Annotated in this window: 55 protein-coding genes and 1 pseudogene (1 of these 56 cut by a window edge); 23 read left to right on the forward strand and 33 right to left on the reverse strand. The window is 59.1% G+C overall.

Annotation, left to right across the window (positions count from 1 at the left end; all coding sequences use genetic code 11):
* Nucleotides 1–32 precede the first annotated feature (32 nt).
* The 13 genes from DWW73_RS01895 to DWW73_RS01955 form a co-directional block, all read right to left on the reverse strand.
* A complete protein-coding gene (locus tag DWW73_RS01895) occupies nt 33–509 on the reverse strand; it encodes a DUF2752 domain-containing protein (RefSeq protein WP_199413448.1) in 477 nt (158 codons plus the stop codon).
* A gap of 13 nt (nt 510–522) precedes the next feature.
* Nucleotides 523–1,188, reverse strand: a complete 666-nt coding sequence (locus DWW73_RS01900; RefSeq protein WP_117778594.1) for a DUF4234 domain-containing protein — start codon at nt 1,186–1,188, stop codon at nt 523–525.
* Between the two features lie 195 nt (nt 1,189–1,383).
* The gene (locus DWW73_RS01905; RefSeq protein ID WP_158563765.1) at nt 1,384–2,766 is read right to left on the reverse strand and encodes a zinc-ribbon domain-containing protein; all 1,383 of its coding nucleotides are present in this window, start codon (nt 2,764–2,766) and stop codon (nt 1,384–1,386) included.
* Between the two features lie 150 nt (nt 2,767–2,916).
* A complete protein-coding gene (locus DWW73_RS01910) occupies nt 2,917–3,939 on the reverse strand; it encodes a YitT family protein (RefSeq protein ID WP_117778596.1) in 1,023 nt (340 codons plus the stop codon).
* 204 nt (nt 3,940–4,143) lie between these two features.
* Complete coding sequence (locus tag DWW73_RS01915; protein ID WP_117778597.1) at nt 4,144–4,665, reverse strand: Asp23/Gls24 family envelope stress response protein; 522 nt, start codon at nt 4,663–4,665, stop codon at nt 4,144–4,146.
* Nucleotides 4,666–4,709: 44 nt separating this feature from the next.
* Complete coding sequence (locus DWW73_RS01920) at nt 4,710–5,087, reverse strand: DUF2273 domain-containing protein (protein WP_233502694.1); 378 nt, start codon at nt 5,085–5,087, stop codon at nt 4,710–4,712.
* The gene (locus DWW73_RS01925) at nt 5,080–5,625 is read right to left on the reverse strand and encodes a hypothetical protein (protein ID WP_118094713.1); all 546 of its coding nucleotides are present in this window, start codon (nt 5,623–5,625) and stop codon (nt 5,080–5,082) included. Before DWW73_RS01925 ends, DWW73_RS01920 begins: the two co-directional genes overlap by 8 nt.
* A gap of 166 nt (nt 5,626–5,791) precedes the next feature.
* Nucleotides 5,792–6,598, reverse strand: coding sequence for a YebC/PmpR family DNA-binding transcriptional regulator (locus tag DWW73_RS01930; protein ID WP_055251993.1), 807 nt, complete (start codon nt 6,596–6,598; stop codon nt 5,792–5,794).
* 165 nt (nt 6,599–6,763) lie between these two features.
* Entirely contained in the window at nt 6,764–8,947 is a 2,184-nt protein-coding gene (locus DWW73_RS01935; RefSeq protein ID WP_233509086.1) for a DUF6020 family protein, read from the reverse strand.
* Between the two features lie 141 nt (nt 8,948–9,088).
* Nucleotides 9,089–9,910: a prolipoprotein diacylglyceryl transferase gene (gene lgt, locus DWW73_RS01940; protein ID WP_117778598.1), complete on the reverse strand. Its 822-nt coding sequence runs from the start codon at nt 9,908–9,910 to the stop codon at nt 9,089–9,091.
* 110 nt (nt 9,911–10,020) lie between these two features.
* The gene (locus DWW73_RS01945; RefSeq protein WP_035137589.1) at nt 10,021–10,299 is read right to left on the reverse strand and encodes a NifU family protein; all 279 of its coding nucleotides are present in this window, start codon (nt 10,297–10,299) and stop codon (nt 10,021–10,023) included.
* A gap of 170 nt (nt 10,300–10,469) precedes the next feature.
* On the reverse strand, nt 10,470–10,994 hold the full coding sequence (locus DWW73_RS01950) for a dCMP deaminase family protein (protein ID WP_117584124.1): 525 nt from the start codon (nt 10,992–10,994) through the stop codon (nt 10,470–10,472).
* Nucleotides 10,995–11,076: 82 nt separating this feature from the next.
* Nucleotides 11,077–11,928 carry a type III pantothenate kinase gene (locus DWW73_RS01955; RefSeq protein WP_117778599.1) on the reverse strand — a complete coding sequence of 284 codons (852 nt, stop codon included), beginning with the start codon at nt 11,926–11,928 and terminating at the stop codon, nt 11,077–11,079.
* A 192-nt stretch (nt 11,929–12,120) separates the two neighbouring features.
* Here DWW73_RS01955 and DWW73_RS01960 point away from each other — a divergent pair, with 192 nt between their 5' ends.
* Nucleotides 12,121–13,824, forward strand: coding sequence for an OPT/YSL family transporter (locus tag DWW73_RS01960; RefSeq protein WP_117778600.1), 1,704 nt, complete (start codon nt 12,121–12,123; stop codon nt 13,822–13,824).
* A gap of 215 nt (nt 13,825–14,039) precedes the next feature.
* Nucleotides 14,040–15,179: a DUF389 domain-containing protein gene (locus DWW73_RS01965; protein ID WP_117778601.1), complete on the forward strand. Its 1,140-nt coding sequence runs from the start codon at nt 14,040–14,042 to the stop codon at nt 15,177–15,179.
* Between the two features lie 125 nt (nt 15,180–15,304).
* Here the strand turns inward: DWW73_RS01965 and DWW73_RS01970 are convergent, their stop codons facing one another.
* The 12 genes from DWW73_RS01970 to DWW73_RS02020 form a co-directional block, all read right to left on the reverse strand.
* On the reverse strand, nt 15,305–15,655 hold the full coding sequence (locus tag DWW73_RS01970) for a hypothetical protein (RefSeq protein WP_117778602.1): 351 nt from the start codon (nt 15,653–15,655) through the stop codon (nt 15,305–15,307).
* Nucleotides 15,656–16,024: 369 nt separating this feature from the next.
* Nucleotides 16,025–16,984, reverse strand: a complete 960-nt coding sequence (locus DWW73_RS01975; protein WP_117778603.1) for a 3-hydroxyacyl-CoA dehydrogenase — start codon at nt 16,982–16,984, stop codon at nt 16,025–16,027.
* A gap of 211 nt (nt 16,985–17,195) precedes the next feature.
* Entirely contained in the window at nt 17,196–21,986 is a 4,791-nt protein-coding gene (locus DWW73_RS01980; RefSeq protein ID WP_117778604.1) for a 2-hydroxyacyl-CoA dehydratase, read from the reverse strand.
* 11 nt (nt 21,987–21,997) lie between these two features.
* Nucleotides 21,998–22,708 carry a TetR/AcrR family transcriptional regulator gene (locus DWW73_RS01985; RefSeq protein WP_040358972.1) on the reverse strand — a complete coding sequence of 237 codons (711 nt, stop codon included), beginning with the start codon at nt 22,706–22,708 and terminating at the stop codon, nt 21,998–22,000.
* Between the two features lie 249 nt (nt 22,709–22,957).
* Complete coding sequence (locus DWW73_RS10350) at nt 22,958–23,083, reverse strand: hypothetical protein (protein WP_022094649.1); 126 nt, start codon at nt 23,081–23,083, stop codon at nt 22,958–22,960.
* Between the two features lie 471 nt (nt 23,084–23,554).
* On the reverse strand, nt 23,555–24,412 hold the full coding sequence (locus DWW73_RS01990; protein WP_117778644.1) for an HAD-IIB family hydrolase: 858 nt from the start codon (nt 24,410–24,412) through the stop codon (nt 23,555–23,557).
* 115 nt (nt 24,413–24,527) lie between these two features.
* Nucleotides 24,528–25,790: an MFS transporter gene (locus tag DWW73_RS01995; protein ID WP_117778605.1), complete on the reverse strand. Its 1,263-nt coding sequence runs from the start codon at nt 25,788–25,790 to the stop codon at nt 24,528–24,530.
* Nucleotides 25,791–25,891: 101 nt separating this feature from the next.
* Nucleotides 25,892–26,554, reverse strand: a complete 663-nt coding sequence (locus DWW73_RS02000) for a TetR/AcrR family transcriptional regulator (protein WP_158563766.1) — start codon at nt 26,552–26,554, stop codon at nt 25,892–25,894.
* Between the two features lie 74 nt (nt 26,555–26,628).
* Nucleotides 26,629–26,967 (reverse strand): P-II family nitrogen regulator, encoded by a 339-nt coding sequence (locus tag DWW73_RS02005; RefSeq protein ID WP_117778607.1) that lies wholly within the window; start codon nt 26,965–26,967, stop codon nt 26,629–26,631.
* Nucleotides 26,968–27,015: 48 nt separating this feature from the next.
* Nucleotides 27,016–28,293, reverse strand: coding sequence for an ammonium transporter (locus DWW73_RS02010; RefSeq protein ID WP_089572300.1), 1,278 nt, complete (start codon nt 28,291–28,293; stop codon nt 27,016–27,018).
* Nucleotides 28,294–28,491: 198 nt separating this feature from the next.
* Entirely contained in the window at nt 28,492–29,511 is a 1,020-nt protein-coding gene (locus tag DWW73_RS02015; protein WP_233502699.1) for a putative ABC transporter permease, read from the reverse strand.
* Between the two features lie 3 nt (nt 29,512–29,514).
* The gene (locus DWW73_RS02020) at nt 29,515–30,072 is read right to left on the reverse strand and encodes an HD domain-containing protein (protein WP_117584135.1); all 558 of its coding nucleotides are present in this window, start codon (nt 30,070–30,072) and stop codon (nt 29,515–29,517) included.
* A 228-nt stretch (nt 30,073–30,300) separates the two neighbouring features.
* On the opposite strand from DWW73_RS02020, the gene DWW73_RS02025 reads away from it, so the two are divergent.
* From DWW73_RS02025 to DWW73_RS02050, 6 genes are all read left to right on the forward strand, one after another.
* On the forward strand, nt 30,301–32,082 hold the full coding sequence (locus tag DWW73_RS02025; RefSeq protein ID WP_117778608.1) for a 1-deoxy-D-xylulose-5-phosphate synthase: 1,782 nt from the start codon (nt 30,301–30,303) through the stop codon (nt 32,080–32,082).
* Between the two features lie 457 nt (nt 32,083–32,539).
* Entirely contained in the window at nt 32,540–33,535 is a 996-nt protein-coding gene (locus DWW73_RS02030; RefSeq protein WP_117778609.1) for a glutamate ABC transporter substrate-binding protein, read from the forward strand.
* Nucleotides 33,536–33,673: 138 nt separating this feature from the next.
* Nucleotides 33,674–34,333 carry an amino acid ABC transporter permease gene (locus DWW73_RS02035; protein WP_117778610.1) on the forward strand — a complete coding sequence of 220 codons (660 nt, stop codon included), beginning with the start codon at nt 33,674–33,676 and terminating at the stop codon, nt 34,331–34,333.
* Nucleotides 34,330–35,163: an amino acid ABC transporter permease gene (locus DWW73_RS02040; RefSeq protein ID WP_117778611.1), complete on the forward strand. Its 834-nt coding sequence runs from the start codon at nt 34,330–34,332 to the stop codon at nt 35,161–35,163. Before DWW73_RS02035 ends, DWW73_RS02040 begins: the two co-directional genes overlap by 4 nt.
* Before the next feature lie 36 nt (nt 35,164–35,199).
* Nucleotides 35,200–35,964 carry an amino acid ABC transporter ATP-binding protein gene (locus DWW73_RS02045; protein WP_117563840.1) on the forward strand — a complete coding sequence of 255 codons (765 nt, stop codon included), beginning with the start codon at nt 35,200–35,202 and terminating at the stop codon, nt 35,962–35,964.
* A gap of 87 nt (nt 35,965–36,051) precedes the next feature.
* Complete coding sequence (locus tag DWW73_RS02050) at nt 36,052–36,861, forward strand: gamma-glutamyl-gamma-aminobutyrate hydrolase family protein (protein WP_117637640.1); 810 nt, start codon at nt 36,052–36,054, stop codon at nt 36,859–36,861.
* A 113-nt stretch (nt 36,862–36,974) separates the two neighbouring features.
* Here DWW73_RS02050 and DWW73_RS02055 read toward each other — a convergent pair whose 3' ends face one another.
* The 5 genes from DWW73_RS02055 to DWW73_RS02075 form a co-directional block, all read right to left on the reverse strand.
* Nucleotides 36,975–37,793, reverse strand: a complete 819-nt coding sequence (locus DWW73_RS02055; protein ID WP_147343541.1) for a hypothetical protein — start codon at nt 37,791–37,793, stop codon at nt 36,975–36,977.
* Complete coding sequence (locus DWW73_RS02060) at nt 37,777–38,601, reverse strand: hypothetical protein (RefSeq protein ID WP_117778613.1); 825 nt, start codon at nt 38,599–38,601, stop codon at nt 37,777–37,779. Before DWW73_RS02060 ends, DWW73_RS02055 begins: the two co-directional genes overlap by 17 nt.
* 470 nt (nt 38,602–39,071) lie before the next feature.
* A complete protein-coding gene (locus DWW73_RS02065) occupies nt 39,072–39,428 on the reverse strand; it encodes an Hpt domain-containing protein (RefSeq protein WP_117778614.1) in 357 nt (118 codons plus the stop codon).
* A 24-nt stretch (nt 39,429–39,452) separates the two neighbouring features.
* Nucleotides 39,453–41,333, reverse strand: a complete 1,881-nt coding sequence (locus DWW73_RS02070) for a diguanylate cyclase (RefSeq protein ID WP_117778615.1) — start codon at nt 41,331–41,333, stop codon at nt 39,453–39,455.
* A 210-nt stretch (nt 41,334–41,543) separates the two neighbouring features.
* Nucleotides 41,544–42,341 carry an alpha/beta fold hydrolase gene (locus tag DWW73_RS02075; protein ID WP_117778616.1) on the reverse strand — a complete coding sequence of 266 codons (798 nt, stop codon included), beginning with the start codon at nt 42,339–42,341 and terminating at the stop codon, nt 41,544–41,546.
* 225 nt (nt 42,342–42,566) lie between these two features.
* Here DWW73_RS02075 and DWW73_RS02080 point away from each other — a divergent pair, with 225 nt between their 5' ends.
* From DWW73_RS02080 to DWW73_RS02090, 3 genes are all read left to right on the forward strand, one after another.
* Nucleotides 42,567–43,343, forward strand: a complete 777-nt coding sequence (locus DWW73_RS02080; protein ID WP_117563849.1) for a radical SAM protein — start codon at nt 42,567–42,569, stop codon at nt 43,341–43,343.
* 160 nt (nt 43,344–43,503) lie between these two features.
* Nucleotides 43,504–44,391, forward strand: coding sequence for a type I methionyl aminopeptidase (gene map / locus DWW73_RS02085; RefSeq protein WP_117778617.1), 888 nt, complete (start codon nt 43,504–43,506; stop codon nt 44,389–44,391).
* Between the two features lie 129 nt (nt 44,392–44,520).
* The gene (locus DWW73_RS02090; RefSeq protein WP_117778618.1) at nt 44,521–45,456 is read left to right on the forward strand and encodes a D-2-hydroxyacid dehydrogenase; all 936 of its coding nucleotides are present in this window, start codon (nt 44,521–44,523) and stop codon (nt 45,454–45,456) included.
* Nucleotides 45,457–45,635: 179 nt separating this feature from the next.
* Here the strand turns inward: DWW73_RS02090 and DWW73_RS02095 are convergent, their stop codons facing one another.
* From DWW73_RS02095 to DWW73_RS02110, 3 genes are all read right to left on the reverse strand, one after another.
* A complete protein-coding gene (locus DWW73_RS02095; RefSeq protein ID WP_117648267.1) occupies nt 45,636–46,127 on the reverse strand; it encodes a PIN domain-containing protein in 492 nt (163 codons plus the stop codon).
* A complete protein-coding gene (locus tag DWW73_RS10105; protein WP_158563767.1) occupies nt 46,120–46,500 on the reverse strand; it encodes a translation repressor RelB in 381 nt (126 codons plus the stop codon). Before DWW73_RS10105 ends, DWW73_RS02095 begins: the two co-directional genes overlap by 8 nt.
* A gap of 214 nt (nt 46,501–46,714) precedes the next feature.
* A complete protein-coding gene (locus tag DWW73_RS02110; protein WP_233509087.1) occupies nt 46,715–48,100 on the reverse strand; it encodes a M18 family aminopeptidase in 1,386 nt (461 codons plus the stop codon).
* A 161-nt stretch (nt 48,101–48,261) separates the two neighbouring features.
* Here DWW73_RS02110 and DWW73_RS02115 point away from each other — a divergent pair, with 161 nt between their 5' ends.
* The 12 genes and pseudogenes from DWW73_RS02115 to DWW73_RS02170 all read left to right on the forward strand — a co-directional run.
* Nucleotides 48,262–49,347: a carcinine hydrolase/isopenicillin-N N-acyltransferase family protein gene (locus tag DWW73_RS02115; protein ID WP_117778619.1), complete on the forward strand. Its 1,086-nt coding sequence runs from the start codon at nt 48,262–48,264 to the stop codon at nt 49,345–49,347.
* Between the two features lie 140 nt (nt 49,348–49,487).
* Nucleotides 49,488–50,567 (forward strand): 6-phosphofructokinase, encoded by a 1,080-nt coding sequence (locus DWW73_RS02120; protein ID WP_117778620.1) that lies wholly within the window; start codon nt 49,488–49,490, stop codon nt 50,565–50,567.
* Nucleotides 50,568–50,959: 392 nt separating this feature from the next.
* Nucleotides 50,960–51,898, forward strand: a complete 939-nt coding sequence (locus tag DWW73_RS02125; protein ID WP_117563855.1) for a helix-turn-helix domain-containing protein — start codon at nt 50,960–50,962, stop codon at nt 51,896–51,898.
* 116 nt (nt 51,899–52,014) lie between these two features.
* On the forward strand, nt 52,015–52,335 hold the full coding sequence (locus DWW73_RS02130; protein ID WP_117635687.1) for a multidrug transporter: 321 nt from the start codon (nt 52,015–52,017) through the stop codon (nt 52,333–52,335).
* 355 nt (nt 52,336–52,690) lie between these two features.
* Nucleotides 52,691–53,675, forward strand: a pseudogene (locus DWW73_RS02135) (DUF6017 domain-containing protein).
* 23 nt (nt 53,676–53,698) lie between these two features.
* Nucleotides 53,699–53,920: a DUF5348 domain-containing protein gene (locus tag DWW73_RS02140; RefSeq protein WP_002569164.1), complete on the forward strand. Its 222-nt coding sequence runs from the start codon at nt 53,699–53,701 to the stop codon at nt 53,918–53,920.
* A gap of 41 nt (nt 53,921–53,961) precedes the next feature.
* Nucleotides 53,962–54,438: a PcfB family protein gene (locus DWW73_RS02145; RefSeq protein WP_002586631.1), complete on the forward strand. Its 477-nt coding sequence runs from the start codon at nt 53,962–53,964 to the stop codon at nt 54,436–54,438.
* The gene (locus DWW73_RS02150) at nt 54,435–56,243 is read left to right on the forward strand and encodes a VirD4-like conjugal transfer protein, CD1115 family (RefSeq protein WP_117778621.1); all 1,809 of its coding nucleotides are present in this window, start codon (nt 54,435–54,437) and stop codon (nt 56,241–56,243) included. The genes DWW73_RS02145 and DWW73_RS02150 overlap by 4 nt, the downstream gene beginning before the upstream one ends.
* A complete protein-coding gene (locus DWW73_RS02155; RefSeq protein WP_002586629.1) occupies nt 56,230–56,532 on the forward strand; it encodes a hypothetical protein in 303 nt (100 codons plus the stop codon). The genes DWW73_RS02150 and DWW73_RS02155 overlap by 14 nt, the downstream gene beginning before the upstream one ends.
* A gap of 276 nt (nt 56,533–56,808) precedes the next feature.
* On the forward strand, nt 56,809–56,967 hold the full coding sequence (locus DWW73_RS02160) for a Maff2 family mobile element protein (protein WP_009243792.1): 159 nt from the start codon (nt 56,809–56,811) through the stop codon (nt 56,965–56,967).
* Nucleotides 56,968–57,121: 154 nt separating this feature from the next.
* The gene (locus DWW73_RS02165) at nt 57,122–57,394 is read left to right on the forward strand and encodes a helix-turn-helix transcriptional regulator (protein ID WP_002584334.1); all 273 of its coding nucleotides are present in this window, start codon (nt 57,122–57,124) and stop codon (nt 57,392–57,394) included.
* Nucleotides 57,354–57,671 carry the 5' portion of a TnpV protein gene (locus DWW73_RS02170; protein ID WP_002584333.1) on the forward strand. Its footprint extends 60 nt past the window's final position, so the window shows 318 of its 378 coding nt (coding positions 1–318); the start codon lies at nt 57,354–57,356; its stop codon lies beyond the right edge, outside the window. Before DWW73_RS02165 ends, DWW73_RS02170 begins: the two co-directional genes overlap by 41 nt.

Genomic DNA, 57,671 nt, shown 5'->3' on the forward strand with positions numbered 1-57,671 from the left:
ATGTGTCGACCGCTTTTCTAGCGCGTCCTCCGTCACGACAGGTAAGAGCGAAGGGTGGTGAGCCAGCGTGGGGTTTCGAGGTGGATGATGTCGTCGGGAACTCCGGCGGGGGCGTGCCCACCAAAGAGCAGGCCCGCGTCTGCCGGGTTGATAAGGCGCACGATCCATACGGCAACGACCAGCACACACAGAACAATAACCGCAATGTCGATGCTACGCTTTAGCTTGCTCGATGCCACCTCCTCGCGCACGAACGCGAGCGCAAACGCAATCGGCACCACCCAAAACAGCGGATGGTAGGCAAAGGCCGCCGAAAAATCGAGGCGCAGCGCCGCCAGCCAGGCCCTCGTCATGCCACATCCCGGACAGGGAATGCCCGTCATCAGGCGAAACACGCAGCCGATATCGAGCAGGTAAAGTGCGAGCCAGGCGACAAAGAGCGCGCCGATGCAAGAAAGGGCGCGGCGAATGAGCTCCGCCGCGCCCTTATGTCCCTGAGAGCTGTTCACGCCGCTCTTGTCGTTAGGCACGAGCGCCAAGACGGGCGTTGTAAGCCGTTGCCATGGCATTGGTGTTCTTGATGATGATGTTCATGGCAAAGATGGGGCCAAGGCCGCACAGCAGCGCGCCGACAATCTGCCACATAAGAACGGTGGTGCCGTTCTCCTGGAACATCAGGCCATAGCGAGGGGCGTTAGCCTGCAGGCGGTTACCAATCTTGTAGTACCAGTAGAGTCCGTAGAAGCCGCAGGTCACGAACGACAGCAAGATGAATGCTGCCAGACCCGGCGTGGAATCGCCGTCATCCTGGCACATGACATTGATGTCGCGGGCAAGACAATAGAGGAAGTAATACGAATAGATGCCGCAGGTCACGATGGAAAGCAGGAGCCAACCGATCACGCCACGGTCGGTCTTAATCGGAGCATAGCCCATCGGGGCAGGCGCAGGCTGCTGAGCATACTGCTGCTGGCCGGCGTACTGCTGCTGCCCGGTGTACTGCTGCTGAGGCTGGGGCTGAACTGCCTGAACCGGAGTGGGCTGAATCTGCGTGGGCTGCGGAGCAGGCTGGGGCTGAGGTGCGGGCTGCGGAGCAGGAGCAGCGGAAGCGGCACCGATGGCAGAACCGCAGACAGGGCAGAATTTGGCATCATCCGAAATGGGAGAACCACAAGTGGGACAGAACATAAGCTTCTCCTTTTCCTAAGGCGTTGCACGCCTTCAAACCTTACACGTCTATGTTCTCAACAATAGCCGCGACGTTGTTGCGCAACATTGACCAATTTCCGAGATTTTTTGCTGCAACCATTTTCCCAGGTATTTTCTTGCTTCCGCGGTAGAAAAAGGCACCCCGGGCTCAGTTGCCCAGGGCGCCTCGACCGACTATTCGGTTTGATTGTTTTCGGCAGCAGGACTATCGCCCGGCTCATCCGCCGGCGTGGCAACGGCATTCCAATCGGGTTCCGCAGGCGTCGCCTCGGGCGCCGGTGCGGGTGCGGGGACAGGTGCAGGCGCGGGTGCCGGGGCAGGCGCGGGTGCAGGTGCGGGTGCCGGGGCAGGCGCGGGTGCAGGTGCGGGTGCCGGGGCAGGTGCAGCTCCAGTGGCGGCCGTGGGATTGAACCCCGCAGGAGCAGGCTTCTTCTCACCCGGGAGCACAAACGTCAGGACATCGTCGGTATCCTCATCGGCCCACTCGCTGGCATGGCGCGCTGCCCAGTAACCAATGGCGCGATACTTGAGCATCGTGCCAAACACATTCAGGAACACGGTAACAAAGGCGACGATCATCAAGAACAGGATGAGCGTAATGCCGCCACCCTCAATGATTGCCTCAAGACCCGTGGGGCGATAGTAATAGCTATACATACCAAACGTAGCAATGGCGCCAAAGATGGCGGTGAAAATCCAGGTGATGATATTGGAAACAATGCCCGTCAAGAACTCGGGAAGAATCGATGCGCAGAACAACTTGCCCAGGTTGGCCTTATAGGACTTCCAAACCTTCTCGAGCGAAAATGCGCTTTCCACGCGGCCGGCGACTGCAAAGTGCATCACAGCGGCATCGCCAAACATCTTAAAGAAGATGCCCAGCACAAACGAGACGAACAGGGCAAAGACAAGCAGTCCCATCGAACCGATGAGGGCACCCTCTAGACCGCTCGAACCATAGAAATAATATGAACCGACAGCACCGATTACGGCGCTCTCAAGCACCGAGAACACCACACCAATCACGGGAATAATGGCCACGAACTCGAGCACGCCTGTAATGACAGACGAGAAAATGCCCAGGCCAAACGAGGTCGAGCGCAGCAGCGGGCGCTCCATACCGTTATCGTCCTTGAGCGACAGGTCGCGGCCCCACTCGATAGCAAAGCCCGCGCCGCACACGCTTGCCACGTAAGCGAGCAAAAAGCCAATGGCCGCCGCGATGCCACCGATAACGGGGATAAACAGCACCAGCACCGACACGACGCAGATCAGCGCCGGCAAAAAGGCAATCTGACATACGCGAACCAGGGCGCCGGGAACCTTAAGCATATCGTTGAAGGCCTGCGCCATGCAGCCCTTGGGCGCGTTCATAGCCGGCTGGGGCGCAACGAACGGCTGGGGCTGCGGTTGGACAAACGGCTGACCCTGCGGTTGGGGTTGGGGTTGAGCTTGCGAAGCGGGGCCGGCGGCCTTGACCTCGGTATTAGGAGCACCGCACACGCCGCAGAACTTGTCGTTATCGCCCATGGGGGCGCCACACTGCGAACAGAACATCGAAATCATCCCTTCGTATCTAGAGCGAATCACCTGGATCGCAAACGATGTCTTTAGCATCATTATCGCCCAATGTGGGGACAAATACCCCAAGATGGCCGATTTGCAACGTAGGTGGCCTTATTCAATGATTCGAAGGGTGCGTCCGCGCTAGTTCGTGCCGCGGAAGCCCTTGCCGACGATTTCGGAGCTATCGACGATGGTGATGAAGGCGCCAGGGTCAATCTCGCGGGTATAGCGGCGCAGTTGCACTGCCTCGCGACGGCTCAGCACGCTCATGATCACCGTGACGCACTTGCCCGAGAAGGCGCCGTAGCCGCGGCTGATCGTTGCCGTGCGGTTGAGATGCTTGACGATAAACTCCTCGACTTTGCGCGGTTCGGCGCAAATAATCGTGCAGACCTTGCGCAGGTGAATGCTCTCGATGGCCTTGTCGACCACGAGCGTCTTGGCAAACAGGCCAAGCACGCAGTACAGGCCGACGCGCGGGCCATACAGAAAAGCCGCGATGGTCACGATGCCGATATCGACCAACAGCAGTGCGCGGCCAATCTCGAGCGTGGTGCGGCGTTTGAGGATCATGGCAAGAATGTCCGTACCACCCGTCGAGGCGCCGATGTCAAAGACAATAGCGCTGCCGAGCGCCGGCAAGATGACGGCAAAGCACAGGTCGAGCCACATATCACCCGTCAGAGAGACATCGGTCGGAATGAAGAGCTCAAACAGCGAGACATAGGCCGAAAGCGCAAACGAAGCGAAGACGCTCCACAGAATCGCCTTGCGCTCCAAAAAGATAAAGCCCAGAACGACCAGGACCGCGTTGATAATCCACATAAAGACGCCGACGGGCAGAGTCGGGAACAGCGTAGAAAGAATGACCGACACACCCGAGGTACCGCCGAAGGCAAAGTGATTGGGGGTTTTAAAGGCCACGATGGCGAACGCCGTGAGGATCAGGCCCAGATTGAGCTCGGCAAAAAAGCGCGGAAAGCCTGGCTCCTGGCTGCGCCTGCGGCCGGCGCGCTCGCCTTGCTCAATAACATCGCGATCGACCACGCGCTCCATCGGCACCACCGGAGGACGATGCACCTCCTCGGCAGCACGCGACGCCGCCTCTGCCGCAGCGGCCTCAATCGCCCATGCCTTGCTTTCGGTCTCGTGTTCGTCGGCCATTACGGCAACCCCTCGTTAACAATTTGGAAACAATGCGCCCATTAGGGTAACGCGGAACGTGGGGATTGCAACCCTTAGTTAGACGAGCGGTATGACTACATCGGGTGCGTACAAAAACGGCCGGCCACGCTTTTGCTTGCGCGGTCGGCCGTTTAACGTTTTCGCAGATAAAACCTGCCAAAATAAACATCCCTTTTTGGTAGGTTACTCGTGCTGGCTGGTACGGTGCTCGTACTCCTCGGGGGTGATGACATCCTCGATGCGCAGGTTGACGCCTGCCACCTCAAGGCCGGTCATCGCGGCAAGACGCTCGGTGACGCGCGCCTTAACGTCGTCAAAGATCGCAGGCGCATAGGCGCCGTACTCGATGATGACCGAGATGTTGACGACCACGCGGTTGTCGTCGGTGACCTCGACCGTCACGCCCTTGGTCAGGTTCTCGGCACCAAACTGCTCCTGCACAAAGTGCATGAGGTTGCCCTTCATGCCCAGGACGTGCGGCACCTCGCGGGTGGCCATAGCGACGATTTTCTCGATCACGCCGTTGGAATAGGTCAGCGAGTCCTCGGACTCGTCCGCTTCCTCGTCGTCCTCGTCAACCTCGTCTTCGGACTCGGCCTCGACGAGCGCCTCGTCCTCGAGCGTTACGTCCTCCGCCTCGGCGGCGACGGCCTCGCTCGTCTCGAGCTCGGTATCGGCCACATCGACCTTCGTGTTAAAAGCCATGGTTCCTCCTTATGCCTGCCACGGATGCGACAGTCGAATACATATTAGCGGCCGCTAAACAGACGGCCGAAGAAGTTAACGATACCGTTCTCGCCGTCGCGAATCTGGCCGATCACGGCGCCGATCAGCACAAAGAATGCGATGACAAGCGTGTCCCACAGGCCCAACGTAAGTACCAGCACGGCGAGGATAAAGCCTGCCACGGCGCCGAGCGTAGTGTTGGGGTGGCGCACGGCGTAGCTCCAGATAGCAGCGCCCGTACCTTTGATGAGACCCATGGCCTCGTCAAAGTCGTTGGCGGCGCTGTCGTGCTGCTCGCCGGCCTCGGGCTTGGTGTCGGCGGACTCGCCTGCCGGCATAGCGTTCTGATCGATCGTCAGGCGCGGCGTACGAGCGGTCTTATCTTGATTGGTATCACTCACCGGAAACCTCCACGGTCTGGACGGTAGTCTTGGACGGCAAAAAACGGACGCGCGCGGTCGTACCCGGCGCGCCGAGCATGGTATCGCAGGCTTCTTCGATGCGCTGCTGCATCGCGGTAGCCAGAGATGCCACGTCCTTATCGTCAAGCGCGATAGCCTCGACCTTAAAACGGACGTGCGAATCGTCGGGGCCTTGGACGCGAGCCTCGACATGCTCGACCATCACGCGGTCGTCGCGCCCGGCAGCAACCCTGGCGCACGAAGAAAGCGCCGCAAGGGTAACCTCGATATTGCGCTCCCCCGCCGGATGCACGCAGGACGGTTCGCGACGGGCGAACATCAGGCGGAAAAAGCTCAGCAGTACGCCGATCGCCACGACGCCGGCGCACGCCGTCACGACGATGCGCGGCATGGGGTCGCGCATCAGCAGCATAAAGCGATACGTATACGGCCCCCAAAACTGGCAGACAAGCGTACCCAGCGCCACGATGGTGGCGGCAAGATACACGATCGCTAGGGCTCGTTTGAGTACGCGCACGCGGCGCTCCCTTCAAATCTCGGCTCTCGAAATGCAAAACGGTTCGCATCATTATAAAAGAGCCGGGTCCGGTGCTCTACGCACGCGGATCCGGCTCATCTATTCCACGAGGCTTGCATGCTCGCTTCATTATGCCCAGATATGCACGGCTTAACCCGTACGAGCGCTACTCCTCCTCGAGGGCAGCGATGACCTCGTCGGTCATGTCCATGGTGCTGTAAACATCCTGGACGTCGTCGAGCTCCTCAAGACGGTCGATGAGGCGCTGAACCTTCTTGGCGTCGGTACCGGAGACCTCGGTCGGGGTGGTCGGAACCATGGTGGTCTCGGAACCCTTGACCTGGACGCCCTGCTCCTCGAGTGCCTTGGAAACAGCCATGACGTCGTTAGCAGCGGTCCAGACGATCCACTCCTCGCCGGCGTCCTCGTAGTCCTCGCCACCGGCCTCGGCGATGGCCATCATGAACTCATCCTCGTCACCGGCAGCACCGTTGGCGATCATGGTCTCCTTCTTGGCATTCTCGTCCAGGATCTCCTTGGCGACGACGATCTGGCCCTTGCGCTCAAACTGGAAGGCGACGGAGCCGGAGGTGCCCAGGTTGCCACCAGCGTGGGAGAAGGCGGAACGGACATCGGCGGCAGTGCGGTTGCGATTATCGGTCAGGCAGTCAACGTAGACGGCGACACCGGCGGGACCATAGCCCTCGTACACGATGTTCTCGTAGACGGCGGCATCGGCACCCGAACCAAAAGCCTTGTCGATAGCGGACTTGATCTTGTCCTTAGGCATGGACTGAGCCTTGGCCTTGGCAACAGCAGCAGCGAGGCTGGCGTTGTTCTCGGGCAGCGGGTCGCCGCCGAGACGGGCAGCAACGGTGATGTTGCGGCTCAGCTTGGAGAAGAGGGCGGAACGCTTGGCGTCCTGCGCGCCCTTACGATGCTTGGTTGTGGCCCACTTAGAGTGTCCGGACATACGTGTCTCCTATCGGTTTCGACCTAAAGCCCAGCGCAGATGCTCGGGCAATATAAACAAACGTCGTTATGATATACCTACTGGCCTGCGAGATAAACCCCAAAATGAAGGCGTCGTGATGATGCCACCCTTTGGTGCAAAGTAACCTGACCCCCATGCACCAAGTTAGGACCAGAGGAGGTCGCTGCGAGTGATGGTGGCACCGATGGCAAAGGGCATGCAGGCGATGACCGGATACAGGTAGCGCATGTAGGTCGAGCCGTTGCAGGGACCGATCAGACACACGGCAAGCACGCCCAAAAGCGGCACCCAAATGGCCAGCCCGCGCCACGAATGGCGGCGCAACAGGTAGACCACCACGGCGATCATAATCCACACGTAAGTAGCCGAGCTCATGGTGAGCGAGATAAACGGGATGCGCTGTACTGCCACGCGATACAGGTTGATCAGGTGGTCGCACCAGCGCACAACCTTGCTATCGACCGGATGGAAGTCAAAGTACTTGAGGTTATCGGGCTTCGCCATAATCTCGGCACTGCGCGACGTGCTGTAGACCCACGCATCGCGGGCACTCGGATAAAAGTAACCATAGTAGTTATTGATGAGGGCCGAGATATAGCACTCTGGATCCTTTTTGAACATCTGCGCCCACACCTCAAAATAGGCCTTGATGTCCTCCTGCGAGGCGTACTCGTTAAAGCAATTTTTGACGGCGTCGGACTTGTCGGGGTTGTAACGGCTGCCCAGATTCTCGTACTTGAGCACACGGTCGATCACGGCACGCTCTTCGTCGGTCACCAAGCCGTCGCAAGGAGCCTCCACGATGGTGCCGTCCTCCTTAACCGTGGGGTTGACGCCCGAGTTGAGGCCGTCGTGCTTTTGGACGAAACGAGCCGTCTGCTGGAACGGAATCGAGAGGATTTCACGCTTGGAACCAGGCGTGATGTCGTGCGCCGGCATAAAGACCTTGGTGAAGTACATATTGGAGGCAAGGCAGAGTGCAAGCACCGCAAGAACTCCCACCCAGCGGAAACGCGGGATGGCGCCCGAAGGCGCAGCACCAGCCTGCTTGGCTGCGCGACGAGCCGCATGCGCGTCCCATGCGCAAAACGCCGCCGCGATTACGCATGCCGCCAGGGGAAACACCAGGCCGCCGTTGCGCAGAAACGTGGAACCCATGGCGCCCAGAGCGAGCAGCAGCCAGTCGTGGCGCGCAAAGAGCACGGGCCTCTGTTCGCCCGCACGCTCGGCATTGACATCGCGACGGGGCAGGCCGCAGGCCACGAGCTTCACGGTCTGCACCAACAGCACCAAAAACGCGTCGGCAAACAGCACATCTTTGGTAAGCAGGGCCGCGTAGTTGGAGAACATGGGCATAAACACAAAGAACAGCAAGATCACGCCGCGGATCGGCAAGCTCACGCCCAGCTTGCGCAGCGACGAGATGGAATAGGCCATGCAGGCGGCCGTAATGACGAACTGAGCGCAGGTGTAGATGGCAAGACCTGCGTTGGCGCTGTTGAACAGTGAAAGCCCCAGCTGGACGCACGAACCGATGATAGCCGTGTGCGCCACGGGGTGATGTCCGTTGAGCAACACATTGGGATTGAGCAGACGCAGGTAGTCACTCGTGCCGTTGGGGTAGTTGAACCACTGGCGAATCTGCGCACCCGTATCTCCCATAAAAAGGCCGGGCAGCGAAGCGATAAGCGTGGGCGCCCAGGCAATCACAAGCACCAGGAAGGGCCCGGCAAAGGGATGGACCGAGAGCACGGCGTGAGCCACACGCCATACGCGGCCAAAGTGCGCTTCGGAAAACGGAATGCGCCGAGAGCTCAGCCAATCTAGACACTCAAAAGCCAGGTAGAAGGCAACGACCGCCAAGAGCATCCAGCCCGCACCGCCTATCCAGGCGCAGATGATGCGGGCCTTGTCGCCGAGCACAATCTCGGCAGAATCGGTGAGGTCGTAGCTGCGGCCAAACACCATGCAGACGGCAAAGAACAGCGACGGAAGGATCACCGAAGGACGCCAAGCATCGCCGCGGCCAAAGAATACGTAGCGAAACGGCAGCGTGAGCAGGCAGGCAAGCGCAAGCAGCATGACCGCGTCGGTATGGCCGGCAAACGAGAGGAGCACCTCGTAGCACACGTACAGCATGCCCGAGGCTTTGGGGTCAATCGCCAAGACTGCGTTGCTCGAGACCGGCGCGGGATCGATGGAAAACGCCGTGGTCGCCAACAGCGCGAGCAGAAATGCGATGAGCGTCTGCTTGGCGGGGTAGCGCTTAAACCAGACGATGCGGGCAGCGTCGCGCGCAGCCGTTGTGGAGAGGTCGGAATCCTTCACAGTCCAAAGAGCCTTTCTAGAAACCCGCCAAAAAGGGACAGGTTTATTTTGGCAGGTTTTATCTGGGAAAACGTTACAGTTCTGCCATCGTTGCCCAGCAGACCACCACAAAGGCGCCTGTCCCCTTTGTGGTGGTCTTGGTTAGGCGTCCAGGTAGACGCGCTGGGGACGGTTGCGGTGTCGGGCGAAGATGATGAGCGCCAGACCCGCGATTACGAGCGGCAGGCTCAGCAGCTGACCCATGGTGATGACGCCGCCCAGCAGATAGCCCAGCTGCGCATCGGGCACGCGCACAAACTCAATCAAAAAGCGAACGATGCCGTAGCCCATCACAAAGACGCCCATAAACGTACCCTGGGGCAGCAGCGGTTTTTTGCGACTGAGCACCTGCAGGATGCAAAAGAGCACGATGCCTTCAAGAAACGCCTCGTAGAGCTGGGAGGGATGGCGTGGCACATCGCCCGCGGTGCCGCCAAAGACCACACCCCAGGGCAGATCGGTCGGCTTACCCCACAGCTCACCGTTTACGAAGTTGGCGCAGCGTCCCAGGCACAGGGCCAGCGGGGCGCCGATCACGGCAAGGTCGGCGACGGTCCAGGCGTCGAGCTTATACATGCGGCACACGATGATGCCGCCCAAGATGCCGCCCACCAGGCCGCCGTGGAAGCTCATGCCGCCCTCGTTGGTGGCAAAGATCTCGAGCGGGTGGGTCCAATAGTAGCCATCGCCGTAAAAGACGACGTAAAACAGGCGCGCGCCGATGATGAGGCCAAAGACCGCGCCGACCACGACGCTCGTCAGGTCATCGATCGTAATGTCGAAGCCCCAACGACGCTGCGTGCGGTACATAACGACCGCCGTGAGCAGGGCGCCGACCACGTAGGCCAGGCCGTACCAGTAGATAGTGATGGGGCCCGCCGAGATCGCGACGGGATCAAGCATATGGTAGAGGTCGTTGAGCATATCGATCCCCTGCTCCCTACGTCCAAATATGCGGCCGCGGGCCTTACGCTCGCAGCCGCATATTTGGACGTAACGTCTATGCGGAGCGTACCGTCCGCAGCTTTCGCGTCTTAGAACGGCGCGTACTCGTCGTACAGGTCCTCGGCCTCGCCGGAAGCATTGACCTGCTCAACGCGGGTAACGCCGGGCACATGCTCCTTCAGGATGCGCTCGATACCCATGGAAAGGGTTAGCGAGCTCATGGGGCAGCCGGCGCAGGCGCCCTGCAGCTCCAGCTTGACAACACCCTCGTCGTCGACGCCCACATACTCCATATCGCCGCCATCGGCCTGCAGGTTGGGGCGAATCTCTTCAAGAACCTTCTTAAGCAGCTCTTCGTTAACAGCCACAGGGGCTCCTTTCTCACAATAACGCGGGCACGCCCGCGGACAGGGGCTATGTTACTACAGCCATGTACCCGCTTAGGCGCCAGCCATGCGTGCGGATACGACTTTCATGAGCAGTCAATTTGGGACGGGGCTCTTTTGGCTGTTTTGCCGCCAGCTGGCGTTGGCACGCGCTACTGCCGAGCCTGTCCCCCGGTACCAATCTGGACATCGACGATGACCTGGCGGTAGCTGATGCCGCAGGAGTCGAGAATGCGGCGGCTGATACGGCCGTCATCGGTGTCGGCATACTTATTGTCCAGGTAGACGACCTCGCCCACGCCCACCTGCGCCAGGATCTTGGCGCAGTCGTGGCACGGGAACAGCGTGACGTAAACCGTGGAACCCTCGAGGTCCTTGAGCGAGCCACGGTAGTTGAGCACGGCGTTGGCCTCGGCATGGACCACGTAGTTGTGCTTGTCCTGCAGCGGGTCATCGCTCGTACCCCACGGGAAAAAGTCGTCGTTGAGCGCCGAGGGCGTGCCGTTGTAACCCACCGAAAGGATGCGGTGGTTGGTGCTGGCGATGCACGCTCCCACCTGCGTGTTGGGGTCCTTGCTGCGGCGCTGCGCGGCGATGGCCACGCTCATAAAGAACTCGTCCCAGCTAATAACGTCGCGGCGCTTGCCCGACGCGGTTTGATGAAGATCGTCCGACATGGCAGACACCTCCGCAATCGCAATAGTTTGGCCCATTGTAGCAGGTGAAAGGTAGGGGCGCTTATCCCACCAGCCCCTCGCCCTACGCGCGGCGGGGCTTTTGGTTGATGCGGTAGAGCTCGGCGAGACCCCGCAACGTCAGCGCGTCGTCTACCGTCAGGCTATGGCCGACCAGCGCCGCAAGTGCCTCGGCATCGTCGCCGGTAATGACGATGGGCACATCGCCCTCCCCCGCGGCCTTGGTCGCGCGCATCTCGGCAAGCACCATGTCGAGCATTCCGTCGATGCGGGCTACCTCGCCCAAAACCACACCCGAGCGCATGGCCTCGCGCGTGTTGCGTCCGATGACGTGCGTTGGCGCCGAGGGCTCAACCTGGGGTAGGCGCGCTGCTGCCGCCGAAAGCGAACGGGCGCCGAGGGCCAGGCCTGGCGCGATAACGCCGCCCACAAAGGTACCGTGCGCGTCGATGACCTCGATATTGGTCGTCGTGCCCAGGTCAATCACGATGCACGGCGAGCCGTAGACGGCGCGGGCCGCCACGGCATCGGCGATGCGGTCGGGGCCGATCTCGGCCGGATCGTCGTAGTGCACGGGTATGCCGGTCTTAAGTCCCGGCCCCACGGTGAGCACGCGCCCCGTGCAGGTGCGGGAAAGTGCCGCCTTCCACGGGCGCTCGAGCGCCGGGACTACACAGCTCAGCACGGCCGCGGCGGGTGCAAGCACCCCGGGCACACCTGCATCGGCGGCGAGCGCGCCCATGACCTGCATAAGTCGCATGCGCGCTTCGTCGGCCGTAATGCTCGACGGCGTCGTGATCTCGCATGTCGCAAGCGGACATTCCTGCGCCGCGGCCGAATCCTCTGCAAACAGGCCAAAGCGAATGAACGTGTTGCCCACGTCGACCGTCAATATATATGCGCACCCATTAAGCATCGTCGGCGCTCCTTTCGTCTGCCCAGCAGTATATCGCCTACCTAAACCAGTCATCCCAAAATGGCTAGGTTGCGGCTATACTGATGCGCGGTCGTACGCGAGCTCACGCGGCGGCCCTTGGTAACCCGACTTCCCGCGCCGTATCCGTAGCGGCGCTCCCGGGGGAAGCGGATATACGCAAAGGAGTTCTATATGAGCAATCCCTCAAACCGCGCCTCGATGCGCGGGCAACTCACGCTGCGCGGCGTCGTCATCGGCGTCCTTGGCTGCGTGATCATCACGGCAAGCTCGGCCTACACGGCCCTCAAGATGGGCGCACTCCCCTGGCCGATCATCTTCGCTGCCGTCATTTCGCTGTTCTTCCTAAAGCTCATGGGCAATGCCAGCCTCAACGAGGCCAACGTTACCCACACCATCATGTCCGCGGGTGCTATGGTCGCCGGCGGCTTGGCGTTTACCATCCCAGGCGCCTGGATGCTGGGCTATGCCGACCAGATCAGCTGGCTCGACATGTTTATCGTGGCGCTCGCCGGCACCATCTTGGGCCTTCTGGCGACAGCCCTCATCCACCGTCACTTTATCGTGGACGCCGCGCTGGAGTTTCCCACCGGCAACGCCGCAGCCCAGACCCTGCGCGCGACCGAGGCCGGAGGCAAGACCGGCAAGCAGCTCTTTGGCTCCATGGCCGTCGCCGGCATCTTCAGCGTGTTACGCGATGCCTTGGGCGTGATCCCCAGCATGCTCTGCACGCTCAACATCCCCGGCGTGAGCTTTGCCATCTACAACTCGCCCATGCTGCTCTCCATCGGCTTTTTGGTGGGCTTTGCCCCCGTCGCCTTCTGGTTTGCCGGCGCGCTGCTGGGCAACTTTGGCATCATCGTCGGCGGCACCGCTGCCGGCCTGTTCGACGTTGTGACTGCGCAGGGCATCGTCAAATCGCTCGGCATGGGCCTCATGATGGGCTTTGGCGTCGCCGTCGTCCTCAAGGACATCCTGCCGCAGGTCGCCGGCATCGCCCGCGGCCTCGCCGCCGACAGCTCCAGCGACACCGACGAGCAGTCGCTCATCTCGGGCTCGCTTAAGCTCGACGCCGGCATCATCGGCCTGGGTACTGCCGCCATCGCCGTGATCGTCGCCATCGCGCTCGACCTTGGCCCCGTCCCGGCCGTCATCGTCACGCTGTTCACCTTTGTCACCACCATCATGAGCGCGCAGAGCTGCGGCCAGACGGGCATCGACCCCATGGAGATCTTCGGCCTCATCGTCATGCTCATCGTGGCTGCCTTCGCACAGATCGCCCAGGTCAAGCTGTTCTTTATCGCCGGCATCGTGGCCGTGGCATGCGGCCTTGCGGGCGACGTCATGAACGACTTTAAGGCCGGCGCCGTGCTGGGCACCAACCCGCGTGCGCAGTGGATCGGCCAGGCCATCGGCGGCATCGTGGGCGCCCTGGTCGCCGCTGCCGTCATGGTCGCGCTCGTCACCGCCTATGGTCCGGATGCTTTCGGCCCCGACAAGAGCTTTGTGGCCGCGCAGGCAAGCGTCGTCGCCACCATGGTCTCGGGCATCCCGAGCGTGCCGTGGTTCGCAGGCGGCTTTATCGCCGGCATCGTCATGTACTGGCTCGGCATTCCGGCCATGATGATCGGCCTAGGCGTGTACCTGCCGTTCTACATGTCGCTCACGGCCTTCCTGGGCTCCTGCGTCAAGCTCGCCTACGACAAGTGGGCCGCACGCCGCGACGCCGCTGCCGGTCTTTCGGACGAGGAGAAGGCCTCCAAGGATGCCGCCTTCCAGGAGCAGGGCCTGGTCGTCGCCAGCGGCCTGCTCGGCGGCGAGTCCATCGTCGGCGTTATCCTGGCGTTTGTCTCTGTTGGTCTGAGCCTGCTAGGGTAGGCTGAACAACAACGCACCAGCGCAGAGCGCGGGGTCGGAATCAAACCGGCCCCGCGCTTTTTTGTCTATTTGACTCTTATGATCCTCACGGCGTTTTAGCCATGTCGATTGTCCTGACTTCCAGGTCAACAAACCTTGTCTGACACCTCGCCTAACGCGGTGTAGAGTAAAGACGACAGACGCAAGAAGCGGCTCAGAAGCTAAACGAGGTAAGCATGGAACTCGACAAACAACAGATCAAGCGGCTGCGCGAGCGTCATCATCGTCGTCACGGTATACGCCCTGCACACAGCGAGGCCATGGAGAATGCCACCCGTTTCCTTAAGCAGGCGTTCAACATACGCGAGGGACGCGCGCCCTATCACGTGATTCGCAAGCGCTTTGTAAACGGGGCGCGCCTGACTGGCTCGCACTTATGCATCCTGATCATTGCCATGTTGATCGCGAGCATCGGCCTCGATATCGACTCGGACATTGCCATCGTGGGCGCCATGCTCATCTGTCCGCTCATGGGCTCGGTCCTTGCCATGGCATACGGCATCGCCACGCTCGACCGCGAGATTGCCGTCGAGGCAATTGCCGGCCTCGCGCTGCAGATGGTCTTTTGTCTAATCACGTCCACGCTGTACTTTAAGCTCTCGCCCCTTGGCACCACCACGGCCGCCATCATCGACAACTCGACACCGACTGTGTGGGACCTTGCCGTCGCGCTCGCGGGCGGCTTTGCGGGCGGACTGGGCAACTCGCGCGACCAGGAACCCGCCACGCTCATCGCCGGCGTGGCCGTGGCGACTGCGCTCATGCCTCCCCTGTGCGCGGCGGGCTACGCCATCGCCATCGCAAACGGGTCGCTCTTCCTCTCGGCGCTCTACGAGTTTGGCATCAACGTGGTCTTTATCGCGCTGGCGGCCGAAGCCGTGCTGCTTCTTTTGCGCGTGCCGCTCAAGCGCGACCTCAACGGCGACGGCATTGTGACCGCCGAGGAAAACGCCGAGGTCGATGAGCTGTCACACAAGGTGCGCCGCCGCATCATCGTGGGCACGGTGATCTTTGCCATCCCCTGCATCGTTATGACCGCGGGATCCATTGGCTCGGCGCAGGCCGGCGTGCAGGACGGCTATGGCGTCACCGAAACCACGCGCGAGCTTGCCGCGGTGCTGCCGGGCTTTAAGGATTACACCGTTGCCGTCGAGACCTCGGCCACCGAAGGCGAGGAGGAGGGCCTTGTCGAGCGCGAGGTTGTCGCCCATGTGACGACAAGCGAGGCGCTTGGGGCACACGACCGCCGTGTAGCCCGCAAGCTCATCGACCTCAATGTGCCCGAGCTCGATCGCGTGGAGTTTGATGTGCAGTAATACGCGACGTGGGATGGATGCGCGCAGCCGCGAGTCACGACATGGCGCAGACGTGACGCGGGCCACGAGCAAATAGCGGGGCGCGGTCCATGGCCGCGCTCCGCTCGCTGATTTATTGCCGTGAATCAGCTGTCCGCATCGACATCGCCAGACTCCACTGTAAACGCCGGACCGGTACTCACCAGATAAAAACGGGTCACCCTGGTATCTCTAAATAGGTAGAGCAAGCCTTGATCGCGTCGGCGCGAAATATACGCCACGTGGACCGTACCGAATTCTTCGCCGTTTTCCTTCTTTAATATCAGGATGTTGGGGTCATCCGTACGCTTAAACTGCCCGTCTGTGCAGATTCCGTCTTGGTCGACCAGCTGCCATCGACAGTTGTCCTCCTCAAGAAAAGCCAGGGTTTCCCGACTTGTTTCGTCATCCCGATAGTAACCGTCAATGGCAAAGCCTTCGGAAGCACATTCCTGCATATAGGATGTTTCTCGACTTATAGCGAACTGCCCTATAGCGCCCAGGAGCACAGCTAGGCAAACCACTGCAAGGGTTATCGAGATAGTACCGCGGCCCATATTAACCAGCCCGATACTTGTTTAACGGAGCACGAAACATACTTGGTACCTCCGATATCATGGCGAATGTCACCTACGGCCTGTCGGCAATCATATGTTTCCAACATCAAACCATATGGCAACCACTCGCGAGAGGAGTATCGGCGAACGGTGCATTTTTGCGTTCTATTGGGCAAACGTCAACGCGCGCTACAGCTCTTGCTCGACCTATTCAGATCTTGTCGCATACTACCGTAGATCCCCAACGCTTCCACCCCCAAGAGATCATTTTTAGTACGTAAAGAAGCCCTCGCCCGAGCTTTCGCCCAGCTTACCTTCGTCGAGCATTTTCTTGAGGACGGAGGCCATGGCCTTAAAGTTGTAGGGCATCATCATCTTTTTGAGCAGCGGGCTCACCAAGCCCGGGACCTTTTGGTACTGCATGACGATGTTGTACGCCGTCTGGATGCCCACGGTGTCGAACACGCGGAACGGCCCCTTGGGAGCGCCGGTGCCGCGCGTCCACGCGAGGTCGATGCTCTTGGGGTCACTCACGCCCGAGACATACAGGTCAAGGCCCGAAAGCAGCCACGGCACCAACATGGAATTGAGCAGGTAGCCGTTCTTTTCCTTGTTGACGGGCAGGGCAAGCATGCGGATGTCGTTGGCAAAGTCGACGAGCTCGTCGAAGTAGCGCTTGTCGGTTTGGTCCTGTGCCATGACCTCGGTCATGTTGTTCTTCCAGATAGAGTTGGCAAAGTGCAGCGACAGGTATTTCTCGGGACGGCCGGTGTACTTGGCAAAGGTGCTCGGCAGCAGCGTGGAGGAATTGGTCACGATGACGGTCTTTTGCGGCAGAACCGGGGCGAGCTTCTTGTAGAAGTCAATCTTTGCCTGGGTGTCCTCGGCCATAGATTCGATGACCAGGTCGGCGTCGGCCACGGCCTTGGCAAGATCGAGCTCCAGCTTGAGTGTGGAGTAGGCACGCTCGACGGCAGCGAGCGCCGCCTCCTTGTCGAAGGGCTGGGCGCCATCGGCGATACCGGCGCACCACTCGCCCGTACCGTCCGCCATGCCCTCGATTGCCGCGATGTACTCCTTGCGCACGTGATCGATCTTGGGCTGGGTGCGGCCGATGCTGCCCTCGCTGCGCAGCCAAATCGTTACATCAAAGCCGCAGTAGGCAGCCTGAAAGGCAATCTGGCTTCCCAACACGCCGCCACCGGCAACGCAAACGGTCTTGTAGCTCATGGAAACAGTCCTCTCTTGCGTAATTCCATAGATGTGTATTTATTCAACCGTAAGGATGACGCGCGCTGGGGGTGGGTTCCATAAACGGACGGTAATTTGCGGCGAACGGCTACACTTGTTCATTAACTCAGGGTTCCATGTCCAGAAAAATCGGGTGGTAGCCGGCACGGCTGCCACCCGTTTGTCTCATATCTAGCCCATAGCAGGCCAACTACTTCTTAATGCCGCGTCCCAGACGCTCGGCGACCAACGCAACGGCTTCCTCGCTGGCCGGTCCGCAGCTCGCGCAGCCGTCGTGGGCACGCATCTGGCCAGTGACCTCGTCCATCGCGAGCGGCGCCACCTTCTCGAGCTTAAAGCCCTTACCGGCGCGCATGTTCTCCTTGGCCACGCTAATCATGAGCTTAATACGGTTGAGCTGGTTGACCTCGGACGCACCAGGATCATAGTCCACCGCAACGATGTTGCTCTCGGGGTGCTGGCGGCGCAGCTCCTTAATCACGGCCTTGCCCACCACGTGATTGGGCAGGCACGCGAAGGGCTGCGTGCAGATGATGTTGGGTGCGCCATGATCGATCAGGTCGAGCATCTCGGCCGTGAGCAGCCAGCCTTCGCCCATGTTGTTGCACACCGAAAGCACCGTACGGGCCTTGTCGGCCATGGTGCCGATGCGCTCGGGCGCCTCAAAGCGGCGGGACTTTTCGAGCATTTCCTCCACCGGCGTGCGCATCCAGTCCACAAGCTTGATGAGCGCTTGCATGCCCGCGCGCGTAGTGGCAGAGCTTCCCAACTCGTCCTTCTGCAGCTCGGCGTTGCTCATGGAGTACAGGAAGAAGTCGAGCAGGCCCGGCACCACAGCCTCGCAGCCCTCGCGCTCGATGACATCGACCACGTGGTTGTTGGCCGTGGGGTGGAACTTGACCAAGATCTCACCGACCACGCCCACGCGCGGCTTAGTACCCTCGCCCACGAGCGGCATGGTGTCGAACGCGCGGATGGCCTCGCGGCACAGCTTGGTGTAGTTGTGGCGGTTGAACTTAGGCGCCAGCTTGCGAGCGCGCGCCATGTACTCCTCGTAGAGTGCGTTCGCCGCACCGGGCGTGGCCTCGTACGGGCGGCAGCGGTAGAGCATCTGCATCATCACGTCGCCAAAGAGCACCGCGTAGACTGCCTGCTTAAGCAGCGCCGGCGTAATCTTAAAGCCGGGGTTGTCCTCGCCGAGTGCCACGGCCGAAAGCGAAATCACCGGAATCTCGGGGTGCCCGCTCTCGCGTAGTGCCTTGCGGATGAGCGCGATGTAGTTGGTGGCGCGGCAGCCGCCGCCGGTCTGGCTGATGACCACGGCGGTCTTGGACAGGTCGTACCGGCCGCTCTCGATGGCTTCCATGATCTGGCCCGTCACCAGAATTGACGGGTAGCAAATGTCATTGTTCACATAGCGCAGGCCGGCCTCGACGGCATCGTGGTCAGTCGAGGGCAGCAGCTCCAAGTTATAGCCGGCACCGCGGAACACCTCTTTGACCAGGTCGAAGTGGATCGGCGCCATCTGCGGGCACAGGATGGTGTAGCCCTCGTCGCGCATCTGCTCGGTAAAGGGCACCTTGGGCCACGCGGTCGAGGCACTCTCACGCTGGGCCTCGAACGTGTACTTGCGGCTCGCGAACGCGGGGGCATCCGTGGAGGGAGCCACCGGCGCGGCATCGCCCTGCTCGTAGGCCTCGCCCGCGGCCGTGGCCTCGGCCAAGCGCTCGGCCTCCTGGTCCTTAAGCGCGGCCATGAGCGAGCGGATGCGAATGCGCGCGGCACCCAGGTTGGATACCTCGTCGATCTTGAGCACGGTGTAGATCTTGCCGCTGGCTTCCAGAATCTCCTGCACCTGATCGGTGGTCAGGGCATCGAGGCCGCAGCCGAAAGAGTTGAGCTGGATCAGGTCCAGATCGTTGCGCATCGTCACAAAACGGGCGACGGCGTACAGGCGGCTGTGGTACATCCACTGGTCGACGACGCGGATGGGGCGCTCGGGCTTCACGAGATGCGCGAGCGAATCCTCGGTAAAGACCGCAAAGCCAAAGCTCGAGATAAGCTCGGGCAGGGCGTGGTTGATCTCGGGGTCGTTATGGTAAGGACGGCCGGCGAGTACGATGCCGTGGCCGCCGTGGTCCTCGACCCACTTAAGAGCCTCCTCGCCCATGGTCTGGATATCCTCGTGGAAGCGCGCATCGGCCTCAAAGGCAGCGTTGACGGCAGCATCAACCTCGGAGCGCGTGATCTTGGGACCACGCACGCGGCCGCGACCAGCCTCGGCATCGGCCACACGGTCGACGGCGAGCACCTGATACAGGCGGCGCTTGAGCTCGGTCTTGTCGTGATAGGGCACAAACGGGTACAGGAACTCGATGTTCTGCTCGCGGATCTCGTCAATATTGAGCGCCAACGCCGTGGGGTAGCTCATGACGATGGGGCAGTTATAGCAGTTGCCAGCCGTCGGATCCTCCTTGCGCTCCCAGCGCACGCACGGCATCCAAATGAAGTCGACATCGCGGTCGATAAGGTTCATCACATGGCCGTGGCTCATCTTTGCCGGGTAGCACACGCTCTCGGACGGCATGGACTCGATGCCCGCCTGGTAGGTCTTTTTGCTCGACTGGTCGGACAGCTGCACGCTAAAGCCCAGGCGCGTAAAGAACGCATGCCAGAAGGGGTAGTTCTCGTACATGTTGAGCGCGCGCGGGATGCCGACGGTGCCGCGCGGGGCCTCGTCGGGGCTCAGTACCTCGCGGTCAAAGAGCAGCTCGTTTTTCTTTTTGAAGAGGTTGGGTGCCTCGGTCTTCTGCTTTTTGTGGCCGGCGCCCTTCTCGCAGCGGTTGCCGGTGATAAAGCGCCTGCCGCCGCCAAAGTCGTTGACGGTAAGCTGGCAGTTGTTAGAGCAACGGCCGCAGCGGACATGCTTTTGCGTCACGGTAAGGTGCGCGATGTCCTCGGCCGAAAGGATGGTCGAGGTGCCGTCGGCGCCGGCGCGATCGCGGGCGAGCAGGGCCGCACCGTAGGCGCCCATGCAGCCGGCGATGTCGGGACGCACGGCATGAACACCGGTGAGCTGCTCAAACGCGCGCAGCGTGGCGTCGGACATAAAGGTGCCGCCCTGGACGATCACCTGGCTGCCAATCTCCTTGGGATCGCGCAGCTTAATGACCTTGAACAGGGCGTTCTTAATGACGGAATAGGACAGGCCAGCGGCGATGTCGCCCACCGTGGCGCCTTCCTTTTGCGCCTGCTTGACGCGCGAGTTCATAAAGACCGTGCAGCGACTGCCCAGGTCGACCGGGGCCTTGGCATGGATGGCGGCGTCGGCGAACGCGCGCACGTCCATGTTCATAGACACGGCGAAACTCTCGATAAAGCTACCGCAACCCGACGAGCAGGCCTCGTTGAGCATGATGTGCTCGATAACGCCGTCCTTGACGCGCAGGCACTTCATGTCCTGGCCGCCAATATCCAGAATGAACTCGACGCCGGGCAGAAACGCCTTGGCGCCGCGCAGGTGCGCAACGGTCTCGATCTCGCCGGAATCGGCTTTGAGGGCCTCGATGAGCAGCGCCTCGCCGTAGCCCGTGGTGGTCACGTGGCCGATGGTGCAGCCGGCGGGGATGTGGCTGTAGAAATCGGCCATGATGACCTTGGCCGTGCCCAGGATGTCGCCGTTGTTGTTGCCGTACCAGGTGTGCAGCAGCTGGCCGTCCTCGCCCACGAGCGCGGCCTTCATGGTGGTGGAGCCGGCGTCGATGCCAATGAACACGCGGCCGGTGTAGCCTTCGAGCTTGCCCTTGGGGACGACTTCCTGGTCGTGGCGGGTTTTGAACTCGGCAAAGTCCTCGTCGGTGGCAAAGAGCGGATCCAGGCGCTCGACCTCGGCACCCTGCGTGTCACCCAGGGCATCGATGGCCTCGATGAGCTGCGGGAACGTGCTGAGCTTGTTGGACTCGTGCGCCATGGCGGCACCGCTCGCCACAAACAGGTGGGCGTTTTGGGGCACGATACGGTGTTCATCGTCCAGGTTGAGCGTGAGGTAGAAGCGGTGGCGCAGCTCGGAGAGATACTGCAGCGGGCCGCCAAGGAAGGCGACGTTGCCGCGGATGGGACGACCGCACGCCAGGCCCGAGATGGTCTGGGTCACGACAGCCTGGAAGATGGAAGCGGCGACGTCCTCGGGGCGGGCACCCTCGTTGAGCAGCGGCTGCACGTCGGTCTTGGCAAAGACGCCGCAGCGGCTGGCAATGGGATAGATGGTGGTGGCGTTGGCCGCGAGCTCGTTGAGGCCGCTGGCGTCGGTGTGCAGTAGGGTTGCCATCTGGTCGATGAACGCGCCCGTGCCGCCGGCGCAGGTGCCGTTCATGCGCTGCTCGATGCCGTTGTCAAAGTAGATGATCTTGGCGTCCTCACCACCCAGCTCGATGGCGACATCGGTGGCCGGGATAAGGGTCTCGACGGCGCGTTTGCTGGCGATGACCTCCTGGACAAACTCCAAGTCGAGCCACTGGGACAGCAGCAGACCGCCCGAGCCGGTGATGGCGCAGGTCATCTGGGCCGTCGGCAGCACAGTCGCGGCGCCCTCGAACAGATCGCGGGCGCAGGCACGGACGTCGGTGTGGTGGCGCTGGTACTTGGCGTAGACGATCTGGTTGTCATCGTTGAGCACGGCAAGCTTGACGGTGGTGGAGCCCACGTCGATGCCCAGGTGCAGGTTGCCGCGGGCGGCCTCGGGGTTGAAGATCGCGCCTTCGGGGGCGTGGGCGGCGGTGGCGGTTACGGACTCGGCAACGTTGGGCGTGGCTGCGTCAGCGGTGAGCGTCTCCCCTGTCGCGTTCTTGGCATCGGCAACTGCCTCGGCAACTTTCTCGGCAGCCGCGGTCGCGGCCTTCTGCGCGGCGTCCACCACGGCGGGCGCGGCCTCGCGTGCGGCAGCGATCATACGATCCTTGATGCCCTCGACGAGTTTGTTCATTGTCTCTCCTCTTAGTTGTTGGACTCGACGGTTGCGGCGGTGTCGGCCGCGTCCTCGAGCTGCAAGTTCAATAGCTTCATGCCGTATTCCGGCACGTTGATATCGATGGGTTGGCCATACAGGTCACCAGGGCGCACAAAAGCGAGCACCGTCATAATGCGCGCCATGGCCTCGGGCGATTCGGTGAGCCCACGCTCAAACCAGCGCTGAATCATGCCGACCTCGGCGCTCACGACGTAGGTGACGTAGTAGTCAAAGAACGTACCCAGCGCCAGGCCCAAAATGCCCGTCTGCGCACGCGGCACCACAGCCTCACGCGCGGTGTCGATGATCCTTTTAATGAAGGCCTGGTCGCCGCCCGGACCCAGCAGCGCACCGATTAAGTCGCGGTTGGCCGCAAGATAGCGCAGCAGTTCAACCGAACCGGGCGCCGGCTCGAGTTCATCGATGTTGTGGTAGAGATCGGGCAGCTGAGCTGCGGTGATGAGCTCAATGCGTTCACGGATCTCGGCCAGCAAGCCGTCCTCGATTTGATTGATGAAGTCGGGGATATCGCGGTAGTGCGAATAGAACGTGCGACGCGTAAGGCCAGCACGCTCGGTGAGCGACGCGACATTAATGCGCGAAAGGTCGCCGCTTTCGGCAAGCTCGCTGGCAAGTGCCTGGCGAAGGGCACGCTGCGAGCGAAGGGACCGGCGATCGCATTTCTCGAGCTGGGACAAGCGTCCTCCTTGTTACTCAGCCTGTGCGCTATTGCACAGTGCGAGTATTATTGCACACCGTGTGTATCAACACGTAAAGGCAATATTTGGGATGTGACGAGGGGGCAGTCCCTTTGTCACAACCCGCCTGGCTTTTGGAGCGGCATTACCGATTGTCCAAAATGTCATTCGTGGGTAGAATAGTGTCGACGGCAGCCCAAGTTGTAGCTGGCTGGGCAGCGCCGTTGTTTGCATTAGGGGGTCAACGCCTTAGCGGCGGCGACCCCTTCTGTTGCGCTTCGAACGCTGCTTGAGTGCCTCGGAAAGGCCGACAAGCGCCGTGAAGAACGAGACCAAAGCGGTCAGAAGTCTCACGAAATCAATCAAATCGGTCATGGGCATCACCTCCCATCAAATGGAGGGCGCTGCCCGGCACATGGAACTGCCGTCAACGACACCGATTCTATCAAAGCGCAGTTAGATATGCGAATGTTTGTTCGCATTTCAGAAGATCGGAGCTCGGGTATGTCGAAGGAACAGTTCCTTTGCCATACCCGAACTTGTCGCCGAACTGCCACCTACATTTTTCGAGTTATTCGGCCACGCTACTGGTTCTGTATAAATGCACCGCCGGGATTATCTGAGGGTTTTTGTCCTTATTTGAGCGTATACATGCCCATTTGCGCACTTACGTCACCGAATCAAACACCATTAGAGGCATGAATGTTCCCGAGAGGGCATCTTTAGCCATTTAACGACCTCCGACAGGCCGAATAACTCGAAATTTGTTGGTGGCGAAAGCGTGACAGTCCTATACGCCAAAAGCCGGTATCTCCCATGTGACAAAGGGACAGTCCCTTTGTCACATTATTCAATGATGGTGCGGGAGCTCTGCTTATGCATGGTGGCGAGCATGTGTTTGGGGACGGCGTGGACCATGCAGCTGCCGATAGTTGCGCTCGCAGCAGCCTTAGCTGCATCGCTAGCGTTTTTGGTCGCATAGCTGTGGCGGAAACGCTTGAGCATGGCGATGTCGTTGCCGCCGTCGCCGTAGACCGCGACCTCGTCCTCGGCAATACCGTAGTAGCCCGCCAGCCAGGCCACACTCTCGCCCTTGTTGCACGCCACGTCCGTGATCTCGAACATCACCGGATCGAACGGCGCGTTGACCACATGGTCCGAGCGTTCGGCAAGATAGGCCTTAAGTTCACGCTCCAGCTCGGGCGAGGTCACGCGACAATTGATCTTGCATACATCGTGGCGCAGGATGTCACCGATCGACTGGTCGAAATACTGCTCCTCGTGATACCCACCGCGCGCACGCATGCCGCGCATCACAATACGCTTGATGGGGCTGTCCTTTTTAAAGCCCGCCTGATGCATCTCGAACGAACCGCTCGAAAACATGCCATCGGGCGTGGAGCAATCAAAGCAAATGTCCGGGAACGCCTTGAGCAGTTCCTCAGTGACCTGCGGGTCGATGGTCCAAGTCTTGAGCACCTCGCCATGGCTGTCGCGCACGATGGATCCATTGGAGCAGCAGGCGTCAAGCGCCAAGCCCGTAAAGCCATGCTCGCCGATCGGCAACGTCGAGCGTCCAGTCGCGGGAACCACGTGCAGGCCAGCCTCAGTCAGCTCGCGAATGGCGCGGCGGATGGTCCCATCCGCCTCGTGCAGGGCGTTCAGCAGCGTTCCGTCTAAGTCACTCGCGAACATCTTGATCATGGACATGCCTCTCCTTCGTCTGCCCGATATTGTAGACGAAGGAGAGGCATGTCCAAACAATGCCGTCCCGGCGCGGCGTACCACCGCCTTCACAAATTCACGGTGCCCCAGCGCGTTAAGACAATCGCCACAAGCGACTTTTCAGCCGATAAAGCAGCGCCGTCGTCAACGTCAGCACCGCCAACATGCCTGCGAATACAATCGCCGGTGTCCATCGATCATATGCAGCCCCGTACGTCAATTGGCCGATAGGTATTGCGCAGGAAAGGACCATGTAAACGACCGAAAGCACTTTTCCGCAGAGCTCAGTCGGCGCTGCCCGCTGAACAAACGCGATGATTTCAACCGACGTAATGCTCGCCCACACCATGACCCATGCCGAACCAACCGCAAACACGGTGAACACGCATACATCTACGCCGAACAGCAGCGTAACAATAATCGGCGCGACTCCAAAACAGATCATCGCAACATATCGGCATATGCCATTGAAAGAAAAACGATGCGGCCAAATGCCGACCAAGCCACTGCCGGCAAGACCACCCAAGCCCATAGCCACCTCAACTATCCCAACGCAGGACGATTGCATGCCGAGATGCTTTGTAACAATAATGGGAGCGCCAATCATTAGCCCAACCAACGCAAGGTTCAAAACTGCCGCAAGCAAAATCACAGCGACCAATAATGCATTTTGCAACAGATACCGAATCGACTCCCGATAATCGTTTCGGCATGTCGTACGAGTCGCGCCGTCTCCCATCGTGTCAGATGAGGCATTTTGCTTGAGCGCGACCCCAAACAAGAGAGCTGAAATCGCAAACGCCACCGATGCGGTTGCGCAAAGAGCATCGATGCCAAAGCACCCATAGACTGCCGTCCCGACCACAGGGCCCAAGATATTGCTCACCATGGTCATCTGCGAAACCAATGCAGTGGCCCGCTCAACCTTCTCTTCACCCGCCATGCGCACTGTCTCAATTTGGAGCATTGGCTTTAGCAGCGATTGAACGCCATATTGAACACAAAGTATCGCTACTACGACGACCGCAAGAGGCAATGAGTGCTTCATGGGGATAGACAGCAGTGATGCAGTCATCAGAGCAATGCCGAGTGCCACGAGGACCTCGCGATGTCTTCCCCTATCCGCCAAGATTCCGCCAGCCGGAGTTGCGAGTACGCCGGGTATGAACGCCGTCGCCACGACGGCGCCATATAACGTTGACGATCCACTGCGATCGAACAAGTAAAGTGGATACGCAAAGCACAGCGCCGACAGCATCGAATACGTGCACAGCTGCGCAACCAGAAGTTCCGCGAGCCTGATTGACCGCACTGTTTTTGATTTCAACGAGACGCCGACGTCTCTCAGCCCAGCCATAAGTCCACCCCCCCATACATACCGCTAGTATGTATTTATCGACTTGAAAAGGGCGGCCGGAGCTGCCCTCACAAATCAATTACATACCGTTAGTATCTATATTACCACCCGGCACGGTCCCATACGTCCCAAATCCGTGCCGTTGTCTGGAGCACTTCCTCACCCAAATCGAGTCCCACCGCGGCGGCCATCTGCGCCAAACATTGAGCGCGAGCGAGCATTCGATCCTTGGGCTCGAGCGTACGAAACAGTGGCAGCAACCAGAGATTCGCCAGCAACGATACGGCCTCCGCCGCTTCGCGCGGGCATTCGCACGCAATGGAGCCGTCGGCGATGCCCTCCTCGATCACTGGCAAGAGACAGCCATCGGCCGACTCGTCAAATGAGCCCTGGTACTGCATCGCCAGTAGGCGCGAGCTTTTTACCGGATCTGCTGCAGGACGCATACGTGCCCATAGCTCAATTTGCGGAACAACGGACTCGGGAGCGTAAAGCCTTTTTAGCTTTTGGGCGCCGGTCATATTACCGACGCCAAGCATCGAGCGGCGGTGCTCAACAATCGGAGTCATCGCCCGATCAAACGCGGCGTTGAAAATCTCTTCTTTACTCTTGAAGTGATGATAAACAGCACCCTTGGTCATGCCATCGAGACGGTCAACGATATCTTGAATGCTCGTCCCCTCATAACCCTGTGCACAGAATAGCTCCTGTGCCGCGTCGAGAATCTTCGCGACCGTCTCCTCGGGATATTTATTGCGACCCATAATCCGTCCATCCGCAACGCAAGCCTTATGCCTCATTGCAGTATTTTAACGTTGCGGATGGCAGACGGTCAGCCCTACACCGCGGCCGGGCCGTGTTCGCCGGTGCGAATGCGGATGACTTCTTCGACCGGCTCGACCCAAATCTTGCCGTCTCCAACGGCACCGGTGCGGGCGGCATTGCAGATGATGTCGACAATTCCGTCAACGTGCTCATCAGCGCAGATGAGGGTGAACTGCACCTTAGGGATCGTGTTGACAAGCAACTCGTTGCCGCGCACGTATTCCTTCCAGCCATGCTGCGCGCCGCAGCCCTGCACCTGGTTGATAGTCATGCCGCGAACATCAGCAGCAAACAGCGCGTCTTTAAGAACCTCGAGCTTCTCAGCACGAACGATTGCCGCGATCTTCTTCATAGTGAATTCCTCTCTTTAAGAGTTGGTCTGACAGAACGTTTGAAACTGTTAGTCCAGACCACTAAACGAAGGATATGCGCTCTCGCCGTGCTGACTCGCATCCAGGCCCAGCGCCTCGTCGGCCTCGTCCACACGCAGGCTGCCGTGGAACAGTGCCTTGACCACCGCGGCGATCACCAAGTCGAGCACCAGCACAATAACGACCGTCACCACAATGCCCAGAACCTGCGAGACAAGCAGCGACACGTCGCCCGTGTAGAACAGGCCGCCCTTACCGGTCCACGAGAGCTCCGGCACGCAGAACAGGCCCGTGAGCACACCGCCCAAGATGCCGCCGATACCGTGGCAACCGAACGCGTCGAGCGCATCGTCGTAGCCAAACTTGGTCTTAAGATGGCTGATGGCCAGGTAACAGACGGGCGAGACGATCAGTCCCATGACCAGCGCTGCCCACGGCTCGACAAAGCCCGCACCCGGCGTGACCACCACAAGGCCCGCAACCAGACCGGTGCTGGCACCCACCAGCGTGGGGCGACCGGTGTGCACGCGCTCGACGGCAAGCCACGAGACCATGCCCGCCGCGCTGGCCGTCACGGTGTTGAGGATGGCGAGCGCCGCCACGGCGTCGGCCTTAAACTCGCTGCCGCCGTTAAAGCCAAACCAGCCAAACCAAAGCAGGCCGGCGCCCAGCGCCACAAACGGCACGTTATGCGGACGGTAGCTCATCATACCAAAGCCGCGACGACGGCCGAGCATTAAGCAGAGAATCAGGCCCGTGAGACCGGACGAAATGTGTACCACGTCGCCGCCGGCAAAGTCGAGCGCGCCGATGATGTCGCCGATAAAGGAACCATCGCCGCCCCAAACCATATGGGCGAGCGGCGCATAGACCACGAGCAGCCAAATGCCCAGGAAGGCCGTCATGGCACCAAACTTAACGCGGCCTGCCAGACTGCCCGTAACGATAGCGGCGGTGATCATGGCAAACGCCATCTGGAAGGCGATGTTGATGATCTGAGGGTAGACGGCACCATCCGCAGCATTGCCCTCGGCCGCCTGCAGCACCTGGTTGAGCACCGGCAGGCACAGCAGCTGGTCAAAGCCGCCAATAAACGGGTTAGAACCGTCGCCACCGTAGGCCAGCGACCAGCCGGCAACAATCCACAGCACACCAACCAGGCCAATGGCGCCAAAGCACATAAGCATGGTGTTGATGACATTTTTGCGCCTGGACAGGCCGCCATAGAAAAACGCCAGACCCGGTGTCATTAAAAACACGAGCATGGTGCAGATGAGCATAAACGTTGTCGATCCCGTATCGTACATTCGCTCCCCCTTGGTCGCATGAACGTTGTCGGCGCTCATGATGCGGCCGAGGGCCAACTGGTGTAGACCAGATACGGCGTTGTTAAACGCTGCGTTGTCGAATGGAAACGGCACCGCAATCTTGGAAACGGCGCGGCAACGGACGCGAAACGAACGGGAAACGTGCGAACGAGAAGGGCGCGCTTGGCTCCGCTCTGGCTAGCGCCGGAACAGCTCGCGGGCTCGGTCGCGGAGGTCGGTAGCTCGAATGACACCCTCGTAACGATTGATGCGCAGACGCGGGAAGGCGTTAAAGAAGCGTAGGTCGCGGCGGCTGAGTGACACGCTCGGTACCGGGCGGCTCATGCGCTTGCCGGCAAGGCGACGACCGAGCGACGGACGCGGCATACTCGGCGCGGCATCGGCCACGCGGCGGGCAGCGAGCGCCAGGCCGCGAGCACCATCCGAGATAAACGTCGGCATCGAAGTCTTCTCGCGCAGGGCATCGAGCGCCGCGTCGCCCAGCTCGGCCAGCCAAGCGTTAACGGCGCGACCGCGGATATGCGTCTGCGCCACCGAGTCAATCGCCGAATCGGGAATACGTTCGAGCATAGAGTCGGAGGCGTCGGCAAGCGACTCATTGATGCGGTCGGCAAGGTCGGCACGCACACGCTCAAGCTGATCGGACAGACGCCGCCAGCTCGCCAACGAGCACACCGCATCGACCATCATCGCGACCGCGACGATAAAGGCGGCCAAGCGCACGATTAGCACCGGCAGATGGCCAAGCAGCCCCAGCAATGCCGGCTCCACTAAACGGCAAATACACAACGCACCCAAGCCAAACGCGCAGGCCCAGTACAGGCAGATGCGTCCGTGCAGGTTAAACGGCAGATGCGAGTAATCCCAAAACCGGGCACCCGTCGTTTTTTCCAACAGCACGCCCACGCTATATTCGATCACGCTGCATACGAGCGCGGCAGCGACAAACTGGCTCGAGGCGTCTGGGATTCCACGCAGCAGCAACCAGCACGCAATGCCGCCCGCACCGTAGATGGGACAACACGGCCCTAGCAAAAAGCCGCTGTTGGCAAAGCGTCCGTGGTTGAGCATGGCGCAGACTGTCGACTCCCATACCCAGCCGCAAAAACCGTAGAAGGCAAACGAGAGTACCAGCGCCGAGAGCGGACAGGCGGCAAGCGTCGCGCCGTCAAATGCCATGTCGATCGCGGTTCCCACCGTCTACCCACTCCTCTTTTCGTTCGATTCTTTGCTCGAGCCGTCACTCGGGCCCTCGTTCAAATCGTTCGCGCCGCCTTTGCGCGGCAGACGGCCGGCAATCGTCTCGCGCAGTGCGCACCATTTATCCGCCAGGCACACAATCCATGCCTCACGACACGTCGGCGGCACCGGTACCAGCGGAAACATATGCCGTACGATAATATTCCGCTCGCGCGGCGTCAGCTCAAAATCTTCCTCCGCACGCGCCAAGGCAAAAAACGGGTGACGAAAGCCATGCAGTCGATGGCTTGGGTCGGGATCGTGCCAGTCATAGAGAAAGTAATCGTGCAGCAGGGCCCCGCGCAGCAGCGATAAGCGGTCGACGGAGATACCGACGCGGCCCAGGCGCTCGGCAAAGGACAGACTTGCCCGCGCTACCGAGGTCACATGCGTATAGACCGTCACATCGCCATGTTGGATAAACTCATGCATCAGGTCCAAGCGGCCCGCCTGGGCAAGCTGACGGGCGGCATCGTCGACCTCGCGCGCGATTTTCTCGGCACGAACGGTATCGGACATGCGGCCTCCTTCCGGCGGCGCTCGGCGGCAAGCCGCGGCCTGCGCGCAATGAATAAAATCATCATCGAATTTACCAGTATGGCATCGGACAAAACGTTTTGCCCCACCAGTTGGCGAATTACCGCGCCGCCGTCACATATCAAACGCCAAAATGTGCGAGACTGTCTTGTGCAATTGTGCCGGCCGAGGGAGTGCCGGCGCACGATTCGCATGGAGTAACCCACAACGATGCTGCTTACGCAAACGACAACGCCCGAGGACGTCAAGGCTCTCGATCGCGCCGAGCTTCCGCTGCTCTGCGGCGAGATCCGCCACGCCATCCTCGAAAGCTCCGCCGCCGTCGGCGGGCACGTTGCCCCCAACCTGGGCGTCGTTGAGCTTACGGTTGCGCTCCATCGCGTGTTTAACTCCCCCATCGACAAGATTGTCTTTGATGTTTCGCACCAGACCTACGCCCACAAGGCGCTGACTGGGCGCGCGTACACTTATATCGACCCGGCACGCTACGGCGAGGCCTCTGGTTTTGCCAATCCTGACGAGTCCGAGCACGACCTGTTCGCCATGGGCCACACCTCCACGTCGGTGAGCCTGGGCTGCGGCTTGGCGCACGCTCGTGACCTGGCGGGCGATGCGTACAACGTCATCACCATCATTGGCGACGGTTCGCTTTCGGGCGGTCTGGCGTTTGAGGGCTTTAACAATGCCGCCGAGCTCGACAGCAACCTGATCATCATCGTCAACGATAACGACCAGTCCATCGCCGAAAACCACGGTGGCCTGTATCGCAATCTGGCCGAGCTACGCGCCAGCAACGGCACCTGTGAGCGCAACGTTTTCCGCGCGATGGGGCTCGACTACTGCTATCTGGACACCGGCAACGATGTGTTGGCCCTGGTCGACACGCTGCAGGAGCTGCGCGATATCGATCATCCCATCGTGCTGCACGTCTCCACCGCAAAGGGCAAGGGCTTTGAGCCAGCCCAGAGCGACCCCGAGCGCTGGCATCATGTGGGTCCGTTTGACATGGCGACTGGGCGCAAGCTCTGCCCGGGCCATCCGAGCGAGCCTGCGCCGCGCACCTATGCCGACATTACGGGCGAGGCGCTCAGCGCCGTCATCGAGCACGATCCGCAGGTCGTGGGCATCACGGCCGCCACGCCCTACATCATGGGCTTTACACCCGAGCTTCGCGCCGCCGCCGGCAAACAGTTCGTCGATGTGGGCATTGCCGAGGAGCACGCCGTGACCTTTGCCACCGCGCTTGCGCGCTCGGGTGCCAAGCCAGTCTTTGGTGTGTACGGCACGTTTTTGCAGCGCGCCTACGACGAGCTGTGGCACGACCTGTGCCTCAACGATGTCCCCGCAACCATCCTGGTGTTTGGCGCGTCGATCTTTGGCACCACATCCGAGACGCACCTTTCGTTCTTTGATATTTCCATGCTGGGCGGTCTTCCCAACATGCGCTACTTGGCGCCGGCCTGCATGGAGGAATATCTGTCCATGCTGAGCTGGTCGCTCGACCACCGCGAGCATCCTGTGGCGATCCGTGTGCCGGGCATTGGCCTGGTAAGCCGCCCCGATCTGGCGCCTGCCGAGGGCGACGATTACGGCGTCGCTCGCTACAACGTCGTGCGCCAGGGCCGCGACGTTGCCGTGCTCGCGCTTGGCGATTTCTTTGAGCTGGGCGAGCGCGTGGCAAACCGTCTGACTGCCGAGTACGGCATCGAGGCCACGCTCGTCAACCCGCGCTTCGCAACCGAACTCGACCGCGAGTTCCTCGACAGCCTTGCCGCCGAGCATCGCGTTGTCGTCACCCTCGAGGACGGCGTCTTGGACGGCGGTTGGGGCGAGCGTGTGGCGTGTTACCTGGCCTGCACGCCCGTGCGCACGCGCACCTTCGGCATCGCCAAGGGCTTCCCCGACCGCTACGACCCCAACGAGCTGCTCGCTCAGAACGGCATGACGGTCGAGACCATGGCCGCCGAAGCCGTGAGACTACTCAACGAGTAAGAAAGCCTCCGCAAGGGAAGCATCCCTGCGGAGGTTTTTATTTTCGCGGCGCGATTATCTCAATCTGTAACATCTAGGGCCCGAATTCCCGTCTAACTGTTACAGATCTAGATAAGACGTCTTAGTCCCAAACCTTTATCTCAATCTGTAACAGAAAGGGAGCTTTTGTCCGTCTAACTGTTACAGATCGAGACATTCGAATCCCCCTGAAGAGAAAATCTCAATCTGTAACAGTTACTCGGCAAAAATGGCTGCAGATGTTACAGATCGAGACAAAACAGCAAGGCATGCCGCTGCATCGGCCAGAACCACCACAAAGGTGCCTGTCCCTTTTTGGTAGGTACAATAACCCATAAGGTAAGTATGTTTCTGAGTTATTTCGTGTTGACCCATTTGAGCGCGATAGGGTATAACTCTACTCAACCGCTAGGGATTTTATTGAGAAAGGTGTTCTACCATGAGCAAGAACCTCTCCCAGCAGGTCGTTCTCGACCGCCGCGGCTTCGTTGCCGCCACCTTCGCAACCGTCGCCGGCCTTGGTCTTGCCGGCTGCTCCGACACCAGCGCCGAGGCCGACAAGGGTTCCGCCGCCGGCTCCTCCAAGAGCTCCGAGGATACCGAGGCTTCCACCACGCTCGACGCCAAGGCATTCGACAAGCTCGTCGACAACGGCCCCAAGGCCGATGACGACGCCATCGCCGCCAGCACCTGGGCCACGGCCGTCAAGGACGCCGGTGTCTTTAAGATCGGAGGCGTTCAGACCTCCACGCTCTTCTCCCTCCTCAACGAGAAGGACGGTCAGACCCGCGGCTTCGACGCCGGTATCGCACAGCTCCTGTCCAACTACATTCTGGGCGAGAACAAGGTCGAGATCACCCAGGTGACCTCGGACACGCGTGAGTCCGTCCTGCAGAACGGCCAGGTCGACGCCGTCTTTGCCACCTACACCATCACTGACGAGCGCAAGAAGCTCGTCTCCTTTGCCGGTCCCTACTACTACACCCAGCAGGCTATCCTGGTGCTCGCCGACAACGACGACATCAAGAGCGTCGACGACCTGGCCGACAAGAACGTCGCCGTCCAGTCCGGCTCCAACGGCCCCGCCATCTTGGAGGAGTTCGCTCCCAAGGCCAGCCAGCAGGAGTTCAAGACCGACGAGGAGGCCCGCCAGGCACTCCAGCAGGGCCGCGTTGACGCCTACGTCATCGATAACAACATGCAGCAGAGCGCCCTGGTCCGCGAACCCGGTAAGTACAAGATCGCCGGCAAGCCCTTCGGCAGCAAAGAGCCCTACGGCATCGGCCTGCCGCTCGATTCCGACGGCGTCGCCTTTGTCAACGACTTCCTTAAGAAGATCGAGGACGACGGCACCTGGACCGAGCTGTGGCAGATCTGCATCGGCGACCGTACGGGCGACACCAATGTTCCCGAGCTGCCCGAGATCGGCGCCTAGGCAGCGAACCTAGTAACGGCCGCTACGAAACCATATGGAAACGCGCGATGCGCTTTATTGCGCTAAACTGTTTCCTCACTGAGTTGTCGGGGCTTCCGTACACACGGGAGCCCCTTTCCTTACCGGCGGGAGGTCCGCATGAGTCTCTCCGAGCTCTGGTCGCTCTATGGCCAGAACTATATCGACGCGTTGCTAGCAACCTGGGGTATGACGCTCGAGTCGTTTGCCATCGCCATGGTACTGGCTGTCGCTGTCACCGTGATGCGCGTGTCGCCGCTCAAGCCGCTGCGCGTCTTTGGCGACCTGTATGTCCAGGTCTTCCGTAACATCCCCGGCATCGCGCTACTCATCATCGTCGTCTATGCGCTGCCGTCGCTCAAGGTCGTCCTGCCCTACCGCACCTGCGTCATCGTCGCCACAGTGCTCTTGGGTTCTGCCTTTGGCTCCGAGAACTTTATGAGCGGCATCAACACCGTCGGTGTCGGTCAGGTGGAAGCCGCCCGCTCGCTGGGCATGAGCTTCAGCCGTATCCTCGCCAAGATCGTGATTCCGCAGGCGCTGCGCTCGAGCGTGCTGCCCATGACCAACCTCTTTATCGCCGTCATGCTCACCACCGCGCTCGGCAGTCAGGTACCGCTTAACCCGCAGGAGCTCACCGGCGTGGTGAGCTACATCAACACGCGCTCGCTCGGCGGCGTCGCCGCGTTCTTTATCTCGGCGCTCGGCTACCTGGGCACGGCCTTTGTGGTGAGCCACATTGGCAACTACATCGATAAGAAGGTGAGGATCCTCCGATGAGCAAGCACTCCACCTCCGCGCTCACCATGCGCGATGCGCTCTACGAGGCTCCCGGCCCCAAGATGCGCGCCAAGATTCGCGTCGGCACCGCCATCTCACTTGTTGCCGTGGCCGCGCTCATCGCTCTGGTACTGCAGCGCTTTTATGTGACCGGCCAGCTTTCGGTCCATTACTGGTACTTCTTTACGCACCTCACCACCTGGAAGTTCCTGCTTGCCGGTTTTGAGGGCACGGTAAAGGTCGCGCTCACCGCCGGCGCCATCGCGCTGGTACTGGGCTTAGCCCTCATGCTCGGCCGTACCAGCGACATCAAGCCGCTGCAGCTGATCTGCCGCGTGCTCACCGATTTCTTCCGTGGCGTGCCGAGCCTGCTGTTCATCTACTTCTTCTTTTTGGTGCTGCCTCAGTACAAGATTTCACTGCCGTCGTTTTGGATGCTCACGCTTCCCGTCGCGCTCGCTGCAGCCGGCGTACTTGCCGAGATCTTCCGCGCCGGCGTCAACGCCGTGCCGCGTGGTCAGGTCGAGGCAGCCCAGGCGCTCGGTCTCTCCAAGGCCAAAATCACCTTTAAAATCGTATTGCCCCAGGCGATTCGGTTTATCATTCCGTCGTTGATTTCGCAGCTCGTGGTCGTAGTCAAAGACACCACCGTCGCCTACGTGGTGAGCTACCCCGACCTCATGCAAAATGCCCGCGTGCTCATCACCAACTACGACGCGCTCGTATCAGTCTATCTGGTGATCGCGGTCATCTACATCCTCATCAACGTCGCGATCAACAAGGCCGCTGTCTACGTTTCGCACAAGACCGGCGCGACCATCATCCGCTAACGCTTTACCATTTCGAGTCATAAGGAGCCGAGCACCATGGCACAGAGCACCTCATCCACCGGCAATCAGCCGTTGATCGAGCTCAGGCACGTCGATAAGCACTACGGCGATCTGCACGTCCTCAACGACATCAATCTCTCGGTCGACCGCGGCGAAGTCGTCGTTGTGATTGGCCCCTCGGGCTCGGGCAAGTCGACCATGTGCCGCACCATCAACCGCTTGGAGACCGTCGACTCGGGCGAGATTCTCATCGAGGGCGAGCCCCTGCCGCAGGAAGGCAAGGATCTTGCCCGCATGCGCGCCGAGCTGGGCATGGTGTTTCAGCAGTTCAACCTATTCGCACATATGACGGTGCTGCAGAACGTCATGCTGGGACCGGTCGACGTGCTGGGCGTCTCCAAGGACGAGGCCCGCGAGCGCGCCATGGACCTGCTGAGCCGCGTAGGCGTTGCCGAGCAGGCCGATAAGGTGCCCGCACAGCTCTCGGGCGGCCAGCAGCAGCGCGTGGCCATCGCCCGTTCTCTTGCCATGCAGCCCAAGGCCATGCTCTTCGATGAGCCCACGAGTGCCCTTGACCCCGAGATGATTAACGAGGTGCTCGAGGTCATGGTGCGCTTGGCGCAGCAGGGCATGACGATGATCGTGATTACGCACGAGATGAACTTTGCCCGCCGCGTGGCCGACCGTGTCGTGTTTATGGCCGATGGCCAGATTGTGGAAACCGGCACGCCCGACGGGTTCTTCGACCACCCCCAGACCAAGCGCGCCCAGGACTTCCTCAACTCCATTAAGGGCCACTAGCCAGCCACCCCGTGGGACAAATCCATTGAAAGTGTTGTCCTACGTCTCTCATGCGCCCTGTCACCTTTAGATTCGAAAGCAACACCTATGATCGGAACTCGCACTTCATCGTCATACACCCCGCACGTCAACGTCGACCCCGCCGACCGTCCGCTCATCCTGGTGGCGCCGCGCTGGGAAGAGGCAAAGCCGTTTTTAAGCGAGACACTCTCCCCCAACGAGGAAATCGCAAGTGTCTTTGTCGATGCCATTCTTGCTGCCGGCGGCCTGCCGCTGCAGATGTCCATCACCGAGGACATTGAGGTCATCCGTCATTACGTCGACATCGCCGACGGCATCGCCATTCCCGGCGGCCCCGATGTCAATCCCAAACGTTGGGGCGATGATCGACCCTACGACCCCACCCTCTGCTGCGAAATCCGCGATAGTTTTGAGTTTAAGCTGGTCGACGAGGTACTCCGCGCCAAAAAGCCGCTCTTTACCACCTGCCGCGGCACGCAGCTGCTCAACGTCGCCACCGGCGGCACCCTGTGCATGGACGTGCCGAGCCTGGGCGCGCGCGAGGGCCGCACGCAGTGGCGCCATACCCACGTGCTCAACGACCCTGTGCATCCTGTCGAGGTCGTGCCGGGCTCGCTGCTGGAGCGCGCGGTTGGCGGGCACAGGCTGATCCAGACCAACTCCGCACACCACTGCTGCGTCGATCGTCTGGGTAAAAGCACGCGCTTGGTCGCCAAGGCAACCGACGGCGTGCCCGAGTGCATCGAAGTCGAAGGCCAGCCGTTCTGCCTGGGCGTGCAATGGCACCCTGAGTACACGTGGAAGACGCTCGAGACCGACTTTGACCTGTGGAAGTCGTTTGTCGAGGCAGCGGCCAAGGTTAAGCGGGCTCGCTAGCTCGCGAATCACACAGGCTTAAACCTTCCATGCCAGGGGGGGGGCGGACACCAGCCACGGTGCCCGCCCCCCCTGTATTTGATACGCTCGGTATGTTTATCCCTCACAAACAATCAAAGAAATCTCGACCACAATCGGTCGACCGTAAAGCAGATGGCAAAAACGCTTGCTACGTTTATTAGGCAGTCAATTAAAATCGAAACGCATTGACCGTCCCCCAACGGGGTCACGCCGCAAATCCACATGAGCATCGAGGCTGGAAGCGGAAGCATGGAATTGGCCCCGATCTGTATGTAGATCGCTACGACGTTGACAAGCAACAGCATGCCAATCGGACCGAAGCCGGACCCAAAATAGGAAACAACGATTACGCAAGAAACCACGTATGCAAGGCAGGCGGCGGCAGCAAGAACAAGTCGATAGCAAAATACATGCAGGTTGAAATACTGCTGAGCATCCAAAACGATCGCGCAGTTAAGACAGTACAAAACGACACTCGTCAGGATAAACGCGCCCAAAAGGGCGAAAGAAGACAGCATCGCTCGCGCAACGATAGCGCACACACGCTTCCCTCCCCGAGCCTCCGACAACCCCCACGGTTCCTCGACAAAGCCCGAACTGACAAAGCGCGGCGCAATGCAAGCCGCGATGAACGGAAAGAACAATGCATGAGCCAACGGGGCTACGTTGAACAGCAGACCACGAAAAACCTCTGCATTACCAAATAGAAGGACATCCTCCGCCGATAGCGGAAGCGTCGGGTCTGGGAAAAAGCCCAAGAAACTGTTCTCACGGAGGCTACAGAACCACATCGGGAAAGAATTAAGCTGCAATACCACCATGCACGCATAAATTACCAGGATTAAGGCGTACGTCCATTTGATCACACGCTTCCATTCTGAATGGAGGAATCTTTTAATCTGATGAGCCATTGGGCACACCCCCAGCATGAAAGCTCACGAGAGCGTATACCAAAACCGATAGACAGCTGGCCGCCACGCCATATCCCAGAAGCGTCAGCTGGCCCATATCGCTATACCCAAGGGCGCATCCGACTCCAAGATACGGCCCAGGAAGGAAGAAGATCCATCGCAAGGATGGTATAGGTGCCTGAAGGAAGGCTCCGTAGAGCGTCAAGCTCATGACAAATCCGATTATTACCACAGCCCCGCTCAATACGGCGCTGCCCGTTATCCGATAGATGGTCACCGTCTCCAGCGCAACCGATATCACCAATACGGCGTTGACTATCATTGCAGGCAAAAATACAGTTAGTATGTTGTGCGAGTAGTTATGCCCTCCACGTATTATGGCTATTGCAAAAAGAAGAAGGCAAAGCGCGCCATACGCTGCGCCAATTATTAAAGCAGACGAAAATGCATGGGCTAGAGCCCCATAAAAGCGGTTGAGACCTCTTGCCGAAGAAATTCGGTGCCCCTCTTTATAGCCATGCTCCTGTAAAAGCACCAAACAAACGATGAGTGGAACGAACAGGGATGTACCGGCAAAAGCACTGCGCACTAGGGACTCATCAGGCGCAGAAGAGTCGATTACATTCCAAAAGAATCCAATATCCTCCCCAAAAACGCTATTGCCAAAGGCGAGCAACGTTGTTCCGCCTTTTAGAAAGACACCGAAGAGAAGGCCGAACGCCAGCATAAGCGCAAGACCAAACTTCGCTGGAAACATCCCGTGCAAACGCATCATATCTGCCTTTATGGAATGGATCGCCCGCTTCATAGCGAGACCGCCTTCATCAAGCGCCTGTAATACTCTTTTAGGGACGACGCCTCATCCCTTATGACGTCCATCGATTCCTTTTTTAGCAGTTCGCCGTCATGAATAAACACGCAACTTGTTGCAACCGATGCCAACTCATCCAAATCATGGCTAGAGATGAGCATGGTCTTACCCTGTTCTCAAAAGCCAAGCTTCCTTACAGTCTCGCCCGCCTTGGCCATACGCTGAACGCTGTTGGACATACACTCACCCTCATCGACTCTATCGTTATTCGAACAGTTTATCGAACAACGATATGGATTGCATGCGGAAAGCCCCGACAGTGTGCATAGGCAATTCACTAATCAGAAGAGGTGAGCGTGTTTTTGGACACGTATCGAACGAGCGTGGATAATCTCCCACTTTGAGGCCGCCACCGGGCCTAAAACGGGAGATTATCCACGCTCATAGTCATCAAGGCTCACAGCCTCTTACTCGGCCGCCTCGCGCAGAGCCGACATCGTAGCCGCATATTGCTGATGCAACGCATGCATCCCCTCGCGGGCGCCGTCAACGGCATCAGCGCCGCGCAACGCTTCGGTTACCACGACCGCCGGCTCGTACAGATTATCGAATCCCAGGTTCTGGCTCACGCCCTTGAGCGTGTGCGCTGCCATAAACGCACTCTCGGCGTCTCCTGCCGCCATGGCAGCCTCCAGCTTGTCCATGCTCTCGTCATCCAAAAACTTGAGGGCAAAGCGGGCAAGCATTTCCCCGCCCATCAGCCGAGCGCACGCGTCGTCATAATTAGCGCCGATCTTCTCATACGCCTCACGCATGGAAATCATGGATTAAAAACTCCTTTGGTCAAACTAAATCGTGGGAAACGCGACGACGTCGGCGGGGCGTGCCAACGTCTCGGCAATTTGGTCTTGCACCTCGAGCAGGCAATCGAGCAGCAGCGGGTTAAAGGTGCCGCACTTACCGTCCAGGATCATCTGGATCGCCTCCTCGTGCGGGATAGCGTCCTTGTACACGCGCACGCTCGTCAGTGCATCGTACACGCCAGCCACCGAAACCACCTGCGCGGCGATGGGAATTTCGTCGCCCTTAAGGCCATCGGGATAACCCTTGCCGTCCCAGCGCTCGTGATGCCAACGCGCAATCTGGTACGCATATTCCATAAGCGCATTGCCGGCGTGATGGCTGCCCAGCTCGAGCAGCATGTTGGCGCCAATCGTGGTATGCGTCTTCATAATCTCGAATTCCTCGGGCGTGAGGCGCCCGGGCTTGTTGAGGATCGCATCGTCAATCGACATCTTGCCGATATCGTGCAGCGCCGAAGCCAGGGCGATCGTGGAGCGTTCCTCATTGTCGAGGGAGATCGTGCCGCTACGCTGGACCAGATAGCCAAGCAGCAGCTCGGTCAGCTTTTCGATGTTCGTAACGTGCCTACCGCTCTCGCCGTTGCGAAGCTCCATGACGCCGGCCATGATGTCGATGAGCATGCGACTGTTCTTGACGCGCTCGTTGTACTGTTGGGACAGCAGGTTCGTCAGGCGGCGCTGTTTGGCGTACAGGCGGATGGTGTTGCTTACGCGGCGGCGCACGACACGGGAGTCAAACGGGCGGTTGATATAGTCTGAGGCGCCCAGCTCGTACGCGCGCAGAACCGCATCATCGGAATCTTCGCTCGAAATCATGATGACAGGCAGATTATCGATACCCGATCGGCGCGACAGATCGGCCAGCACCTCAAAGCCGCTTATGCCCGGCATCACAATGTCCAGCAGCACGAGCGACAACTCATCGCCATAGCGGTCGACCATGTCGAGCGCCGCACGACCGTTATCGGCCTCGAGGATGCAATGCTCGTCCTTGAGCATCTCTCTGAGAATGGCTCGGTTCATCTCGGAGTCATCGGCGATAAGCACCAAAGGCTTTTCGCTTTGGAAGGCCTCGATGGAATCGGCATCGGTCACGACCGTACCGGCTTTTGCCTTAGCGCGGCTCAGTAACTGAGCAGCGCGGCCAACGCCCTCATCGACCGTCTCGCCATGAATGCGAACGCCACCAACACATGCCGTCAAGCTCACGTACTCATGGCCCGGAATAATCGTGGAATGAACGGCATCGGACACCTGATGCAGGCGACGGGTGAAGTCATCGGAGGGAATATTGGGCATGACAACCACAAACTTGTCGCAGCCATAGCGCACAAGCTCGTCAGTCGAACGGATTCCGCTGCGTATGGCTGTCGCCACAGCACCGAGCGCAAGGTCGCCGGCATGACGGCCACACGTATCGTTGAAGGCCCTAAAATCATCAACGTCGATCATCGCAACGCCGGCATTCATGCGGGCGCTGCGAAGCTTTTCCTCGTAATATCGGCGATTGCGCACGCTCGTCAGCACGTCGGTGTAGACAAGGTCCTCTTCCGCGGCCTCTTGCTCATCAATCGGACGCACCATCAGCAAGACGTGAGGCTCGCCCTCGACCTTCAGAGGGCGTAGACGGGCGCGGTACTCAGTGCCATCATTGAGCAGTTGCTCCGACACCTCATCGGAGTCTGCCAAAGCCTCAAGACTCGACTGACGCAGACAAGGGCAGCGATCGCCGGCGAGCAAGCAGTTAGGCTCACTCTTAATCTGATCGGCCGACAGTAAACGCACCACGGGGTAGGTCTTCGCGACGCGGGCGACCTCGACGGCAGCCTCCTCGTCGGTTAGATTGACCTCGTGAGTATTGAGCATATGGGGCCCTTTCGATAGTTTCGCATGGAGCGGTGGGTTCCAAATGTTACAAGGGTAACACCTTGTCGATGCAGGTAAGTACGTGAATGCTGCCACATTCTTATGAGTTGGCAGACGGCGCGATTGAAGCCGCAGACGCGAGGTTTTGAGCACGTTTGTTAATACGGCCGAAACGTTTGCGGATGAAGCCTGCTTTGGCTATTGCGGATGCTAGAGCCCCAGGATGCCACGGACAGCTCGGGCAGCCGCTGCCGGGCGATCGCGCAGACCGTTATGCGCGCCCGGGATCGTCACGAGAGGGCAATCGAGATATTCGGCAGCCGCTCGCGTGCCAGCCTCGCGGGGCGTGCCAATCGAGAGCTCGCCTAGGAGCACGGCGGCCACCGTTTTCGACGCGCGAACGCTATCCCAATCGGGAACGCAGGTCATAGTAATCCCGTATACGTTTGCCATGAAACTGCGGCCGTTGCGCAGGGCATGCTTGGCTTCTGCCTCGGTCGTTCCAGGAGCCTCGGGGTCCAAGTCGCCGAGGGCTCCCAAGAAAAGCCGGAGCGCCCTTGAAACCTTTCCAGCCGCAATCATATCGAGCAAAACCGGAGCTGCGCCCATGCCGACGCCTTCGGCCGACACAGCCGGCTCATGCAGAATCGCACGGGCGACGAGATGGGGTTCAGTGCGAAGAAGCTCCAGCGCCACCAACGTACCGGCGCTGTGCGCAAGCACATTTGTCGGAGCGCCAACGTGTTCGATCACGGCCTGCAGGTCGGCGGCCTGAGCGGCAAGATCATAGCTGCCGTCTGCCGCTTCGCTGCTGCCACCACAGCCGCGGCGGTCGTAGGCAATTACGCGGTAGTTGCGGCTGAGCTCACAAGCGATGCCGTCGAAAAATGTGCCGTCAACACAAGCGCCGTGCACGCACACCAAGGCAGGAGTATCAGGCGACACATCCGGGCCGGCATATTCGCGACAGGCAATCGTGGTGCCCGCATTCTCGACCGTAAAATCCATGTTGTGCCCCCATCATCAATGCCCATCCAATTGCACGTCAGTACGGCTGAATGGTCCCGCATTGCCTTACGACTTGTTAACAGATTAACTGTACCCGACCCGAGGCTTTTCATGGCACGGCATCATGAGCGACGTGAAAAAACGAAACTTGTAAAGCAAGAGCCCGCACCTCGCTTTGGAGCCGATGCTATGCTTAGGCGCAATAGTCTTGAGGAGCATATGCCTATGTCTACATTTTTGAATGCCAGCCCCATCTTTGGACCCGTTCGCAGCCGTCGCCTTGGTCTCTCGCTCGGCGTCAACATGATGCCGGCCAGCGGCAAAATCTGCACGTTCGACTGCATTTACTGCGAAAACGGCCTCAACGCCGAGCGCCCCTGCCACGAGCCGTATAACACGGCTGCCGTGGTGCTCGATGCACTCGAGGCAAAGCTGCGCGAGATGGCAGCCGAGGGCGAGCTCCCCGATGTGATCACCTTCGCAGGCAACGGCGAGCCCACCGCCGCACCGGAGTTTCCGCAGGCCATTGCCGGCGCCGTCGCGCTGCGCGACGAGCTTGCCCCAAACTCCAAGATCGCCGTGCTCTCCAACGGCACGCGCGCCGACCGCCCCGAGGTGCACGACGCGCTCATGATGGTCGACGACAACATTCTTAAGCTCGATACCGTCGACCCGGCGTTTATCCAGCTGCTCGACCAGCCCGTTGGCCCCTATGACGTCGAGCACCAGATCGAGACGTTCGCAAGCTTTGACGGTCACGTCATTATCCAGACGATGTTTTTGAGCGGTGAGTACCGGAGCAAGTCTCTCGATAACACCGGCGAGGAGTACGTTGCCCCCTGGCTCGCGGCGCTCGAGCGCATTCGTCCGCAGGAAACGACCATCTACACGGTGGCACGCGAGACGCCGGTCGCCGGCCTTGCCAAAGCAGCGCCCGAGGTGCTCGACGCCATCGCCGCGCGCGTCCAAGCCCTCGGCATCCCCTGCCAGGTGAGCTACTAGCAAAACCACGCAGCAGCTAGTGTCAGCCATCCCGCTCCATCAGTTGCGGTGATATAGTTCCTATTTGTGCTGTTAAACCGCTTAAATCGGAACTATATCACCGCAACTTTTATGGACGCGTGGGTGGGCTATACTAGCTGCGAATGAAAGGAAGTTAGCCATGTATGACAACGGACCCGTGCCCGGCCGCAACGACGCTTGCTGGTGCGGCAGCGGCAAAAAATATAAGAAATGTCATAGCGCCTTTGACGAGCGCCTCGAGCGCCTGTGGGAGGAGGGCTGGGAGGTTCTGCCCCGCGCGCTCTACAAAACGCCCGCCGACATCGAGGGCATCAAGCGCTCCGCCGCCATCAACGTGGGCGTGCTCGACTACATAGGCGAGCGCATCGCCGCAGGCATGACCACCAACCAGATCGACCAGATGATCTACGACTACACCGTCGAGCACGGTGGCACGCCGGCCGACCTTAACTACGAGGGCTATCCCAAGAGCGTGTGCACCTCGATCAACGACGTCGTCTGCCACGGTATCCCCTGCGATGCGGATGTGCTACACGAGGGCGACATCATCAACGTAGACTGCTCCACGATCTTGGACGGTTACTTTAGTGATTCGAGCCGCATGTTCTGCATCGGCGAGGTCTCGGCCGAGCGCCAGCGCCTGGTCGACGTCACCCGTGCCAGCGTGGAGGCGGGTCTGGCAGCCGTCAAGCCATGGCTACCGCTCTCCGTTATGGCCGAGGCTGTGCAAAAGACCGTCGAGGACGCCGGCTTTAGCGTGGTGCGTGAGTACGGCGGACACGGCATCGGTAAGGAGTTCCACGAGGACCCGTTTGTGGGCTTTACCACCGAGGCGCCCGACGTAGACACCATCATGGTGCCAGGCATGGTCTTTACCATCGAGCCCATGGTCAACGCCGGAGCGCCCGATATCAAGATTAGCAAGGGCGACGGCTGGTGCGTGCGCACCAAGGACGGCAGCGATTCGGCCCAGTGCGAGGTGCAGCTCGTGGTGACCGAGGACGGCTACGAGCTGCTGAGCTGGTAGCCGTGGATGCGCCGGATGCTGACAGGCACGCCCGTCTTGCATCCGGCGTTTTATTTGAACATTTTGCCTGATAAAACCCGCCAAAATTAACCTGCCCCCTTTTGGCAGGTCGAGCGGAGAGGACTGCTTGTGAACATCCTGGTTTTGCTGCCCGTCAACGACCGCCATCGCGCAATTCTTGAGTCGAGCGCTCCGGGCGAGGACTTTATCTACACGAGCTCCGACGCCGCCACGCGCGAGCAGGTCGCCGGTGCGGACGTGATCTTGGGCAACATCGACCCTGACATGCTCACGGCATGCGAGCATCTCCAGCTGTTGCAATTGCAGACCGCCGGCTATGACGACTACCTTGCCGCCGGCACCGTGCCGGCCGACGCCAAACTGTCTTGCTCGGTGGGTGCCTATGGCCAGGCCGTAAGCGAGCACATGTTTGCCATGACCCTTTCCATGATGAAGCGCCTGCCCGGCTATCACGACTTGCAGCGCGAGCATCGCTGGGAGGATTTGGGGCCGGTTACCTCGCTCAAAAATGCCAACGTGCTGGTGCTGGGCGCGGGCGATATCGGCGGCCACTTTGCCACGCTCTGCCGCAGCATGGGCGCACACGTCCGCGGCATCAAGCGTCATCCGCTCGTCTACCCCATTGTGTTTGAGGACATGGACGGCATGGATGCCCTGCCCGAGCGCCTGGCCGAGGCAGACGTCGTCGCATCCTTTATGCCCAGCACACCCGAGACCCGCGGCCTGGCGAACGCCGAGTTCTTCGCCGCGATGAAGCCGGGCGCCTTCTTTGCCAACGGCGGCCGCGGCGATCTTGTGGTTGCCGACGACCTAGTTGCCGCCCTGGAATCAGGACATCTCGCCGGCGCCGCGGTCGACGTCACCGACCCCGAGCCGCTGCCCGAGACAAGCCCGTTGTGGGATGCGCCCAACATGCTCATCACGCCGCACATCTCCGGCTGGTTCCACTTGGCCGCCACGCTCAACAACGTGGTCGACATCGCCGCGGAGAATCTGCGTCACCTGCAGGCCGGCGAGACCCTGCGCTGCTGGATCGAACACTAATTGTTCCGGCGTTTTGCCAAACGCCGGAACCCCTCGACGCTGCGAGCCCGCCAGAGCGGCAATCTGACGTTCAATCGTCGGGCATGGCCAAAAGGCCTATGCCCTCCTCTTTCACGTCACCTTGCTCACTCTGGCGGGCTCTCGCTGACGTTTGCTCAACCTGCAGGGTCTTCAAATTGCTAGAGCGTTGCTAAATAATTTTTTGCGTCTTCTACACTCATTGCTGCGACGGGTGCGTGTGAACAGAGTTTGACATCGTTGGTGACCAGTAGATCTGCTTGAGCGCGTATCGCTGCCGCAATGATTAAATCGTCTTCGTAATCGCTATGGAGCTCACGCTGCCTGCTCGACATCCAGATGTCGCTCAGGTCACAGGGCACTGGCGTGGCAAGCTGCGACAGCACGCTAAGACAATCCCATGCAAGCGATGTCGCTGCCGCAGCGGCATCTTGGGAAAGCGAACCATGCTCGCGCCGATACCATGCCTTATGTTCGCTTGAAATCAAATAAAACAGGTCTTTGGACGATGTCGCCGCATACAGCAAATCAACCTGCGCCGTGCATGCATCGCGTAAAAACTCAATCGCCACCGAACGACCACGTCGTGAGGGAATGAAGTAATCGAGCCACACGTTGGTGTCAACCAAGATGCGCTTTGGAGTCTCACTCATAGAGCCAGCTCATCTCCTCGCCATAGCGATCCGCATAGGCATTCCGTTTGAGCTCTTCGTCGTCCGATGGCTGAGCCTTGACCATATCGATTCCCGATTCACAGCAAGCGGCAGCGAACAGCTTCGACCCCTGATCCATAAGCTCGAGCTTACGTTTGACAGCCTTTTCGCGCTCGCGCTGTTCCGCCCGGGCACGACTGGGCAGCAGGATATCCTCGAGCGCACCGGGGCGATCGGCCAGCGACGCTGCAAGCTGCCAGAGCGCTCGCACCGCTTGGCTCGGCGTCATACCGGCCTTGTAGAGAGCGGCGTCCCCACTCCTTTTAAGATCGGCATCGAGACGTACGTTGATCTGAGCGGCTGTTGTGGTCATGACCCCTCCTTAATACTTCAAAACTATCATAAAACTCTATGGTAGATACGTAAAGCATGTATAGCATTTACAAGCATCAGCCGTACTCTGTACACAAAAAGCCGCCGAGGCACACTGCACCTCGGCGGCTACGCATCACCAATCCAGTTCGGTTTCACCTTTTGCATTCGCCCAGATAAAACCTGCCGAAATTAACATCCCTTTTTGGCAGGTTTTAGAGCTCCACGCTTTCGGCTCCGTTGATGGTCAGGTCACGCTCGTAGAAGGCGGTAAGGGCGCGGATGGCGTACATCACGTCGCGCACGCCGCCGGTCTCGTAGCTCGAGTGCATGGCCAGCTGCGGCAGGCCCACGTCCACGGCATGCATGCTCGCCTGCATATTGGACAGATTGCCGAGCGTGGAGCCGCCGGCCATATCGCTCTTGTTGGCGAAGGCCTGCGTGGGCACGTCGGCGTCATCGCAGATAGCCTGGAACACCGCGCGGCTAAAAGCATCGGTGCAGTAGTGCTGGTTGGCGGCTTCCTTGATGACGATGCCGCCGTTAAGCACAACCCGGTTGCGGGCATCGCACTTCTCGGCGTGGTTGGGGTGCACGGCATGCGCGTTGTCGCAGCTCACGAGCATCGAAGCGGCAAGTGCGCGGTGGTACGACTCGCCATCGAAGCCCAGTGACCCGTTGATGCGGCGCAGCGCGTCGGCCAAGAACGTCGACATGGCGCCCTGCTTGGTCTCGGAGCCAACCTCCTCGTTATCGAAGCAGCAGAAGACCGAAACGTCGTGCGCATTCTCGGCACCCAAAAATGCCTGCAGCGAGGTGTAGGCGCAGGCCAGGTCGTCGAGCTTGGGCGTCGAGATAAACTCGTCGGCCCAGCCCCAAATGCGCGCATCCTGACGATTGACCAGGAACAGATCGCGGCCCAGAATCTGCTCGGGCTCAACGTCCAGCTCTTCGGCGATCAGGGCATCGAAGTCACCCTGCTTAAGGTCGCCAGCGCTGATGAGCGGGCACAGGTCAACGGCTCGGTTGGGAGCAAAGCCCTCGTTGACGCCACGGTTCATATGGATAGCAAGGCTCGGAATGATAGCGACCTCGCGCTCGGTGGCGAGCAGGCGGCTCTCAATACGGTCGCCTTCGCGCACCAACACGCGGCCCGCAAGCGCCAACGGGCGGTCGAACCAGGTGTAGTCGATCATGCCGCCGTAGGCCTCGGTGTTCAGGCGCAGCGTCTCGCCCGCGCCGTCGAGCTCGGGCACGGCCTTGACCTTAAACGTCGGAGAATCGCTGTGCGACGCCGTGAGTTGAAAATGATAGTCACCGGCAACGCCGTCCTCGCCCCACGTCGCGGCCAGGTCCTCGCCCACCTTAAAGGCAACAACGCTCGAGGTGTTGCGCTGCGTGTAATAACGCCCGCCCGGCTCGATGTCCCACGCCGCATTCTCGGGCAGGTAGGTAAAGCCCGCCTCGTCGAGCTCGGCCATAATGGTCGCCGCCGTATGGAACATGCTGGGGCATGCCTCGATAAAGTCGATAAGATCGTTGGCGGCCTCGATATCATCGGCCGTCACATGCGCGCGCTCGGGCGTTTCCTGATCCGTCATGCTCTCCCCTTTCGCTGGGTTGATGGTCCCCTCCAGCATACCCCGCCACGCCAGCGTCGCACTCTTCATTCCGTGCTTAATTCCGCGCCGCTCACCAAGTTGAGCCATCATGCCCGCGCTCCTTTTGCGACAATTGCGCTAACAGGACGAGAGGAGCCGTCATGAAGCCACGTAACATTGCCATCGCCTGCGGTGTCGCGGGAGCCGCCGTCGGCCTTGCCGCTGCCACCGGTATCGTTTATCACAAGCAAATCAAGTCCGCCGCGTCGCTCAAACGCTTGACCGGCTACGCGGATGGCTATGACCTGTACGCAATCGACATCGCCTACGACTACGATCTTGATCGCATCATCGCTGCTGGCGTGCGCGACGACCAGGCCTACATCGATGCCGTGGTGGCGCAGGTGCTGCCCGGTGTGCCGACACATGTCCAGGCACCCCAGTTTGCCTGCAGCGCTTTTGTCGCCGTAGATGCCGAAGGCCGCGTGCGCACCGGTCGCAATTACGACTTTAAGGACGACACCTCGGCGCTGCTGGTGCGCAATCACCCGCGTGACGGCTATGCCTCCATCGGCTTTGCGGCCCTCAATAACCTGGGCGATAACACTCCGCTTGACTCCGTCGCCGGACGCGTCGCCGCACTCATGGGCCCGTTTGCCCAGCTCGACGGTGTTAACGAATGCGGCGTGTCCGTTGCCGTACTCACCCTGGATTCCAAGCCCTGTGACCAGGACACGCAACGCCCCGTCATCAATACCTCGCTCGCCATCCGTCTGGTGCTCGACCGTGCCGCCACCACGCAAGAAGCTGTCGACCTGCTTTCCGCCTACGACATGCACGCCATGGCAGGACGCGATTACCACTTCTTTATCAACGACGCCGCCGGTGACGCGCGCGTAGTAGAGTGGGACCCGCGCGATCCGGACCGCGCTTTCAAAGCGACTCCTGTACGCCAGGTTACGAACTTCTACGCCTGCTATGGCGACGAAGTGCTCCCCAACCAAAAGAACGGCGAGCTGGGCCATGGCAAGGAACGCGCCATCGCCATCGCCGATGTCCTCGACGCCCATGCCGGCGCCCAAGACGAGGCAGTCGCTTGGAAGGCCCTACGCGCTGCAGCGCAAGAGCCCAATCCGGAAGACATCACCAGCAACACGCAGTGGTCGGTCGTCTTTGACAACACCGAGCCCGCTGCCGCCATCACGCTGCGCCGCCATTGGGGCGACGTCGACGCCTTCGCGTTGTAAGGAGCCAGGCCCGTCGTCCTTACGCTCGCCTGACGCTGCTTACATTTCTATACATTTGAGCTAACACGTTTTACCCCTGTATCAACAGTGTGCGGGGGTAAACTTATGCGCATGTTATAACTTGCCCGGAAGGATTCATCATGCTCAGGATCGGTCTTCTTACCAGTGGCGGCGACTGCCAGGCGCTCAACGCCACCATGCGCGGCATCGTCAAAACACTCATGACCAATAGCGAAGAGCCTATCGAGATCTACGGTTTTGAGGACGGTTACCAGGGTCTTATCTACAGCAGGTTCCGCGTCATGACGCCCGCCGATTTTAGCGGTATCCTCACCCGCGGCGGCACCATCCTGGGCACGAGCCGTACGCCGTTCAAGCGCCTGGATACTCCCGAGGCCGACGGCGTCGAGAAGGTGCCCGCGATGGTCCACACCTATCACAAGTTGCAGCTCGACTGCCTGTTTATGCTGGGCGGCAACGGATCCACCAAGACCGCCAACCGCCTGCGCGAAGAGGGCCTCAACGTTATCGCCCTGCCCAAGACCATCGATAACGACACCTGGGGCACCGAGTTGACGTTTGGCTTTACGAGCGCCATCGACGTCGCCACCAAGTGCATCGACGACATCCACACCACCGCTTCGAGCCACGGCCGCGTGTTTGTCATCGAGATCATGGGCCACAAGGTCGGCTGGATTCCGCTGTATGCCGGCGTCGCGGGCGGCGCGGATGTCATCTTGATTCCCGAGATTCCCTACGACATGGATAACGTCATCAAGACCATCGAGCATCGCATGGAGACCGGCAGCCGCTTTACCATCGTGGCCGTCGCCGAGGGCGCCATCTCCAAGGAGGACGCGGCGCTGTCCAAGAAGGAGTACAAGAAGAAGCTCGCCGAGCGCACGAGCCCGTCGATCGTCTACGACATTGCCAAGGAGATTGAGGCCAAGACCGGTCGCGAGACCCGCGTCGCCATCCCCGGCCACACGCAGCGCGGCGGTCAGCCCGACGCCCAGGACCGCATCTTTGCGACCCAGTGCGGTGTCGAGGCAGCGCTCGGCTGCCTGCGCGGCGAGTTTGGCTACATGATTGCCCTGCGCGACGGCAAGATGTGCCATATGCCGCTCGAGGATGTCGCCGGCAAGCTCAAGTACGTCGATCCCCAGAGCGATCTGGTGCGCGAGGCCAAAGCGTTGGGCATCAGCTTCGGCGACGAATAGCCTCGGCTGGAACTGCTCTCATCGGAGGCCCCAGGGCTTTCCTCCCAAATCGTCCTCGGACATGTCAGGACCCCGCTGCGCGCTTCGCGCGGCGGGGTCCTTCCGTCCTGCGGAAAGATTTGGGAGGAAAGCCCTGGGGCCTCCTGCGGTAACTAGGGAGGCCGAGGCTATTCGTCTTCTTGCTGCAAGTGCGTGGGCTGAGATTTTGGGATGTTGCAGGCTCTTAGCTGAGAGTAGCACTGACATTTGTCCTGAAATGGCTGGTCGTTAGGGATTGCTACCGGTAGTTGCGGTAGGGTTGGGGCAGATTCTAACTAGAAATGGTGGTCGCTACCGGTTGTTCTCGGCATACTCGGCTCATTCGATTCGACCATCAAACGAAAGGAACCACCATGGATCTTGCGATGGCGCAGCGGCTCGTTGATCGCCGCAAGGCTGCCGGGCTTTCTCAGGAGGCGCTTGCCGCCCAGCTGGGTGTGAGTCGTCAGGCTGTCAGTAAATGGGAGCGCAGCGAATCCTCGCCCGATACCGATAACCTTATTGCGCTCGCCGCGCTGTATGGCGTGTCGCTGGATGAGCTGCTGTATGGGGAGGCGGTGGCTAGCGCTGATGACTCACAGGCTGATGATGAGGCGCAGAACAGCAACGCCGGCACCAAAGCTTCAGATAAGGCTGAAGAGGCTGAGGCTTCTACTGAGCACGCTGATTGCAGCGATAAGCCACTTGTCGATATTTCCCTCGCGCGCGGTATCCACGTCATTGATCCCAATAAAGGCGAGGAAGTCCATGTTGGTTGGAGCGGCATCCATGTGACCAACGAGCGCAAGGGCGAAGAGGTGCATGTGGGGCCGGACGGCGTGCATATCGATACGCTTGAGGACGATGGACATAGCGTACGCACCAATGACGACGGCACCGTCACCATCGACGGCGAGACGTTTTCCAGCTGGAAGGAAGCACACGACAAGCTCGACCATCATGGCAAGCATTTCCACACCAAGGTCGGACGTGCATGGAACAAATTCCCCTTCCCCGCACTTGTCACTCTCGCCTATCTGGTGCTCGGCATTGTCTACGGCACATGGGGCATGGGGCTTTTCCTCGTCTTTCTGGTTCCCGTCTACTACGCGATTGGTGACTTCATCGATCGGCGCCACCTGTCTAAGCTGATCGAGGCCATCTACCCGGCAGCCGCCATCGCTTGGTTCCTCTACATGTGGCTCTGTTTGGGACAGCCCCATCCTGCATGGATCATCCTCATCACGATTCCCGTCATAAAGGCGCTCATGCGCTGGTGCCGCAAACAATGGAAGCACCGCAAACAGGCCTAAACCACCCATTCAGGCCCAATCTCGAAGGCTAAAGAGAGCCTCTCATCCACGCCTGTGAGCGAAAGCCAAATAGAATGAAAGGCAAATGGAAAGCCCGTTTGACGAGCGGAGGACATATGCGCGACGTAGCCGAAAGCGACTGGAAGCTGTTCAAGAAAATGCTTCCTCAATGGCAAGAACGTTATATGGAAAAGCTCATCGGCCAGTATGTTGAGATACTGAACGGCGACAGTGAAGCGTCCAGTAGATTTTGGGCACTAGAAGAGCGCCTCAATAGAGACAAGCTGTCCTCAGGCGTAATTGCAAACGACATTCGCCGCAGCACAATGCACCGCGAGATAGCCAATTTGCTTATCGACAGCGTGATCACCCTTGACGACCTTGACGGTTTTACCGAGGACATTAAGAGCTATGCGCAACACTGGATTGGCCAGTAAGAGCACTGAACGACAGACATCCCCAGCAAAACGGGGCAAACGCCGGGCCACCTAAAGCTGACGTTAGATAACGATACTTTTGAAAACACTGGAAAATCAAGGTTTTTCGAGCGACGGACAAGCAGGGTATTGTACTAAAAACTGAATACGACGCAGAAGCGGCGTTTCTTACTCTCTACATGGGAGAACAGGAACGCCGCTTTTTTCATGCCCTTTGTTACGCAGTAGGGGCAGAAAAAGCCTTGCTACAAGCGGTTTTCCGGGCGCGTATCTGGTGCGGAAAGGGATTTATACCTTATCCCCCGAAACCGCGCTTCTACTGCGTAACAAATCCAAAGCAAAGGAGTTATGAACTATGGCAGTTTTCAGAGTGGAACGGAACAAGGGCTACACCGTAATGAGCAACCACCACCTACGCAACAAGGAGCTTTCCCTAAAGGCAAAGGGGCTGTTGTCGCAAATGCTGTCACTCCCCGAAGATTGGGACTACACCTTGAAAGGCTTATCCCTTATCAACCGGGAGAAGATAGACGCTATCCGCGAAGCCATTAAGGAGCTTGAACGCGCCGGGTATATCGTCCGTTCAAGGGAGCGCGACGAGAAAGGACGCTTGCGGGGCGCGGACTATGTGATATTCGAGCAGCCGCAGCCGCCTACGCCGGATTTACCTACATTGGAAAATCCAACATTGGATAATCCAACACAGGAAAAACCTACATTGGAAAAACCTACGTTGGAAAATCCAACGCAATTAAATAAAGATATACAAAGAACTGACTTACCAAAAAAAAGAAAAAATAATTACTGATGAACAAAGTACCCATTCCATTCCTATCCTTTCCCCTAACCCCTCTCCTTGCAGAGAAGCGGCTACGCCGCCGGAACGGAAAGGAACGGAAGCGGCAGCACAGAGCGCAGTTGATATATACCGGGAAATCATCAAGGACAATATCGACTACCACATTCTCAAACAGGACATGAAGTTTGACAGTGACAGGCTTGACGAGATTGTAGACCTCATGCTTGAAACCGTATGCACCGCCAGAAAGCGGGTACGGATTGCGGGGGACGACTACCCGGCAGAGCTTGTGAAGTCAAAGTTTATGAAACTGGACGGCGAGCATATCCGCTTTGTGCTTGACTGTATGCGGGAGAACACAACGAAAATCCGCAACATCAAGCAATATCTGAAAGCAGCCCTTTTCAACGCCCCGTCCACTATCGGCAATTATTACACTTCCCTTGTCGCCCATGACATGGCAAGCGGCGCACTGTCACCGAAGAAGCCGCAGTACGGCGACCCGGACTATTATTCATGCAAACCGGGCGAAAGCCTGTAAAACAACAAAAGGAGGATTTTATTATGGCACAGAAAATGACAGGAGCATTGGTATTTGACGAGCGCACCGACCGTTACGACATTCGCTTTGACTTAAACAGCTACTATGGCGGGCTGCATTGTGGAGAATGTTTTGACGTATTCGTGCGGGGCAAGTGGAAGCCGACCCGGATTGAGTACGGCGACAACTGGTATCTTGTGGGTATCAGAGCCGAGGACTTGAACGGGCTGCGGGTGCGTATCTGACCGCCGCCCCATAAAGAAACGCGAAAGGAGGACGCGACAAATTGCAGGACGAAGTAAACGAAAAGACCATAGCCCTTTACATCAAGACCGGGAAGCTGACCGCCCAGACGCTCCAAAAGGCAATGAAAGCCATACTGTCAAAGGGAAAAAAGCAGCTTTCCAAACCGCCACAGGGCAAGCAGAGCTTAAAGCAGCTTATGAAGCAGAACGCGGGCGTTTCCAACATTGAGATTACCGAGGGCAATATCAAAGCCTTTGAGAGTACGGCGAAAAAGTACGGTATCGACTTTGCGCTGAAAAAGGACGCGACGGAAAGCCCGCCCCGCTATCTGGTTTTCTTCAAGGGGCGGGACGCGGACGTGCTGACCGCAGCCTTTAAGGAATTTTCCGCAAAAAAGCTGACACAGGAGAAAAAGCCCTCAATCCGAAAGCTGCTCTCTACCCTCAAAGAAGCTGCACAGGGCAGAAACGCGGAACGGGCAAAGGTCAAGAACAAGGACAGGGAGGTATCGCTATGAAGCCGGAAATCAAGAAGCTGCTTATCTTAAATCTCCCGTATCTGCTCTTTGTCTGGCTCTTTGATAAAGCGGGCGCGGCTGTCCGGCTCTCCCCCGGCGCGGACGCAAGCGCAAAGCTGCTACATCTTGGGGACGGTTTTACCGCCGCCTTTTCCAGTATCGCGCCGAGCTTCCACCCGGCAGACTTAGCTTTAGGCATTGCGGGGGCGGTCATTGTTCGGCTGATTATCTACACCAAAGGCAAGAACGCGAAGAAATACCGCCGCGGGACAGAATACGGTTCGGCGCGTTGGGGCGGGGCTGACGATATAAAGCCATACACAGACCCGGTATTTGAGAATAATATCCCCTTAACGCAGACGGAACGGCTCACCATGAACAGCCGCCCGAAGCAGCCGAAATACGCAAGAAACAAAAATATCCTTGTAATCGGCGGTTCCGGCAGCGGCAAGACCCGGTTCTTTGTGAAACCGTCGCTCATGCAATGTACGTCAAAGGATTTTCCAACGTCGTATATCGTCACTGACCCGAAAGGAACACTGATTTTGGAAACCGGAAAAATGTTGCAGCGGTACAAATACCGTATCAAAGTGCTAAATACGATTAACTTCAAAAAATCCATGAAATACAACCCCTTTGCCTATCTGCGGAGCGAAAAGGACATTTTGAAGTTAGTCAATACCATTATCGCCAACACCAAAGGCGACGGGGAAAAATCCGGCGAGGATTTCTGGGTGAAAGCGGAAAAGCTCTACTATACCGCACTAATCGGCTATATCTGGTATGAAGCCCCGGAGGACGAGAAGAACTTCACGACGCTGCTTGAAATGATAAATGCGTCGGAAGCCCGCGAGGACGACGAGGACTTCCAGAACCCGGTTGACCTCATGTTTGAACGTCTGGAAGAAAAAGACCCGGAACATTTTGCAGTCAAGCAGTACAAAAAATACAAACTTGCGGCGGGCAAGACCGCAAAAAGCATACTTATCTCATGCGGCGCGAGGTTAGCCCCATTCGACATTAAGGAGCTGCGGGAGCTTATGGAAACCGACGAAATGGAGCTTGACACCATAGGCGACAGAAAGACCGCCCTTTTCGTGATTATCAGCGACACCGACGACACCTTTAACTTTGTCGTGAGTATTCTCTACACACAGCTATTCAACCTCTTGTGCGACAAAGCAGATGATGAATACGGCGAGCGGCTTCCCGTCCATGTAAGGTGCTTACTTGATGAATTTGCGAATATCGGGCAGATACCGAAGTTTGAAAAGCTCATTGCAACGATACGGAGCCGGGAAATATCCGCGTCAATCATCTTGCAGAGCCAGTCACAGCTAAAGGCAATCTACAAGGACAACGCCGATACCATAGTCGGCAACTGCGACACCACGCTTTTCTTGGGTGGCAAGGAAAAAACGACGCTCAAAGAAATATCGGAGATTTTAGGCAAGGAAACGATAGACAGCTTCAACACGTCCGAAACAAGGGGGCGGGAGCTTTCGCATGGGCTGAACTATCAGAAATTGGGAAAGCAGCTTATGACGGAAGATGAAATCGCAGTCATGGACGGAGGGAAATGTATCTTGCAGCTACGCGGGGTGCGCCCGTTCTTTTCGGACAAATTCGACATAACGAAGCACCCGAAATACAAGTACCTGTCCGACGCAGACCCGAAGAACGCCTTTGACATGGAAAAGCACCTTAAACGCCGCCCCGCCATTGTCAAGCCCGACGAGGTTTTTGACTATTACGAGATTGACGCGGCAGACTTACAGGAGGACGCAGACCATGAGGAAACGTAGCGCAGAGGAAAAACAAAAGCAGCTTGAACGGTTTTTAATGAATGTTGCGGAAGCCGCCGACGCTGCATTATGGGAGTATTGGCGGGAAAAGGAAGCGGAACACCGCCGTTTTGCAACGGAGTATGTCACGCGCCGGGGGGCTTATCCCGCAACAGTGACAGCATGGCAGACCGCCGGGGGACAGGGGAAGCTACACTTCCCCTACGCTGCCTTGCGGCAGCTACCCCTTTGTGAACTTGCGGGAAGCGAACACCTTGCTACGCAAGCTATTCACTTCCCGCAAGTCTGAAAAAAACGTCCGGCAGCACAGCGGGACACAGAAAGGAGCGATTGAAGCAATCACATCTATCCATACCGGCTACATGATACGCGCCCCCACTTTCCGGCGCAGTACACAGCGGCAGGAGCCGCACCCCCTACAACTGAATACCGCCGCGCCGCAGAACTTACGCAGCGCGGGGACAGCCGCCTTTACCAGAGGGCGGTTTTTTTGTGCGGCGGCATATGCTGACCGCCTTTTGTCCGCTTGCCGGACAGCCGCAGACGCGGCAGAAAGGATATATTTATGGCATTTTTCAATAGCGCAGTAGACGTTTTGCAGACCCTTGTTGTAGCACTTGGAGCCGGGCTTGGTATCTGGGGCGTAATCAATCTGATGGAGGGCTACGGCAACGACAATCCGGGCGCGAAAAGCCAGGGCATGAAGCAGTTCATGGCTAATTAAAGGGAACAAAAAGAAAGGAAAAGCCAATCCAGACGGTATCAGCGGCAGGCTACAAGAATAAATTGTGATTTCACAAGATTGGTGCTATAATAAGAGAAAAGTTCCTGCCGGGGCAGCCGCTCCGGTGGTATGGATAGAAAGGCAGGAAAACAATATGCACATCAGCTATAAACCACTCTGGCACACACTGTTAGAGCGTGATATGAGAAAAGAGGATTTAAGGCTTGCCGCTGGTATGACAACAAATATGATTGCCAACATGAGCAAAGAGGGAAAGCACATCAGCATGGATACATTAGCCCGTATCTGCGAAACGCTGAATTGTGAGATTACCGATGTGATTGAGTTAGTACCAGACGAGCCTGCTTCCACAGGAGGTAAGGAACATGAGCGAATTGAAACCAAGAATAAAAGAAAACGGAATTGATTATATCCTTGTTGGAGATTACTACATCCCGGACTTGAAGTTGCCGGAGGAACACCGCCCCATCGGAAAGTACGGACGGATGCACCGGGAATATTTAAGAGAAGTCTGCCCAGCCAGATTACACACATTGACCCTGACCGGGGAATTGTGGACATATCTTGCAGACCTGAACGAACAGGCACAGAAACGGTTAGACACCATCATGGAGCAGATGAAAGCTGCCGAGGGCGTGACCGAGGAATTGAAGCGTACCCGTCAAATGGAATGGGTGCAGCGT

This window comes from Collinsella sp. AF16-8 (assembly GCF_003462695.1).
Taxonomy (GTDB): Bacteria; Actinomycetota; Coriobacteriia; order Coriobacteriales; family Coriobacteriaceae; genus Collinsella.

Bases quoted from the DNA above. Each gene is read 5' to 3' on its own strand.
- DWW73_RS01900 (WP_117778594.1), bottom strand. From the start codon at position 1,188: ATGTTCTGTCCCACTTGTGGTTCTCCCATTTCGGATGATGCCAAATTC.
- DWW73_RS01905 (WP_158563765.1), bottom strand. From the start codon at position 2,766: ATGTTCTGTTCGCAGTGTGGCGCCCCCATGGGCGATAACGACAAGTTC.
- DWW73_RS01910 (WP_117778596.1), bottom strand. From the start codon at position 3,939: ATGGCCGACGAACACGAGACCGAAAGCAAGGCATGGGCGATTGAGGCC.
- DWW73_RS01915 (WP_117778597.1), bottom strand. From the start codon at position 4,665: ATGGCTTTTAACACGAAGGTCGATGTGGCCGATACCGAGCTCGAGACG.
- DWW73_RS01930 (WP_055251993.1), bottom strand. From the start codon at position 6,598: ATGTCCGGACACTCTAAGTGGGCCACAACCAAGCATCGTAAGGGCGCG.
- lgt (WP_117778598.1), bottom strand. From the start codon at position 9,910: ATGCTCAACGACCTCTACCATATGCTTGATCCCGTCGCGATCTCGGCG.
- DWW73_RS01950 (WP_117584124.1), bottom strand. From the start codon at position 10,994: ATGTCGGACGATCTTCATCAAACCGCGTCGGGCAAGCGCCGCGACGTT.
- DWW73_RS01955 (WP_117778599.1), bottom strand. From the start codon at position 11,928: ATGCTTAATGGGTGCGCATATATATTGACGGTCGACGTGGGCAACACG.
- DWW73_RS01960 (WP_117778600.1), top strand. From the start codon at position 12,121: ATGAGCAATCCCTCAAACCGCGCCTCGATGCGCGGGCAACTCACGCTG.
- DWW73_RS01965 (WP_117778601.1), top strand. From the start codon at position 14,040: ATGGAACTCGACAAACAACAGATCAAGCGGCTGCGCGAGCGTCATCAT.
- DWW73_RS01970 (WP_117778602.1), bottom strand. From the start codon at position 15,655: ATGCAGGAATGTGCTTCCGAAGGCTTTGCCATTGACGGTTACTATCGG.
- DWW73_RS01975 (WP_117778603.1), bottom strand. From the start codon at position 16,984: ATGAGCTACAAGACCGTTTGCGTTGCCGGTGGCGGCGTGTTGGGAAGC.
- DWW73_RS01980 (WP_117778604.1), bottom strand. From the start codon at position 21,986: ATGAACAAACTCGTCGAGGGCATCAAGGATCGTATGATCGCTGCCGCA.
- DWW73_RS10350 (WP_022094649.1), bottom strand. From the start codon at position 23,083: ATGACCGATTTGATTGATTTCGTGAGACTTCTGACCGCTTTGGTCTCG.
- DWW73_RS01990 (WP_117778644.1), bottom strand. From the start codon at position 24,412: ATGATCAAGATGTTCGCGAGTGACTTAGACGGAACGCTGCTGAACGCC.
- DWW73_RS01995 (WP_117778605.1), bottom strand. From the start codon at position 25,790: ATGGCTGGGCTGAGAGACGTCGGCGTCTCGTTGAAATCAAAAACAGTG.
- DWW73_RS02000 (WP_158563766.1), bottom strand. From the start codon at position 26,554: ATGGGTCGCAATAAATATCCCGAGGAGACGGTCGCGAAGATTCTCGAC.
- DWW73_RS02005 (WP_117778607.1), bottom strand. From the start codon at position 26,967: ATGAAGAAGATCGCGGCAATCGTTCGTGCTGAGAAGCTCGAGGTTCTT.
- DWW73_RS02010 (WP_089572300.1), bottom strand. From the start codon at position 28,293: ATGTACGATACGGGATCGACAACGTTTATGCTCATCTGCACCATGCTC.
- DWW73_RS02020 (WP_117584135.1), bottom strand. From the start codon at position 30,072: ATGTCCGATACCGTTCGTGCCGAGAAAATCGCGCGCGAGGTCGACGAT.
- DWW73_RS02025 (WP_117778608.1), top strand. From the start codon at position 30,301: ATGCTGCTTACGCAAACGACAACGCCCGAGGACGTCAAGGCTCTCGAT.
- DWW73_RS02030 (WP_117778609.1), top strand. From the start codon at position 32,540: ATGAGCAAGAACCTCTCCCAGCAGGTCGTTCTCGACCGCCGCGGCTTC.
- DWW73_RS02035 (WP_117778610.1), top strand. From the start codon at position 33,674: ATGAGTCTCTCCGAGCTCTGGTCGCTCTATGGCCAGAACTATATCGAC.
- DWW73_RS02040 (WP_117778611.1), top strand. From the start codon at position 34,330: ATGAGCAAGCACTCCACCTCCGCGCTCACCATGCGCGATGCGCTCTAC.
- DWW73_RS02045 (WP_117563840.1), top strand. From the start codon at position 35,200: ATGGCACAGAGCACCTCATCCACCGGCAATCAGCCGTTGATCGAGCTC.
- DWW73_RS02050 (WP_117637640.1), top strand. From the start codon at position 36,052: ATGATCGGAACTCGCACTTCATCGTCATACACCCCGCACGTCAACGTC.
- DWW73_RS02055 (WP_147343541.1), bottom strand. From the start codon at position 37,793: ATGGCTCATCAGATTAAAAGATTCCTCCATTCAGAATGGAAGCGTGTG.
- DWW73_RS02060 (WP_117778613.1), bottom strand. From the start codon at position 38,601: ATGAAGCGGGCGATCCATTCCATAAAGGCAGATATGATGCGTTTGCAC.
- DWW73_RS02065 (WP_117778614.1), bottom strand. From the start codon at position 39,428: ATGATTTCCATGCGTGAGGCGTATGAGAAGATCGGCGCTAATTATGAC.
- DWW73_RS02070 (WP_117778615.1), bottom strand. From the start codon at position 41,333: ATGCTCAATACTCACGAGGTCAATCTAACCGACGAGGAGGCTGCCGTC.
- DWW73_RS02075 (WP_117778616.1), bottom strand. From the start codon at position 42,341: ATGGATTTTACGGTCGAGAATGCGGGCACCACGATTGCCTGTCGCGAA.
- DWW73_RS02080 (WP_117563849.1), top strand. From the start codon at position 42,567: ATGTCTACATTTTTGAATGCCAGCCCCATCTTTGGACCCGTTCGCAGC.
- map (WP_117778617.1), top strand. From the start codon at position 43,504: ATGTATGACAACGGACCCGTGCCCGGCCGCAACGACGCTTGCTGGTGC.
- DWW73_RS02095 (WP_117648267.1), bottom strand. From the start codon at position 46,127: ATGAGTGAGACTCCAAAGCGCATCTTGGTTGACACCAACGTGTGGCTC.
- DWW73_RS10105 (WP_158563767.1), bottom strand. From the start codon at position 46,500: ATGACCACAACAGCCGCTCAGATCAACGTACGTCTCGATGCCGATCTT.
- DWW73_RS02110 (WP_233509087.1), bottom strand. From the start codon at position 48,100: ATGACGGATCAGGAAACGCCCGAGCGCGCGCATGTGACGGCCGATGAT.
- DWW73_RS02115 (WP_117778619.1), top strand. From the start codon at position 48,262: ATGAAGCCACGTAACATTGCCATCGCCTGCGGTGTCGCGGGAGCCGCC.
- DWW73_RS02120 (WP_117778620.1), top strand. From the start codon at position 49,488: ATGCTCAGGATCGGTCTTCTTACCAGTGGCGGCGACTGCCAGGCGCTC.
- DWW73_RS02125 (WP_117563855.1), top strand. From the start codon at position 50,960: ATGGATCTTGCGATGGCGCAGCGGCTCGTTGATCGCCGCAAGGCTGCC.
- DWW73_RS02130 (WP_117635687.1), top strand. From the start codon at position 52,015: ATGCGCGACGTAGCCGAAAGCGACTGGAAGCTGTTCAAGAAAATGCTT.
- DWW73_RS02140 (WP_002569164.1), top strand. From the start codon at position 53,699: ATGGCACAGAAAATGACAGGAGCATTGGTATTTGACGAGCGCACCGAC.
- DWW73_RS02150 (WP_117778621.1), top strand. From the start codon at position 54,435: ATGAAGCCGGAAATCAAGAAGCTGCTTATCTTAAATCTCCCGTATCTG.
- DWW73_RS02155 (WP_002586629.1), top strand. From the start codon at position 56,230: ATGAGGAAACGTAGCGCAGAGGAAAAACAAAAGCAGCTTGAACGGTTT.
- DWW73_RS02160 (WP_009243792.1), top strand. From the start codon at position 56,809: ATGGCATTTTTCAATAGCGCAGTAGACGTTTTGCAGACCCTTGTTGTA.
- DWW73_RS02165 (WP_002584334.1), top strand. From the start codon at position 57,122: ATGCACATCAGCTATAAACCACTCTGGCACACACTGTTAGAGCGTGAT.